Origin of the sequence: Rathayibacter sp. VKM Ac-2835, from assembly GCF_013266705.1 — a bacterium.
Lineage (GTDB): Bacteria > Actinomycetota > Actinomycetes > Actinomycetales > Microbacteriaceae > Rathayibacter.
The window spans coordinates 170,902-226,790 of sequence record NZ_JABSNQ010000001.1 but is presented as its reverse complement, the minus strand read 5'-3'; the positions used below and the strand labels follow the sequence as shown (position 1 = coordinate 226,790).

The window sequence follows — 55,889 nt, the reverse complement described above, 5'->3', positions numbered from 1 at the left end:
CGGGTGCGGTCGTGCCCGCCGACGCGGTCGGCCGCGTGCCCTACGCGGGCGAGATCGTCCTCGACCGCAGCGGCTCCTTCGGCTACACCGTGCGCGTCGTGCCGCGGCACCCGCTGCTCGCCCGCTCGGCCGAGCTCGGCCTGGTCGCGGCCGCCGGCTGACGCGCCCCCATGCTGGTCGAGTAGCCGCGGAGCGGCGTATCGAGACCCGCCCTTCAGATGACGGTGGATCTCGATGCGCCCTCTGCGAGGGTCACTCGATCAGCATGTCTCGATACGCCTTCTGCGCGGGCTGCTCGATCAGCATGAGGGGCGGCCGCCCCGCTCAGCGCGCGATGTCCGCCAGGGTCGCGTCCGTCGCGGCGACGAGATCCGCCGGGGCGAGCTCGATGTCGAACCCGCGCCGCCCGCCCGAGACCAGCACGGTGTCGTACAGCTCCGCCGTCTCGTCGAGCACCGTCCGGTGCCGCGTCTTCTGCTCGATCGGCGAGATGCCGCCGAGCACGTAGCCGGTGCGCCGCTGCGCGAGCGCGGGGTCGGCCATCGCCGCCCGCTTGCCGCCGACCGCCGCCGCGAGCTCCTTGAGCCCCAGCGACCCGGTCACCGGCACGATCCCGACGACCAGCTCGCCGTCGACGTCGACCAGCAGCGTCTTGAACACCCGCTCCGGCTCGACCCCGAGCGCCTCGGCCGCCTCGGTGCCGTAGCTCGCCGCCCCGGGGTCGTGCCGGTACTCGCGGGGAACGAAGGCGATCCCCGCCGCGGTGAGCGCGAGCGTCGCCGGAGTCCCCGGTCCGCCCTTCATCGGCTCGCGGCGGCCGGACGCGGGCCGTGCGCGGCGAACAGCTGCATCGAGGTCCCGGCGACGCGGACGACCTGACCCGGCTCGAACGACTCGCCGTGCTCGAGTGGCACCGACTCCTCGCTGCTCCACAGCCGGGTGTAGCCGGTGACGCCCTCGCTCTCGGCGAGGACGACGGAGGTGTCCGCCTCGACGCCGTGCACGATCAGCAGGACGCGGTCGAACTCCTCCGTCTCGGGGGTGGAGGCCGCGAGGTACTGCAGCGTGCGGTTCTCCGCGGAGGTCCAGTCGTGCTCGGACATCGTCCGCCCGTGCGCGTCGAACCACTGCATGCTCGTGGCGCCCGGCGTGACCGCTCCGCCGCGCCCGTAGTGCGAGGGCCGGAGCGCCGGGTGCTCGCGGCGCAGCCGGATCAGCGTCCGCGCGTGCTCGCGGAGCTCGAGCTGCCAGTCGCTGCGACCGTCCCAGCGCAGCCAGGTGAGGTCCGAGTCCTGGCAGTAGGCGTTGTTGTTGCCGCGCTGACTGCGGCCGAACTCGTCGCCGGCCGTGATCATCGGGATGCCGGCCGAGAGCAGCAGCGTCCCGAGCAGGTTCCGCATCGCCTTCCGCCGGCCCTGGTTGACGCCGTCGTCGGTGGTCGGGCCCTCGAAGCCGTGGTTGAAGGAGCGGTTGGTGTCGGCGCCGTCGCGGTTCGACTCGCCGTTGCCGATGTTGTGCTTGACGTTGTACGAGACCAGGTCGGCCAGAGTGAAGCCGTCGTGCGCCGTGACGAAGTTGACGGACGCGAGCGGCCCGCGCTCGGCCGAGAAGGTGTTCGACGAGCCGGAGAGCCGCGTCGCGAAGCCGCCGATGCCCACCGGCGCCGTCCCCGCGCGGCGGGCGTAGTCGATGTCCGAGAGCCAGAAGTTGCGCGCGCGGTCGCGGTAGCGGTCGTTCCACTCCGACCAGCCGTCCGGGAAGTTGCCGGTCTGCCAGCCGCCCATGCCGACGTCCCAGGGCTCCGCGATCATCTTGACGTCGGCGAGAGCCGGGTCCTCGACGGCCGCGCGCAGCAGCGGGTGGTCGCGCTGGAAGTGCGCGATCTCGTCCCGCCCGAGGGTGGCGGCCAGGTCGAGGCGGAAGCCGTCGACCCCGACCTCCTCGGACCAGTAGCGGAGCGAGTCGAGCACCAGGCGCTGCGCGACGGGACGGCCGAAGTCGATCGTGTTCCCGCAGCCGGTGACGTCGATGTAGTGGCCCTCGCCGGTCTGGCGGTAGTAGGACGCGTCGTCGATCCCGCGCAGGCTCGAGCGCGGACCCTGCGGCCCCTCCTCGGCGGTGTGGTTGTAGACCACGTCGAGGATCACCTCGAGCCCGGCCTCGTGCAGCAGCTTGACCATGCCCTTGAACTCGCGCAGCACCGCGGTGGGGCCCCCGCGCTGAGCGGCGGGCGAGGCGTAGGCGGCATGGGGGCTGAAGAAGTTGAGGGTGTTGTAGCCCCAGTAGTTGGTGAGCCCCTGGCGCAGCAGGCGCTGCTCCGAGACGAAGGCGTGCACGGGGAGGAGCTCGACGGCGGTCACGCCGAGATCGAGGAGCGACTGGACGGTCGACTCGTGCGCGAGACCGGCGTAGCTGCCGCGCAGCTCGACGGGCAGCGCCGGGTTGAGCTTGGTGAGGCCCTTCACGTGCGCCTCGTAGAGCACGGTGCGGTCCAGCGGCGTGCGCGGCTTCGCGGAGGAGCCCCAGTCGAAGGCGTCGTCCACGACGACCGATCGCCACTCGTTCTCGGCGACCCGGTGCAGTCCGCGGGAGTACGGCTCGAGCAGGGGGACCCGGGGGTCGAAGCGGCCGGGGACGCCCGAGGGCCCGTCGACCTTGATCGCGTAGCGGCGGCCGACGGTCAGCTGCGCCGCCCGGGCGGACCAGACGGCGTCGTCGCCGCGCGTCAGCGGGACGGTGCGGGTGACCCAGCTCGAGTCCTTCTCGTCGTAGAGCAGCAGGTCGATCGCGGTGGCGTGCTCCGACCAGACCCGCAGCTCGCCGCCCTCCGCGTCCACGACGACTCCGAGGCGGGCCAGGGAGTCGCGTGTCTGCATGCGACCTACAGTAGTGAGGGGCCGGAGACCTCCTCCGCACCCCGGACGCGGGACGGAGGACGCCATGATCTATCTCGACCACGCCGCGACCACCCCGCTCCGGGCCTCGGCGCTCGCCGCCTTCGCCGAGGCGTCCGCGCAGCCCGGCAACCCGTCCTCGGTGCACGGCTCCGGCCAGGAGGCGCGGCGCCGGCTCGAGGACGCCCGCTCTGCCGTCGCGCTCGCGCTCGGCTGCGAGCCGATCGAGGTGATCCTCACCGCGGGAGGAACCGAGGCGATCAACCTGGCGCTGAAGGGCCTCTACTGGCAGCGCGCCGCGGAGTCCCCGGCGCGCACGCGCATCCTGGTGCCGGCAGGCGAGCACCACGCCACCATCGACAGCGTCGAGTGGCTGGCCGCCCACGAGGGTGCCCGGATCGAGTGGCTCGAGCTCGACGCCGAGGGGACCCTGCGGCCCGAGACGCTCGAGGCGGCGCTCGCCGCGGACCCCGGCTCGGTCGCCCTCGTCAGCGCGCTCTGGGTGAACAACGAGATCGGCACCATCGCCCCGGTCGCCGAGCTGGCCGCGGTCTGCGCCCGCGCCGGCGTCCCGCTGCATCTCGACGCCGTCGCGGCGCTCGGTCACGTCCCGCTCGAGATCGCGGCGGTGCGGCGCGCCTCCGGCTCCCGCGACGGCGCGGGCCTCGTCGCCGTCAGCGTCTCCGGGCACAAGGTCGGCGGGCCGATCGCGACCGGCGCGCTCGTCCTGGCCCGCGACGCCCGGGTGGTGCCGGTCCTGCACGGCGGCGGCCAGCAGCGCGGGGTGCGCTCCGGGACGCAGGACGTCCCCGGTGCGGCGGCGTTCGCGGCGGCCGTGACGGAGGCGGTCGCGGAGCTGCCCGGGGAGGCGCTCCGGCTCGCGGCCCTGCGCGACCGCCTCGTCGCGGGGATCCTGGCGGCGGTCCCCGGCGCCACGCTCACGGGTCCCGCCGTCGACTCCGGCCGGCGGGTGGCGACCAACGCGCACCTCGCCTTCCCCGGCGCGCAGGGCGACTCGCTCCTCTTCCTCCTCGACATGGCCGGCGTCTCGGTGTCGACGGGCTCCGCCTGCACGGCGGGGATCCCCGAGCCCTCGCACGTGGTGCTGGCGCTCGGCCGCAGCGAGGACGAGGCGCGCGGGGTGCTCCGGATGACGCTCGGCTGGACCACGACGGACGCCGACGTCGACGCACTGCTGGCGGCGCTGCCGGACGCGTACGCGCGCGCCGCCCGAGCCGGCCTGTCCAGCCGCGTCGTGCTGCCCGGCTGACGCCGCGTTGGCGCGATGCCGGCGCCTGTCCGTTGTGCCGGCCCTGGTCCGTTCTGCAGGTGCCGGTCCGTTCTGCAGGCGTCCGGCGCGAGTCGCCCGATCCTCCGTGCAGGTCCGCGCCGAACGCGCCCGATCGCCTGCAGACCGGACGCGACCGGGGACGGACCGCCGCGAATCGCGCACACCGCACGCCCGCCGCCCGCTCGTAGACTCGGACGGTGAAGGTTCTTGCGGCGATGAGCGGTGGAGTGGACTCGGCGGTGGCCGCGGCCCGCGCGGTGGAGGCGGGGCACGAGGTGGTGGGCGTGCATCTCGCGCTGAGCAGGATGCCCGGCACACTGCGCACCGGCAGCCGCGGCTGCTGCACGATCGAGGACTCGATGGACGCCCAGCGCGCAGCGAACGTCCTCGGCATCCCCTACTACGTGTGGGACTTCTCCGAGCGGTTCAAGCTCGACGTCGTCGACGACTTCGTGGCCGAGTACGCCGCCGGCCGCACCCCCAACCCCTGCATGCGCTGCAACGAGCGGATCAAGTTCGCCGCGCTGCTGGAGAAGGCGCTCGACCTCGGCTTCGACGCCGTCTGCACCGGCCACTACGCCTCCCTCGAGACCGCGGCCGACGGCAGCCCCGAGCTGCACCGCGCGAGCGACGAGGCGAAGGACCAGTCCTACGTCCTCGGCGTGCTCACCACCGCGCAGCTCGAGCACTCGATGTTCCCGCTCGGCTCGACGCCGTCGAAGGCGGTCGTCCGGGCGGAGGCGGCCCGTCGCGGCTTGAGCGTCGCCAACAAGCCGGACAGCTACGACATCTGCTTCATCCCCGACGGCGACACCCGCGGCTGGCTCTCGGAGCGCGTCGCGCCGGAGACCGGCGCGATCGTCGACCGCGACGGCGCCGTGGTCGGGGCGCACGAGGGAGCGCACGGCTACACCGTCGGCCAGCGCCGGGGCCTGCACCTCGGCGTGCCGGCGCCGGACGGCCGACCGCGATTCGTCCTCGAGGTGCGGCCGAAGACCAACGAGGTCGTCGTCGGCCCGCGGGAGGCGCTGCGCATCGGCGAGATCGCCGGCTCGCGGTTCACCTGGGCCGGTGCGGCGCCCGAGGACGCGACGACGCCGTTCCGCTGCGACGTGCAGATCCGCGCGCACGCCGACCCGGTCCCGGCGACCGCCGTGGTGTCGGAGGTCGATGGAAAGGTGGAGCTCGTGATCACTCCCGACTCGCCGCTCGACGGCGTCGCCCCCGGCCAGACGGCCGTCGTCTACCTCGGCACCCGCGTGCTCGGCCAGTGCACCATCGACCGCACGGTCGCGGCCGACCTCGTCGGCGCCTCCGCGAGCGGGGCGGTGCTCTGATGGCCCCGACGCCCGAGGCCGGCGCGACTCCGGCGGCGGACCTCGATCCGGCGCAGCGCGTCGACGAGCTGCGCGCGCGGATCCGCTCCGCGAGCGAGGACTACTACGCGGCCGACGCCTCGCCGCTGTCGGACGCCGAGTACGACGCCCTGGTCCGCGAGCTCGCCGAGCTCGAGACGGCGCACCCCGAGCTGGCCAGTGAGGACTCGCCGACGCAGACCGTCGGGGGAGTGGTCGCCGCCGGTCTCGACCCGATCGACCACGCCGAGCGGATGCTCTCGCTCGACAACGTGTTCTCGGCCGAGGAGCTGCGCGAGTGGTGCGACAAGACCGTCGCCTCCGCCGCCCGCCCGGTCGCCTGGCTGACCGAGCTCAAGATCGACGGCCTGGCGATCTCGCTGCACTACGAGAACGGCCGCCTCGTCACGGCCGCGACCCGCGGCGACGGGCGCACCGGCGAGGACGTCACCGTCAACGCTCTGCGCGTGGCCGGCATCCCGCAGCAGCTGGCGGGCGAGGGCCACCCCGCGCTGGTCGAGGTCCGCGGCGAGGTCTTCATCCCCGTCGCCGAGTTCGCGGCGCTGAACGCCCTGCAGGAGACCCTGCGGGACGAGGCCGTCGAGGAGGCGCGCGAGCGCTGGTCGGCCCGGCCGAGCGCCACCCGCAAGCCCTTCGACGAGGAGCGGGTCCGCGACAGCGCCCTGCGCCGCTTCCCCACCTTCGCCAACCCGCGGAACGCGGCGAGCGGCGGTCTCCGCCAGCAGCTCGACAAGAAGTCCGGTCTCGACCTGCGCGCCGGCGAGGCGCGGGTCGGCTCGCTCGCGCTCTACGTGCACGGCATCGGCGCCTGGCCCGACCCGCCGGTGCAGAGCCAGTCCGAGGTCTACGGACTCCTCGCCTCGTGGGGGCTGCCGGTCAGCGCGCACAACCGGGTGTCGGAGTCGGTCGACGACGTCCTCGCCTTCGTCGAGAAGTACGGGCGCGAGCGCCACTCGGTCGAGCACGAGATCGACGGCGTCGTCGTCAAGGTCGACGAGCTGGAGCTGCACGACGAGCTCGGCGCCACCAGCCGCGCCCCGCGCTGGGCGATCGCCTACAAGTACCCGCCCGAGGAGGTGCACACCAAGCTCCTCGACATCGTCGTCAGCGTCGGCCGCACCGGCCGCGCCACGCCGTTCGCGCAGATGGAGAAGGTCAAGGTCGCCGGCTCCGAGGTGCGCCAGGCGACGCTGCACAACGCCGACGTGGTCAAGGCCAAGGGCGTGCTCATCGGCGACACCGTCGTGCTGCGCAAGGCCGGCGACGTCATCCCCGAGGTGCTCGGCCCCGTGGTCGAGCTGCGGGACGGCAGCGAGCGCGAGTTCGTGATGCCGACGCAGTGCCCCGAGTGCGGCACGACCCTCGCCCCCGCCAAGGAGGGCGACGTCGATCTGCGCTGCCCGAACGCCCGCTCCTGCCCCGCGCAGGTGCGCGGTCGCGTGGAGCACATCGGCAGCCGCGGCGCGCTCGACATCGAGGTGCTCGGCGAGGTCACGGCGGCGGCCCTGACGCAGCCGTTCGTCCCCGCGGAGCCGCCGCTCGACACCGAGGCGGGCCTCTTCGAGCTGCGGATCGAGGACGTCTTCCCGATCGAGGTCGTCGTCCGCGACAGCGAGACCGGCCTGCAGAAGCTCGACGACCGCGGCGAGGCGAAGGTCGTCGGCCCGTTCAAGCGCAAGCGGCAGAAGCGCGACGGACCGTTCGACCCGGAGGCGGAGGTCTTCGGCGGCGACGCCGAGTACGTGCCCTCGACGACAGGTCTCGCGCTGATCGCCAACATCGAGAAGGCGAAGACCTCGCCGCTCTGGCGCTTCCTGGTCTCGCTCAGCATCCGGCACGTCGGTCCCGTCGCCGCCCGCGCCCTGGCCGGGCACTTCGGCTCGCTCGACGCCATCCGCGCGGCCAGCCGCGAGGAGCTCGCCGCGGTCGACGGCGTCGGCGGCATCATCGGCGACGCGGTGCTCGCCTGGTTCGAGGTCGACTGGCACGCCGAGATCGTGGACCGCTGGGCGAAGGCCGGTGTGCAGTTCGCCACTCCCGGCCACCCCGGCCCCGGTGCGGCCGACGCGGCGGGCGGCGTGCTCGCCGGCCTCACGGTCGTCGCGACCGGCTCGCTCGAGGGCTACAGCCGCGAGGGGGCGCAGGAGGCGATCCTCGCCGCGGGCGGCAAGGCCGGCTCGAGCGTCTCGAAGAAGACGCACTACGTCGCCGCCGGTCCCGGCGCGGGCAGCAAGCTCGGCAAGGCGGAGGCGCTCGGCGTCCGGATCATCACCGCCGCGGAGTTCCACCTGCTCGTGACCGAGGGACCCGAGGCGATCGCGCTGCCCGAGGACGCGGCCACCGACGAGGCGGCTGCCGACGCGCCGGCCGCCGAGAGCCCCGACGCGCCAGCCGCCGAGAGCCCCGACGCGCCGGCCGCCGAGGTCACCGACGTGCCCGCCGCCGAGGAGACCCCCGACGCGGATGCCTGACCGCCCCGGCGAGGAGCGGCGGGCGTTCCTCCGCCGCTCCCTCGCCGAGGCCGCCTCGACCGCGCTCGACGCCGCGGCTCGGACGGCGCCGCTGAGCGCACGGGAGCGGGCCGCCGCCGCCGCGCTCGCCCGGATCGACCACCTCGTCGTCCTCTCCTTCGCCGGCCGTCCGCGCCGTCAGATCCTCGGCTCCGTCGACGGCGAGGCGGGCACCGGCTTCTCCGGCGGCACCGAGTTCTCCGGCAGTACCGACGAGGTGATGACCGCCCCCGGTCCCGGCACTCCGGGCGACCGCTTCGACCCCGCGATGCTCCCCGTGCACACCCTGCTCGCGCGCTCGTTCGCGCGCGCCGACCACTGGCGCGCGGACGGCCGCGATCCGCTGCGCGCACTGCTCCACTCGGCTCGGGACGCGGGCACCCCGTGGTCGCTGGTCGTCGACGACCGCCAGGGCGTCTCGAGCACCCTCCTCGCCGATCCCGACTGGCCGCACCGCGACCCCTCCGCGGTCGCGGACGCCGGAGGGGCACTCCTCGCACTCTCCGGTCTCGCCGAGGCGGCTGCCGCCGGCTCCCTCTCCCATGTCGTCCTGGTCGAGCCGCGCTCGCTCGTCGACCCCGCCGACTTCGCCGCCGCGGACGACCCGAGCGCCGCGCGGTCCGCGGACGCGCGCAGCGCCGAGCGGCTGCTGCACGAGACCGTCGACGCGGTCCGGGCCGGGGAGTCGGCCGGCCGCCGGGTGCTGCTGCTCGTCATCGCGCGTGGGCGGGCCGATCGCCCCGGGGACGTCCCGGCCCTCCTCGTCGCCTCGAGCGCGCGGCCGGGCGACCGCCTGAGCGCCGCAGTCGGTCCGGCGACCCCCGCCCTCCTGCACCGCGCCCGCTTCGCCGGGGACCGCCGGGCTCTGGCGGACGACGGCGTGCTCGCCGTCGCCGAGGCGCTGTCCGGAGCCGCCCGGCCGCTGTCGCGCTTCCCGCGCACCGCGCCGGCGTTCGCACCGGAGAACCGGGACCGCTCGATCGCTCCGGCTCTCGCCTCCGCCCTCGCTGCGGCGGGCGTCCCCGCGGAGCCCGGCGACGCTGATCACGCCCTCACCCTGCTCCGAGCGGCCGTCCCGGGCGCGTCGCTACACTCCCCGCAGGCACGGATCCGCGGCACGCGGGAAGGGCGGAGCGCATGAGCGGCACCGACGGCGGCACCACCACCGGCACCGACGGCACCTCCCCGGACCGCGGCCCCCGCTCCCGCTCCCGCCGCCGCTTCCTCGCCGGCAGCGCCGTCGCCGGCACCGTCGCCGCGGCCGGCCTCACCGGAGGAGCGATCGGCGCCGCCGTCGCCTCCGGTCGCGACCGCGAGGCCGAGTCGCCCCTGCCCGAGCGCAGCGAGCCCGGCTTCGACCACGTCGTCGTCGTGATGTTCGAGAACCGCTCCTTCGACAACATCCTCGGGCAGCTCTACGCGACCGACGGCCCTCCGGCGGGTGAGACCTTCGAGGGCCTGCAGACCGGTGAGCACTCCAACACGACCGCCGCCGGCGACACCGTCGCCGCGCACGTCTACGAGGGCGCGACCGACACGGTGATGCGCCAGCCCGATCCCGACCCGGGCGAGGAGTACCCGCACGTCAACACCCAGCTCTTCGGCACGATCGACCCGCCGTCCAACGCCGGGGCGTCCGTCGGCGCGATGACGGCTCCCTTCAACGCGCCCGCCGACACCTCCGAGCCGACGATGAGCGGGTTCCTCGAGGACTACGTGCAGAACCTCCGCCACCTGAAGAAAGGCGAGGACCCCACCCGCGAGGAGTACGGCACGATCATGGGCGGCTTCTCAGCCGGCATGCTCCCCGTCTTCTCGACCCTGGCCCGCGAGTTCGCCGTCTTCGACCACTGGTTCTGCGCCGTCCCCTCGCAGACCTTCTGCAACCGCTCGTTCTTCCACGCGTCGACCTCGCACGGCTTCGTCACCAACAAGCACGGCGGCGGCTACGAGAAGTGGCTGGCCGACGACCTCGCCGATGCGCCGACGGTCTTCAACCGCCTCGAGGACGCCGGGAAGAGCTGGCGGGTCTACTTCGACGCGCTGCAGGTCGTCTCCTACACCGGCTTCCTGCACGCCCCGGTGCTCGAGAAGTACTGGAGGACCAACTTCGCCCCGATGGAGCAGTTCTACGCCGACGTCGAGAACGGCGAGCTGCCCGACTACGCCTTCGTCGAGCCGCGGCTCGTCTTCGACCACAACGACATGCACCCGCCGACCGGCGTCCTGCACGAGGACGAGGTCGACGGGCAGCCGCTGTACGACAGCGCGCTCTCGGACGTCCGCGCGGGGGAGCTGCTGCTGCACCAGGTCTACTCGGCGATCCGCGAGAGCGCGTCGACGACCGGCTCGAACGCGATCAACACGCTGCTGCTGGCGACCTTCGACGAGCACGGCGGGCTCTACGACCACGTGCCGCCGCCCGCCGCGACCCCGCCCGGCGACGGCCGCGAGGGCGAGATGGGCTTCGGCTTCGACCGCCTCGGCTGCCGCGTGCCGGCGATCGCGATCTCCGCTTACACCCGCGCGGGCACGATCCTGCACGACGAGATGCACCACGGCGCGGTGATCCGCACGCTCAGCCGCCTGCACGGGCTCGAGCCGCTCACCGCGCGCGACGCGGACGCGCCCGACCTCTTCGGCGTCGTCACGCTCGACACCCCGCGGCAGATCGACGACTGGCCGACCACCGTGCCCCAGTACCTGCCGCCGAATCCGGAGGCGACCCCGCCGCACCCCGCGAACGCGAACAGGGACAAGCCGCTCAGCCCGCCCGCCGTCGGCCTGATGGGCCTGCTCCTCGCCCGCTACGGCGAGCCCGGCGACGACCTGCCGACCACCTACCAGGGCGCCTACGAGGCGCTGCTGAAGCACGGCACGAGCCTCTTCGGCACCGGCACGGCCGCCGCGTCGCCCACTCCGCCGCCCGGAGCCTGAGCGGAGGGAGCGCCGGCGCCGCTGGCTAGACTGGACGCCGATTCCCACGAACCACCCGACGGAGACGCATGTCCGAGATCACGGCCGACACGGTCGCCCATCTGGCCTCGCTGGCCAGGATCGACCTGACCGCAGAGGAGATCGAGAACCTCACCCGGGAGCTCGGTCAGATCGTCGACTCTGTGACGGCGATCCAGGCCGTCGCCACCCCCGACGTCCCGGCCACGAGCCACCCCATCCCGCTCGAGAACGTCTTCCGCCCCGACGTCGTGGGCGAGACGCTGACCCAGGAGCAGGCGCTCTCCGGTGCTCCCGAGCACGACGGCAGCCGCTTCCAGGTCTCCGCGATCCTGGGGGAGGAGCAGTGAGCGCGCACGGCGACGAGCTCGTCCGCCTCAGCGCCTCCGCCCTCTCCGAGCGCCTCGCCGACGGCTCGGTGTCCTCCCGCGAGGCGACGCAGGCGCACCTCGACCGCATCGCCGCGGTCGACGGCGCGGTGCACGCCTTCCTGCACGTCGCGGGCGACGCCGCCACCGCCACGGCCGAGGCGATCGACCGCCGCCGCGCCGAGGGCGAGTCGCTGCACCCGCTCGCCGGCGTCCCGCTCGCGGTCAAGGACGTCATCGTCACGAACGACATGCCCACCACCGCGGGCTCGCGCATCCTCGAGGGCTGGCGCCCGCCGTACGACGCGACCGTGATGCAGAAGGTCCGCGCGGCCGGCCTCGTGCCGATCGGCAAGACCAACATGGACGAGTTCGCGATGGGCTCGACCACCGAGCGCTCCGCCTACGGCCCCACGCACAACCCGTGGGACCTCGACCGCATCCCCGGCGGCTCCGGCGGCGGCTCGGCCGCGGCCGTCGCGAGCTACGAGGCGCCGCTGGCCCTGGGCTCCGACACCGGCGGCTCCATCCGCCAGCCCGCGCACGTCACCGGCACCGTCGGCGTGAAGCCGACCTACGGCGGCGTCTCGCGCTACGGCGCCGTCGCGCTCGCCTCGAGCCTCGACCAGATCGGCCCGGTCTCGCGCACGGTCCTCGACTCGGCGCTGCTGCACGACGTCATCGCCGGGCACGACCCGCGCGACTCCACCTCGCTCCGCGACGAGTGGCCCTCCTTCGCCGACGCGGTCCGCCGCGCGGACGTGAAGGGCCTGCGCATCGGCGTGCTCAAGGAGCTCGACGGGGGAGAGGGCTTCCAGCCCGGTGTCCTCGCCCGCTTCCACGAGGCCCTCGCGGTGCTCGAGAAAGCCGGCGCCGAGATCGTCGAGGTCAGCGCGCCGAGCGTCGAGCACGCCGTCGCCGCGTACTACCTGATCCTCCCCGCGGAGGCCTCGAGCAACCTCGCGAAGTTCGACTCCGTCCGCTTCGGCCTCCGCGTCACGCCCCCGGGCGGCGGCACGGTCGAGCAGGTCATGGCCGCGACCCGCGAGCAGGGCTTCGGCCCCGAGGTGAAGCGCCGGATCATCCTCGGCACCTACGCGCTCTCGGCCGGCTACTACGACGCCTACTACGGCAGCGCGCAGAAGGTGCGGACCCTGGTCCAGCGCGACTTCGACGCCGCCTTCGCCTCGGTCGACGTGATCGCCTCGCCGACCGCGCCGACCACCGCCTACCGGCTCGGCGAGAAGCTCGACGACCCGCTGGCGATGTACCGCGGCGACATCGCCACGATCCCGGCGAACCTGGCCGGGATCCCCGGCATCTCGGTCCCCGCCGGTCTCGCCGACGAGGACGGCCTGCCCGTGGGCGTCCAGTTCCTGGCACCCGCCCGCCAGGACGTCCGCCTCTACACGGTCGGCGGCGCGCTCGAGGCGCTCCTGGAGGAGCAGTGGGGCCGCCCGCTGCTCTCGCAGGCGCCCGACCTCGCCCCCGCCCAGCTCTCCGCCCCCCAGGAAGGTGCCGTCTGATGGCCTCCGCGCACGCGTCCGCCCCCGAGCTGATGGACTACGACGAGGTCTTCGAGCGCTTCGAGCCGGTCCTCGGCTTCGAGGTGCACATCGAGCTCAACACGAAGACGAAGATGTTCTCGGACGCCCCGAACATCGCCGGCTCCGAGCCGAACACCAACACGACGCCGGTCTGCCTGGGCCTGCCCGGCTCGCTGCCGGTCGTCAACGAGCAGGCCGTCCGGTACTCGATCAGCCTCGGCCTCGCGCTGGGCTGCTCGATCGCGCCGTCCAGCCGCTTCGCCCGGAAGAACTACTTCTACCCGGACATGGCGAAGAACTACCAGATCTCGCAGTTCGACGAGCCGATCGCCTTCGAGGGCTCGGTCGAGGTCGAGCTCGCCGACGGCAGCGTCGTGCACATCCCGATCGAGCGCGCGCACATGGAGGAGGACGCGGGCAAGCTCACCCACGTCGGCGGCGCCACCGGCCGCATCCAGGGCGCGGAGTACTCGCTGGTCGACTACAACCGCGCGGGCGTCCCGCTCGTCGAGATCGTCACGAAGCCGATCCACGGCGCGGGCAAGAGCGCTCCGGAGTACGCGAAGGCCTACGTCGCCACCATCCGCGACATCGTCCTCGCGCTCGGCATCTCCGACGCGAAGATGGAGCGCGGCAACCTCCGCTGCGACGCGAACGTCTCGCTCAAGCCGATCGGCCAGGAGAAGCTCGGCACCCGCACCGAGACGAAGAACGTCAACTCGCTCCGCTCGGTCGAGCGCGCGGTGCGCTACGAGATCCAGCGCCAGGGCGCGATCCTCGCCGCCGGCGGCACGATCACGCAGGAGACGCGGCACTGGCACGAGGACACCGGCCGCACCTCGTCCGGCCGCCCGAAGAGCGACGCCGACGACTACCGCTACTTCCCCGAGCCCGACCTGCTGCCCGTGGTGCCGAGCCCCGAGCTGATCGAGGAGCTGCGCGCCGCGCTGCCCGAGAAGCCCGCCGCCCGCCGCCGCCGGCTGAAGGCCGACTGGGGCTTCACCGACCTCGAGTTCCAGGACGTCGCGAACAGCGGCCTCCTGGTCGAGATCACCGAGACCGTGGCCGCCGGCGCCACGCCGCAGGCCGCCCGCAAGTGGTGGACCGGGGAGATCGCCCGCCTCGCCAACGCCGCAGGGCAGGACCCGGCCGAGCTGGTCTCGCCCGGGCAGGTCGCCGAGCTCGCGACGCTGATCGACGCGGGCACCCTCACCGACCGGCTCGCCCGCGAGGTGCTCCAGGGCGTCATCGCCGGCGAGGGCACCCCGCAGCAGGTCGTCGACGCCCGCGGGCTCGCGGTCGTCTCGGACGACGGCGCCCTCATCGAGGCGATCGATGCGGCCCTGGCCTCGCAGCCCGACGTGCTCGCGAAGATCCGCGACGGCAAGGTCCAGGCCGCGGGCGCGGTCATCGGCGCCGTGATGAAGGCGATGAAGGGCCAGGCCGACGCGGCCCGCGTCCGCGAGCTCGTCCTCGAGCGCGCGGCTGGCTGAGGTCGGCGCGCGGGGAACGGACGGCGGTGTGAGCACTCTTCCCGGCGACGCCTCCGTCCCCGCACGCCTCGATCTGCCGGGCGGGGCCTTCCTCCGTCCGCTCGTGACGAGCGACGCGGATCTGCTGCACCCGGCGATCGGGCAGCACCGCGGCTGGCTCGCCGCTCTGCTGCCCGCGGGCGACCCGAGCGGACTGCCGTCCGCCTCGCCGGGCGACGATCTGCGCGCACTCCGGCTGCTCGAGACCGCGGCGCGCGAGCGCACTCTCTTCGCGTACCTCCTGGTCGGCGCGGACTGGACCGAGGTCCTCGGCGGGCTGAGCGTCCGCCCCACCGGCGACGACACCGCGGAGGCCTCCTGGTGGGTCGTGCCGGGCCTCGCCGGCTCGCGCCTCGAGGAGGAGCTGGACGCCTACGCCCGGCGCTGGCTGCTGCTGCGCTGGCCGTTCGAGCAGGTCGAGACGCCGGACAACCACCCTGAGGAGCCGGCCGCACTGGCGGGCGCGAACCTGCTCCCGCTGCTGCCCGACGTGCCGGAGCGCACTCCGCTGCCCGAGCCGGACCGCGCCGCGGCGGAGGAGCTGTGGGCCGCGTACCGCGCCCAGGCGCCGGGCGTCCCCGCGGAGCTGCCCCTCGTGGAGTCGTTCGGCGACTCGGTCGAGCAGGCCGACGAGCTGCTGGCCCTGGTCCGCCGCGGCGTGAAGACCGCGACGGCCTCGCTGATCGGCGACGAGCCCGTGCCCGAGGTCGGCGACCACTGGATCGCCTGCGACGGGGCAGGTGTCGCCCGCGTCGTGCTGCGGACCCTCGAGATCCGCCTGGGCGCGCTCGACAGCGTCGACGACGCCTTCGCGTGGGACGAGGGCGAGAAGGACCGCTCGCGGGCGTCCTGGCTGGCGGGGCACCGCCGCTACTTCGAGCGCGTGTCGCCCGGCGGAGTCGGGACCGTCGTGTTCGAGCGCTTCCGGCTGGTCTGGCCGGAGGAGGACGCGGCCGTCGCCGCGGGCTTCTCGCGGCGGATCGCCTCCGAGCGGCCGGGCGGTACCCCCTAGTCGGCTTCGGGGGGTTCCCCTGATGCTCCACTCAGCAGCCCTGCGCCAGAGTGGAGGCATGGCTACTCTCGTGCGCCCCCGTCGGGGCAAGATCATCGCCGGCGTCTGCGCCGGCCTCGCGAACCGCTTCGGATGGAGCCCCTTCGTGGTCCGGCTGCTGTTCGTGCTCTCCTGCCTGCTTCCCGGGCCGCAGATCATCGCGTACCTCGTGATGTGGGTGGTCGTCCCGAAGCAGAGGTGACCCCGGCGCTCCTCCGCTCGTCCGGCTCCTTCAGGAGCGGCGGCGGGGGAGCGTCCTCGTTCGCGTGGTGAACGTTCACGGTCGCGTTCCGCGCCACGCTTGACGCAGCCCCGTCGACCGCTCTAGCGTCGTGCGTGAACGTTCACGTCGACGACGCCGCGAAAGGGCCACGCATGACCGACTCCACCCCGAACACGACCACCGCACCCGGCTGGGCCGTGCTCGGCCCCGGCAGCATCGCGCGCCGGTTCCTCTCCCAGCTCCCCGCGAGCAGCCGCGGCGCCCGACTGGTGGCCGCCGGCAGCTCCGACCAGGGCCGCGCCGCCGCCTTCGCCGCCGAGGCCGTCGAGCACGGCTTCCCGGACGCGACGGCCGGCGACTACGCCGCGGTCCTCGCCGATCCCGCCGTCGACGCCGTCTACATCTCCACGGTGCACACCGGTCATGCCGCCCTCGTCCTCCAGGCGCTCGAGGCCGGCAAGGCCGTGCTCTGCGAGAAGCCGCTCGCCGTCAACCACGGAACGGCGATGGCCCTGGTCGACGCCGCCCGCAGCGCGGGGCTGCCGCTCGTCGAGGCGTACATGTACCGCTTCCACCCGCAGACGGCCGCACTGCTCGACCTCGTCCGCGACGGCGTGATCGGCGACGTCGTGCACATCGACGCCTCCTTCTCCTTCCGCACCGGCGCCCGCGAGGGCCGGCTCTACGACGTCGCGACGGCGGGCGGCGGGATCCTCGATGTCGGCGGCTACACCGTCACGGCCGCGGCGGCGATCGTCCAGGCCGCGACCGGCGTCGCCGTCGCCGAGCCCGTCGAGTTCGACGCGCAGGGCACCCTCGGCCCGACCGGCGTCGACGAGTGGAGCGTCGCCCGCGCGACCTACCGCGGCGGCATCACCGCGACCCTCCGCACCGGAGTGGCGCTCGACGACGTCAACGCGCTGACCGTCCACGGCACCCGCGGCCGCCTGCACGTGGCCGACCCGTGGTTCGGCGCCGCGGAGACGGGCATCGAGATCAGCGTGGCGGGCGAGGAGCCCCGCATCGTCGCCTTCGAGGGCGAGAGCCCTTACGCGATCGAGGCGGACGCGACGACCGACGCGCTCGCCGCCGGAGCCGTCGAGGCCGCGCAGATGACCCTCGACGAGACGCTCGCGACCGCCCGCACGCTCGACCGCTGGCGCGCCGCCGTCGGCCTGCGCTTCCCGTTCGAGGCCGAGACCGCGGACGTCCCGACCGTCTCCGGCCGGCCGCTGCGCGTGGTCGCGGACGCCCCGATGCTCTCCGGCGAGATCCCGGGAGTCGGCAAGCGGATGTCGCGGCTCGTGATGGGCGTCGACAACCAGCCCGATCTGGCGCACGCCTCGGCGATCTTCGACGCCTTCGTCGAGCAGGGCGGCACCGCCTTCGACACCGGCTACATCTACGGCGGCGGCGTGCTCGAGGGCCGCCTCGGCCAGTGGATCCGCAACCGCGGGATCCGCGACGACGTCGTCGTCATCACCAAGGGCGCGCACACGCCGTACTGCGACCCGGAGTCGCTCACCCGCCAGCTGCTCGAGAGCCTCGAGCGCCAGGGCACCGACTACGCCGACATCTACCTGATGCACCGCGACAACCTCGAGGTGCCGGTGGGGGAGTTCGTCGACGTGATGGACGAGCACCAGCGCGCCGGGCGGATCCGCGCCTACGGCGTCTCGAACTGGACGCCGGCGCGCTTCGACGAGGCGCAGGAGTACGCCCGGGCGAACGGCCGCGCCGGCTTCCAGGCGCTGAGCGACCACTTCGGCCTGGCCGAGGCGTACGACGTCCCGTGGGAGGGCTGCGTGCACGTGACCGACCGCGCCTCGAAGGAGTGGCTGGTCGAGCGGCAGATCCCGCTGCTGCCGTGGTCCTCGCAGGCCCGCGGCTTCTTCACCGGCCGTGCCCGCCCGGACGACACCGGCGACGCCGAGCTGGTGCGCTGCTACTACGGGCCGGACAACTTCGAGCGGCTGCGCCGGGCCGAGCAGCTGGCGGCCGAGCACGGCGTCGGAGCGACGGCGATCGCGCTCGCCTACGTGCTCGCGCAGCCGTTCCCGACCTTCCCGCTCTTCGGACCGCGCACGATCACCGAGCTCCGCTCGTCGATGCGCGGCCTGTCGATCGAGCTGACTCCGGAGCAGACGGCGTGGCTCGACCTCCGCGCCTGACCGGAGCCGCGGCGGGCGGCCGCGCGACGATCCACGACGTCGCGGCCGCCGCCGGGGTCTCCCGCCAGACCGTCACCCGGGCGATGAACGGCATGCCAGGGATCAGCGAGGAGACGAAGCAGCGGGTCCTCGACGCCGCGGAGCAGCTGTCCTACCGGCCGTCGCGGTTCGGCCGCGGGCTGGTGACGGGCGGGGAGCACCAGCTCGGACTCGTCGTCGACGATCTGCGGAACCCGTGGTCGCCCGAGCTCGCCTCGGCGGTGGTCCGGGTCGCCGCGGCGCGCGGCTGGAACGTCTCGCTCGCCGACGTCGGGCTCGCCGCCGACTCCGACCGGATGATCCAGGCGCTCGGCGCGCAGACCGACGCCGTCATCGGCACCTTCGGCGACCGGGCGGCCGAGTGGATCGAGCGGCTCGGCTCCGTGCCGGTCGTCGAGCTCGATCCCACCGGCGACCCGCTGCGGGGGGCGGTGCTGCTCGACCACTCCGACGCCGTCGACGCGCTGGCGGAGCATCTCGCCGGAGCGGGCGTGCGGCGTCCGGTGATCGTGGACGTCTCGGGCGACTCCCGGCCGAGCAGGCGTGCGGAGCTGCTGGTCCGCGCGTTCGCCGCGCACGGGCTCGAGCCCTCCGTCGTGCGCGCTGCGGGTCCGACCGCCCAGGCCGCCGCGGATGCGACCGAGCGGATCGTCGCCCGGCCGCGGACGGCGGATGCGATCGTCGCCTTCAACGACCTCTGCGCCCTCGGCGTGCTCTCGGCCTGCCGCCGTGCCGGAGTCGACGTCCCCGGCGACGTCCGGGTGGTCGGGATCGACGGCCTGTCGATCGGACGGCTGCTCGCCCCGACGCTGACGACCCTCGCCGTCGACCTCGACGAGCTCGCCCGGCACGCCCTCGACCTCGCCGTCGCCATGATCGCCGGCGAGCTGCCCAAGGGCGGCCCGTCGGTGCACCGCACCGTCCGCCACCAGCTCGTCCTCCGCGAGTCCGCCTGACCCGCCGGGGAGGTCTCGCGTGCCGCGAGCCGCGCCATCATGCTGGTCGAGTAGCCCCGGAGGGGCGTATCGAGACCCACGGTTTCCAGGGGTCCGGTTCTTCAGACCGGCGTGCTGACGGGGGTGGATCTCGATACGCCCGCTGCGCGGGCTACTCGATCAGCACGGCTCCTGGCGTCGAACTCGCGTTCTTGCTGGTCGAGTAGCCCCGGGAGGGGCGTATCGAGACCCGCGCTCGCCCGCGACCGTCGACGCCGGGCTCGCTCTGAGTGAACCCTCAGCGATCGCCGCGGAGGGAGGCATAGCGTTGCGCTGTGCGTGCGCATCCTGCCGCGCCGAGGAGGAGATCATGGGATTCCTGGACCGACTGCTGGGCCGCGAAGAGCGACCCGAGGAGCGCCGCCCCGCCACCGGCTACCCGGCCCCTGCGGCCGCGGAGCGCCGCGCCGACGCGCCGTCCTACGGCACCCCGCCCGCGCAGTCCGCGCGCAGCAAGGACGAGATCGCGATCGAGCGCTACCGCTACCTCCTGCGCACCGCCCCGCCCGAGGCGATCGAGCAGGTGCACCGCGAGGCGTTCGAGCAGCTCACGCCCGAGCAGCGCCAGCAGGTCTTCCGCGAGCTCAGCGAGGGCGCCCCCGCGGGCGACGCGCCCCGCTCGGACGACGCGCGGTCGCTCGCCCAGTCGGCGACGCGCAGCGAGCTCCGCCAGCCCGGCTTCATGGAGCGCCGCTTCTCCGGCGGCGGCGCAGGCGGCATGGGCTTCGGCGGCGTGCTCGCCTCGTCGATGCTCGGCACCATCGCCGGCTTCGTGATCGGCTCCGCCATCGCCGACGCGTTCATCCCCGACGGGGTCGGCGAGTCCGTCCAGGCCGAGGGCGCCGACGGCGCCGAGGGCGCAGACGCGGGAGCGGACGGCGGCGACGCCGGTGCCGGTGATGCGGGCGGCGACTACGGCGGAGGCGACTTCGGTGGCGGCGACTTCGGTGGCGGCGACATCGGCGGCGGCGACTTCGGCGGAGGCTTCGACTTCTGACCCCCGCGAGTCCTGAGGCCCGGCGCGAGGCCGCCCTGCCTCAGGACCCGTCGAGCAGCAGCGCCTTCACCTCGCGGCGGAGCACCTTGCCGATCATGCTGCGCGGCAGCTCGTCGACGACGACGATCCGCTTCGGCACCTTGTAGGGCGTGAGCGCCTCGCGCACGGTGCGGCGCGCCTCCTCCTGATCGAGATGGGCGCCCGGCTCGAGGACGACCGCAGCGGCGACCTGCTCGCCGCTGCGGTCGTCCGGCAGCCCGACCACGGCGACGTCGCGGACGGCCGGCAGCCGGCGGAGCACCTCCTCGACCTCGGACGGCGAGACGTTGAAGCCGCCGGTGATGATCAGCTCCTTGATCCGGTCGACGATGGTGACGAAGCCGTCCTCGTCGATGGTGGCGATGTCTCCGGTGCGGAACCAGCCCTCGGCGGTGAACACGGCCGCGGTCTCGTCGGGCTTGCGGTGGTAGCCGCGGAACACCTGCGGACCGCGCACGACGAGCTCGCCCTGCCCGCCGGCCTCGACCTCGGTCTCCGGGTCCTCCGGATCGACGATGCGCACGTCCGTGCCGGGCAGCGGCAATCCGACGGTGCCCGCGCGGCGCGCCGTGCTGACCGGGTTCGCCATCAGCACGGGGGAGGTCTCGGACAGCCCGTAGCCCTCGACGAGCGTGCCGCCGGTCAGCGCCTCGAACGACTCGACCAGATCCGGGTCGAGCGGCATCGCGCCCGAGATCGCGATCTCGATGCCCTGCAGCGAGACGCCCTTCTCCTTCGCGCGCAGGGCGAGCCGCTCGGCGATCGGCGGCACCGCCGGCAGGAAGGTCGCCGGGTGCTTGCGGACGACCTTGAGGACCAGGTCCGGGTCGAACTTCGGGAACAGCACGAGGCGCGCGCCCATGCTCATGGCGAAGGTCAGGCAGAGCGTGAGCCCGTAGGCGTGGAACATGGGCAGGACCGCGTAGACCACGCAGTCGCCGCGGCGCACCGTGGGCACCCAGGCGCGCGACTGCGCGGCGTTCGCCGTGAGATTGAGGTGCGTCAGCTCGGCACCCTTCGGGGCTCCCGTCGTGCCGCTGGTGTACTGGATGACGGCGAGGTCGTCCGCCGTCGGACGCGGGTGCGCCGGGTCGAGCCGTCGGCGCAGCAGCGAGTCCCACTCGATCGCGCCGTGGACCTTCCCGGTCAGGGCGGCGCGCGACTCGCGGGCCTTCCGGATCGGCAGGCGGAGCGCGGCGCGCATCGGAGCCGGCATCGCCCGCGTGAGGTCGACCGAGACGACTGTGCCCACGCCGAGGTCCTCGGGCAGGTCCTGCACGGTCGGGACCACGCGGTCCCAGGCGATCGCGACCCGCGCGCCGTGGTCCTCGAACTGGTGCCGCAGCTCGCGCGGCGTGTAGAGCGGATTGTGCTCGACGACGACGGCGCCGAGGCGCAGCACCGCGTAGAAGGCGACGACGTGCTGCGGGCAGTTCGGCAGGATCAGGGCGACGGGGTCGCCGTCGCGGACCCCGAGTCGCCGCAGTCCCTCCGCGGCGCGCTCCACGTCATCGGCGAGCTGGGCGTAGCTGGTCGATCGGCCGAAGAACTCGAGCGCGACCTGGTGCGGATAGCGCTCGGCCGATTCGGCGACGATGTCGACGAGCGAGCCGGTCGGGAGCTCCAGCTCCTCCGGCACTTTGTCTGCGTAGCTGCGGATCCAGGGGCGGGGCGGGTGAGTGCTCACCCGCCCCACTCTAGGCGCAGGGCTCCGGGCGTCCGACGACGCCGGGAGACGGCGCTCAGGCGCCCTGGGAGACGGCGTCCTCGATGGCGACGTCGCCCGAGACGATCTCCCAGGTGCTGCCGATCGACGAGGGGTCGGCCAGCACCGCGATCACGGTCGCGGCGACGTCCTCGCGCGGGATGCTGCCCTTCTCGACGCTCTCGCCGAGCTCGATGCGGCCGGTGCCCTCGTCGTTGGTGAGGCCGCCGGGACGGAGGATCGTCCAGTCCAGGTCGGTGCCGCGCAGCGCCGTGTCGGCGTCGCGCTTGGCCTCGACGTACGCGCGCCAGCCCTCCTCGGTGTCGTCGGCGAGCGGCGCGTCGACGCCGATCGCGCTGATCTGCACGAAGCGGCGGATGCCGGCGATCGCGGCCGCCTCCTGGCTGAGCACGGAGGCGCCGAGGTCGACCGTGCGCTTGCGCTCGGGGCCGGAGTCGGGTCCGGCGCCGGCGGTGAAGACGAGGGCGTCGACGCCCTCCAGCCTCCCGGCGAAGTCCTCGGCGGTGGAGTGCTCGAGGTCGTGGACCAGCGGCTCTCCGCCGAGGCGGACGATGTCCTCCGAGTGGTCGGGGTTGCGGACGACTCCGACCGCCTCGTGTCCGGCGTCGTAGAGCAGATGGAGGATCTGCTGGCCGACCTTGCCGTGTGCTCCGATGACGGCGACGCGTGTCATGGACTGTCCTCTCTTCGTCGGGGCGGTGCGCCCCGGTTCTCGTCCGCGCGGCGGGCGCGGACCTCCCCATCCTGCCGTCGGCAGCCTGGGGCCGTTCTCAGGTGCTGCGGCTCAGGTGCTGCAGCTCAGGTGCCGCGGCTCAGGCGGCGAGGCGGTCGTCGCGACCGGTGACCGCCAGCAGCCGGCTCTGCAGCGGCGCGGTCGCATCGATCGGGACCGGAGCGGCGAACAGCCCGCTCGCGCGCAGCGTCTCCTCCTGCGGCGCGAAGAGCTCCCAGACGGCGGCGACGAGGCCCTCCTCCATCGCCTCCTCGCTCCCGGTGGCGCGCGCGAGGTCCCAGGTGTGCACCGTGATGTCGGCGACCTGCTCCTGCAGCAGCTCCAGCGCGGTGACGGTGTCGCGGCCCAGGCGCAGCTCGGCCCGGGGGTCGACCTCGCGCGACACCGCGCGCAGCACAGTCGTCACCCGGGTCCACTCGCTGCGGAGGTCCGCGGCCACCGGCTCGAGGCGGATCGGCGATTCGTCGCCGCCGGAGAGCAGCGTGTGCGCCCGCTGCTGCTCGCGGACCACGTGCAGCACGAGCGCGCGGGTGTCCCACTCGGTGTCGGGGGTCGGTGCGGCCCAGTCCACCACCGCATCGAGGCGGATCTCGAACGCGGCGTGCGCGCGGGCCTGCAGGTCGAGCCAGAGGCTCAGGTCGGAGTCGGGGGAGTCGGGCTCGTGCTCGTGCGTCATGTCTTCTCCGGGAGTCGTCGGGGTGCTCGGGTCAACCTCGGCGGCGGCGCCGCCATTCCCGCCGGGAGAGGTCGTCGCCGGTGCGGGCTCGCGCCCGGCACCGGTGTCGGTGGTGCGTGCGACCATGATCCTCGGAAGCACCGCCGTCATGGGGAGCGGTGCGCCACTCGAGCAGGGCGGAACGTGAGCAAGCAGGACGGCACGGGGCGGCAGGTCACGACCGAGCCCTTCGACGACCCGCGCGCGAGCATCCTGCACGTCGACATGGACGCGTTCTTCGCCTCCGTCGAGCTGCTCGAGCACCCGGAGCTGCGCGGCAAGCCGGTCGTCGTCGGGCACATCGGCTCGCGCTCGGTGGTGACGGCCGCGACCTACGAAGCGCGCAAGTACGGCATCAACTCGGCGATGCCGATGGCCGTGGCGCTCCGCCGCTGCCCGCACGCGATCATCCTCGAGCCGCACATGGACCGCTACCGCGAGGCCTCGCGCCGGGTGATGGCGATCTTCGACTCCTTCACCCCGCTCGTCGAGCGGCTCAGCATCGACGAGGCCTTCCTCGACGTCGCCGGTGCCCGGCGGATCTCCGGCTCGCCCTGGGCCATCGGCACCGAGATCCGCCGGCGCGTGCACGCCGAGCTCGGTCTCACCTGCTCCGTCGGCATCGCCAGTACCAAGTTCGTCGCGAAGCTCGCCTCCGGCCGCTCCAAGCCCGACGGCCTGCTCGTCGTGCCGTCCGACGGCGTGCAGGCGTTCCTCGACCCGCTGCCGGTGAGCGCCCTCTGGGGCGTCGGGGCGAGCACCGAGGAGGCGCTGGTGCGGCGGGGCCTGCGCACCGTGGCCGATGTCGCGACCACTCCGCTCGCCTCCCTCGTCTCGGCGCTCGGCGAGGCCACCGGGCGCCGCCTGCACGCCCTGTCCAACGGCGTCGATCCGCGCCCGGTCGACACCCGGCAGATCGAGAAGAGCGCCGGCCACGAGATCACCTTCGCGGACGACGTCGCCGACCCGGAGCTCGTCCGCCGCGAGCTGCTGCGCCTGTGCGACAAGGTCGCCGTGCGGATGCGCCGCTCCGGCGTCCGCTGCCGCACCGTGGCCGTCAAGGTCCGCTTCGGCGACTTCAGCACGCTGACCCGCTCGCGCACCCTCCCCGAGGCGACCGACGTGGCGCGGGTGCTCTACGACGCGTCCTCGGCACTGCTGGAGGCGGCGAACCCGCTGCGCCGGCCGGTCCGGCTGATCGGCGTCCGCGGCGAGCAGCTCGTCGAGGGCGACGACGTCGCGTTCTCGCTCTGGAGCGACTCCGACGATTGGCGCGACGCCGAGCTCGCGGTCGACGGCGTCTCCGCCCGCTTCGGCACCGGCGCCGTGCGGCCGGCGTCGCTGCTCTCGCGCTCCGCCCCGGAGTCGGCCAAGGGCATCGACATCAGCGACACCCTCGCTACGCGGAACCGATCGTCAGACTGATCGGCCGGTGGTCCGAGCCGTTCCGCGGCAGGACCTCGAGGGTCGCGGCGGGCACGCCGTCGGCCAGCGCGTGATCGAGGGAGACCAGCGGGAGCAGCGCCGGCCAGGTCGCCGGGAAGCCGATGCCGGACGTGCGGACCAGGCGGGCCTCGTTCAGCACGGGCGCCAGCAGGTGGTCGTCCGTCGCGGTGTTGAAGTCGCCGACGACGAGCCGGCGCGCTGAGCCGTCGTCCGCGAGGGCGGAGGCGAGCCCGCCCAGCATCGTGTCGCGCTCGGCGTGATCGCCGAGGCGGAGCGAGGCGAGGTGCACCACGAAGAGGCGCGTCGCCCCGAGTGGCGTGTCCACGTCCACGGCGAGAGCACGATTCCAGTCGAGGCCCAGATCGAGCGGCTCGCCGTTCGAGAGCTCGGTGCGGCTCCACAGCCCGACGGTGCCGACCACGTAGGAGTGCGGGTACTCGTCGGAGAGCTCGGCGTCGACCGCCTCCCGCGCGTCGCCGTCGAGCTCCTGGAAGGTGAGCACGTCGGGCTCCCGGCTCGCCAGCTCGGCGGCGAGGGCGCCGGCGTCGTCGCGGGTGCCGAGATTCTGGCTAACGACGGTGAAGGAGCCCGAGCGGACGGCGGGAGCGGGCAGCGCCACGGGGAGCACGAGCACGCCGTAGACCGTCACCAGCACGGTGACCGCGGCTCCGGCACCCCTCGAGCGCAGGGCGATCGCGGCCGAGAGGAGGAGCAGCACGGCCAGGCCGGACCAGGGGATCGCCGTCTCGACGACCGACAGCCAGCCCGCGGCGTCCCAGAGTCCGCGGTGGAAGGCGAGGAACGCCGCCAGCAGCAGACTCGCGACCGCGACGGACGCGGCGCGTCCTGGTCGGCGGCGGCGCGGGCGGGACGGCATCCGACGATCATCGCAGCAGACCTCCGGGAGGAGGTGAGGGAGTCCTGTGCGCGCCGGTGCGCCGCTTGTCGCCCGTTCGGCCCGCGGAGTAGCGTCGGGCCATGCCCAACATCGCTGTCTCCCTGGCCGACAAAGTGACCTCCGCGGGTGCCGCGACGAGCTACGGAGACCCGATCGAGGTCGACGGCGTCTCGCTCGTCCCCGTCACGCTCCGCTGGTTCGGCTTCGGCGGCGGCAGCGGCTCCGAGGACGGCCAGGAGGGCGGCGGAGGAGGCGGCGGCGGCGCCGTGGTCCCGATCGGCGCCTACATCAAGGACGACCTCGGCCTGCGCTTCCAGCCGAACATCGTCTCGGTCCTCGCCGTCGGCGTCCCGCTCGTGTGGGTCTCCGGCAAGGCGCTCGCGCGGATCATCCGCGCGCTCAAGAAGTAGAGGATCCGGCGCGGCCTCAGCGCTGGGGCCGCGCCGTGAACCAGGTCTTCTTCGTCCGGCCGAAGCCGACGAGCAGGCGCTCGGCGTCGTTCGGACGGCGCGGGTCGTAGATCACCGCGACCGGCTCGCCCGCCATCCAGGCGTCGCCGCGCTTCCACGGAGTCTTGACCGCGTGCCGCTCCTCGCCGTCGACGAGACGGTAGGCGACCAGCAGTCGCCCCAGATCCCGGGCCGCCGAGGCGTCGCCTCTGCTCGGGTCGTGGGCGACCACGCGACCGGGCACCCGGGTGCCGTAGCTGAGCAGCTCGCGGCGGATCCGGAACCGGCGCCGCCAGAGCAGCACCTGCAGGAGCACCACGAGGACCGCGGCGAGGACGAGCACCACCGACCACGACATGCTGTCTATGATTGCTGACGAACACGGGAGTCCGGTGCACCGGGCTGAGAGGAAGGCAGCAGCCTTCGACCGTCGAACCTGATCTGGGTCATGCCAGCGAAGGAACGTTTCGATCTCCTCTTCTTCCACCCGTGCCCCGTTTCGCTTCCACGAAAGGGCACGTCAGTGCAGAACAAAGCAGCGCAGAACACCGCGGCGCAGAGCACCACCGGTACCGGACGGACCTCCTCCGGCGGCCGTCCCCGCGATCTCCGCTGGCGGGTCGTCGACATCGTCGTGGCGAGCGTCGTCGCCGTGGCCGCGGGCATCGTCTTCTGGGCGTGGGGACTCGCGACCAATGTCCTCGGCGTCGCCTTCGAGTTCCTCCCCGGTCTCGGCGGCCTCCTCGGCGGCGGCTGGCTCTTCGCCGGCGTGCTCGGCGGCCTCATCATCCGCAAGCCCGGTGCGGCGCTCTACACCGAGCTCCTCGCCGCGGTCGTCTCCGCCCTGATCGGCACCCAGTGGGGCTTCGCCGTGCTGCTCTCCGGACTCGTCCAGGGCCTGGGCGCCGAGATCGTGCTCGCCCTCTTCCTCTACCGCAGCGGTCGCCCGCTCGTCGCGATGCTGGCCGGGGCCGGTGCCGGTCTCGCCCTCGCCGTCAACGACCTGCTGGTCTACTACCCCGCCGTCGACGACCTGTTCCGCACGGTCTACGTCGTGTCGTCCCTCGTGTCGGGCGCGGTGCTGGCCGGGCTCCTGCCCTGGTTCGCGGTGCGCGGGCTCGCCGCCTCCGGAGCGCTGGACCGCTTCGTCTCGGGCCGGGAGGGCCGCGTGGTCGAGGGGGCGGGCGCGAGCGCTCGATGAGCGGTGCGTCGATCCGTGCCCAGGGCTGGAGCTGGCGGCACGCGGGCCGGTCGAGCGCGGCCGTCACGGGGCTCGATCTCGACGTGCGGCCGGGGGAGCGCGTCCTTCTCCTCGGCCCGTCCGGCGCGGGCAAGAGCACGCTGCTGCACGCGCTGGCCGGTGTCCTCGGCGGCGAGGAGGACGGCGCCGACGAGGGCGAGCTGAGCATCGACGGCGGGTCGCCGGGCGAGCGCCGCGGCGTCGCCGGTCTCGTGCTCCAGGACCCCGACACCCAAGCCGTGCTCGCGCGGGTCGGGGACGACGTCGGCTTCGCCTGCGAGAACCTCGGCGTTCCGCGCGCGGAGATCCCGGCCCGGGTCCGGCGCGCGCTCGACGACGTCGGTCTCGACGTCGCTCTCGACCGGTCGACCTCCGCGCTGTCCGGCGGCCAGAAGCAGCGGCTCGCCCTCGCCTGCGTCCTCGCGATGCAGCCTCGGCTCCTGCTGCTCGACGAGCCGACCGCGAACCTCGACCCCCGCGGCGTCCAGGAGGTCCGCTCGGCGGTCGAGCGGACCACGGCGCGCACCGGCGCCACCCTGATCGTCGTCGAGCACCGCGTCGACGTCTGGATCGACCTGGTCGACCGGATCGTCGTGCTCGGCGCCGACGGCACCGTCGTGGCCGACGGCGAACCGCGTCCGGTGATCGAGCGCGCCCGCGGCGTCCTCGAGGCCGCGGGAGTCTGGCTCCCGGGCGAGCACCCCGAGCGGCGCGTCGAGGCGACCGGACCGGCGCCGATCGCCCTGAGCGCGACGGCGCTCGATCTCGCCCGACCGGTCTTCGGGCGCCGCACCCCGCCCCTGATCGCCGAAGGCCTCGACCTCTCTCTCGCTGCCGGCCGGGTGACCGCCGTCCTCGGTCCGAACGGCGCCGGCAAGTCGACGCTCGCGCTGACGCTGGCCGGCCTGCTCCCGCCGGCCCGGGGCGAGATCGTCGCGTCGCCGGCGGTGCGCGACGGAGCCTCTCCGCACCCGCACCGCTGGAGCTCGCGGCAGCTCAGCGACCGGGTCGCCATGGTCTTCCAGGAGCCGGAGCACCAGTTCCTCACGGCGCGGGTGCGCCAGGAGCTGCACCTCGGCGTCCGCGACGAGGCGGAGCGGCGCCGCGCCGACGAGCTGCTCGAGCGGCTCGGACTCGCGCACCTCGCCGACGCGAACCCCTTCACCCTCTCCGGCGGCGAGAAGCGGCGGCTCACCGTCGCCTCGGCGCTGGTCCGGCGCCCCGCCGTCGTCGTGCTCGACGAGCCGACCTTCGGCCAGGACCGGCGGACCTGGGACGTGGTCGTCGACCTCCTCGCCGAGCTGCGCGCGGACGGACGCGCCGTGCTCGCCGTCACGCACGACGAGCACCTGGTGACGGCCCTCGCCGACGCCGTGGTCCGCCTCGGCGAGCCGACGGTGGTGCCCGGATGACGCTCCTGGACGCGGTCCCGGCCCGCGGGCGCATCGCCCGGGCGAACCCCGTCGCGAAGCTCCTCGCGAGCCTCGTCATCGCCGTCGTCCTGATCCTGACGGTCGACGTCGTCTCGGCGGCGACCGCGCTCGCGCTCGAACTGCTCGTGCTGCCCTTCGTCGGGCTCCGCCCCGGCGACCTGGTGCGCCGCACGGCTCCGGTCTGGATCGCGGCGCCGCTCGCGGGCATCACGACCGTGCTCTACGGACGGGACAGCGGCGCTGTGCTGGGGCAGTTCCTCTTCGTCTCCGTCACGGAGGGCTCGGTCGCCCTCGGCGGCGCGATCGCTCTGCGCGTGCTCGCCATCGGCCTGCCCAGCGTGGTGCTGATCGCGACGACCGACCCCACCGATCTCGCGGACGGCCTGGCCCAGATCCTCCGGCTGCCGGCCCGCTTCGTCCTCGGCGGCCTCGCGGGCATGCGGCTCGTCGGCCTGCTCAGCGACGACTGGCGCACTCTCGCGATGGCCCGCCGGGCGCGGGGAGTGGCCGACGGACGCGGACCGATCGCGGCGGTGAAGAGCCTCGGCGCCCGCAGCTTCTCGCTGCTGGTGCTGGCGATCCGACGGGGCAGCAGGCTCGCCACGGCGATGGAGGCGAAGGGCTTCGGCGCGGACACCCCGCGGACCTGGGCGCGGGTGTCCCGCCTGGGCCCGTTCGACGTGCTGCTGGTGCTGGGCGGCGCGGCGATCGCGGCTCTCGCGATCACCGCGGCCGTGCTCACCGGCGCCTGGAGCTTCGTGCTGAATGGCTGATCCGCGGCACCTCACCGGCGCGACGGCACGCGTCCTCGCCCGTCGGCTCGTCGCCGGTCGGGCGCGCACGGTGCTGCTCGACGGGCCGAGCGGCTCGGGGAAGTCGACCTTCGCGCTGGCGCTGCTGGCGGAGCTGCGGGGGACCGCCCGCGCTCCCGCGGCTGCGCTCGTGCGGATGGACGACGTCTACCCCGGCTGGTCGGGGCTGGACCGCTCGGTCGCGATCGCAGCGGAACGGATCGTCCGGCCGCACGCGCTCGGGCTCGGCGCGCGCTGGCAGACCTGGAACTGGGCGGCCGACACGACCGCGGGGCCGCGCACGGCCGGTGCGCCGCTCCTTCTGCTGGAGGGCTGCGGCGCCGCGGGGGAGCGGAGCCGGCGCTTCGCCGATCTGACCGTGTGGATCGAAGCGGACGAGGCGCAGCGGAAGCAGCGCGCGCTCGCCCGCGACGGCGCGCTCTTCGAGCCGCACTGGGACTCCTGGGACGCTCAGTTCCGGCGCTACTGCGTGCGGGAGCGACCGCACGAGGGTGCCGACCTGGTGCTCGACTCGAGCGACCCCGCAGGCGTTCGGGAGGACTGAGGAGTCAGGCCCAGCCGAGCTCGTGCAACCGGTCGTCGTCGATCCCGTAGAAGTGCGCGATCTCGTGGACGAGGGTGACGTGGATCTCGTCGCGCAGCTCGTCGAGCGTCTCGCAGGCGGCGAGGTGGGGCTCGCGGTAGAGGATGATCCGGTCGGGCATCTCGCCGAAGCCGTAGCGCTCGCGCTCGGTCAGCGCGACGCCGTCGTAGAGGCCGAGCAGGTCGAGCGAGCCGTCCTCCGGGCGGTCCTCGACGACGAAGACGACGTTCTCGAGTCCGTCGACCATGTCGTCCGGGAGGGCGTCGAGCTCGGCGACGACCAGCGTCTCGAACCCGGCCTCGTCGAGGGTGAGCATCGCCTGGCCTCTCGTCGTCGATCGGGTCGTGTCGCCGGTCTGCTCGTGTCGTCGGCCGGGAGGAGCGGCGGGAAGACGGAAGGCCCGGAGTCCACGACTCCGGGCCTTCTCGACTGGGGTGAGTAACGGGGCTCGAACCCGCGACCTCCTAGACCACAACCAGGCGCTCTGCCAACTGAGCTATACCCACCAGGACGGTGTTCCGCGGGGGTGACCCGCGAAGCAACTGTACGAGAGTACTACATCCGCGAGGCGAACTCGTCCACGACGGCGGCCGAGACCGCCTGCACCTCGGCGGAGGTGGGGCCCGGCTCGGGGACGAAGACGGCCCGCCGGTAGAAGCGGAGCTCGCGGATGCTCTCGAGGATGTCGGCGAGGGCGCGGTGGCCGCCGTGCTTGGCCGGGGCGTTGAAGTAGATGCGCGGGAACCAGCGGCGGGCCAGCTCCTTGACGGTCGAGACGTCGACGTTGCGGTAGTGCAGGTGCGCGTCGAGACGCGGCATGAACTTGACCAGGAAGGCGCGGTCGGTGCCGATCGAGTTGCCGGCGAGCGGCGCCTGCTGCTCGGCGGGGACGTGCTTGAGCACGTACTCGAGGACCTCGTACTCGGCCTCGGCGACGCTCACGCCGTTCGGGATCTCCTTGAGGAGGCCCGAGGTCTCGTGCATGTTCCGGACGAAGTCGCCCATGTTCTCCAGCGCCGAGGCGTCGGGGCGGATCACGATCGACAGCCCCTCGTCGAGGGGTTCGAGATCGAAGTCGGTGACGATCACGGCGATCTCGACGAGCTCGTCGACGGCGAGGTCGAGTCCCGTCATCTCGCAGTCGATCCAGACAAGACGGTCGGGGGCGCTACTCATGCGCCGCAGTCTATCCGCGGCCACCGACACGGCCGCGGCGCCGGGGGAGCGCCTCCTAGACTCGGTCTCCGTGATGATCCTCGTCTGCGTGCTGCTGATCGCCAACGCCGTCTGGAACGCCGTCGTCTGGCCGCCGTTCCTCCGCCGGGTGCGCAAGGACCCGCGGGCCCGCGACGCCTCGGGCCGGGCCACGACCTTCCTCCGCGTCCACACGGTCCTGATCGGGATCTCGCTGCTGCTCGCGGTCGTCTCACTGGTCGTCGGCGTGCTGGGGCTCGTCCGGGGCGCCTGAGGTCGCTCTTCCGCCGGCGCCGTGGCGACGCCGCCCCCCGGAAGCCCCGTAGTACCCTGGCGAGACGCCCCCGTAGCTCAGCGGATAGAGCAGCAGCCTTCTAATCTGACGGTCGCAGGTTCGAGTCCTGCCGGGGGCACGTCCGCGTCCGCGGGCCCCGTGCCGGCTCTTCCCCGGGGCCTCGTTCTCCGTCGCCCGTCACCGGCTCGCGGACGTGCCCCGGACGCGGGCCAGGACGTCCCCCGGACGCGGGCTCGCGGTCCGGGTGCCGCTAGCACAGTGCAGAAATCTGAGCAACACCGGCGTGTTTCGTCGCATCAGCGGTTCCGGCCCTCCACCCGCCCCTAGGCTGGGCGAGCACCGGAATTACAACGACGTAAGAAACGGAGGTACGACCATGTTGCTCCTCGCCATCCTCGGCGGAATCGCCGTCGCGTGGACGATCATCGCGGCGCCCCTCGCTGTGCTGGTCGGTCGAGTCGCTCGTGCTCGAGATGCGCACGTCTGAGGCGTACGAACTGCACCACGGAGAAGGCCCCGATCGCATACGCGATCGGGGCCTTCTCTTCGTCCCGGAGGTCGGCTACTCGGCCGGGCGGGCGGTCGCGGTGCTCTGATCCCGGTCCGCCGGAGTGTCGTCCGACTCGTCCGCGGGGGTCGCCGGGGTGCTCGCCGCGGGCTGCTCGACGGGCGGGAGCTCCTCGACGGTGCGCTCCCGCGAGGGGACGTCGAGGCGGTCGACGTCGGCGAGAAGTCGGCGCGTTTCGTCGGTGTGGGGGCCCTCCGCGGCGGGCGGCAGGACGATGGTCGGCGTCGACGGACGCTCGAACGCGGCGGTCGGCTCCGACGATGCTGCTCCGATGACGACCGGGGTGGCCGCGGCGGCGGGAGTGGAGTGCGCCGGCTCCGGGGCGCGGTCGCTCGACGTCTCCGTCGAGGCGCCGGTCTTCGGCGTCTCGGGACGCGAGGTCTCCGAGAAGCGCCAGCGCTCGAGGTCGGCGAGGAAGGCCTTGCGGGCGCGGTTCGGCTTGTCTCGCCAGAGCACGAGGCGGTCGCGGAACTCGCCGACACTCGCCTGCGTCTGGTAGCCGCCCGTCGACGAGGTGTGCTTGAGGTCGGCGAGCTCGTGCGCGGCCCAGTTGGCCGCCACTCCCGAGCCCTTGACCGGCAGGAGGCGGAGGTGCGTCTCGGCCTGCGCCGCGGCGCGGTCGCTGAGGATGCGCTCGGACTGGCTGAGCACGTTCCACGCCGACGCGTCGACCGCGGCATCGATGAGCGTCGCGATGACCGCGTTCTTGCGCTCGTGCTCCTGCTGCCGGATGAGGCGCGCGACCGCCGAGCGGAGGACGAGCGCGGCCACGATCACCCCGACGATCACGGCGAGGAGGACGAGCGCGGCGACGAACACCGACTGGCGCCCTTCGGCCGTCTGGACCCAGGTCACGAATTCGTTCCACCACTGCATGAGCCGAACGTTAGCCCGGGGCCCGGCGGCAGGCGGGTCAGGCGCGCCGACCCCCGGGGGATCGGCGCGCCGAGCCGGGGCTCAGGCGACCCGGAAGACCTCGATCGCGTCCTCGACGCTCCAGAACTCGCCGATCTCGGGTCCGGACGGCATCCCGGCACGGAGGAGCCGGGCGCGGTACTTCTCGCCCTGCGGCCCCTCGACGAGCTCGACGTGGCCCACGATCGAGCCCGCGCCGGTGCTCACGCGCCAGAGGCGCGCGTTCACGCGGGTGAGGGTGGGCGGGACGCGGGTGGCGTGAAGGGTGGTGAGGGACACTGCTTCCTCCTGCTGGTCGTCGTGTGCGGGAGCACCCACCGGCCGAGTGCTCTCGCAGACTACGAGCGACCACCGACATCGCCGCCGGCCCGCGGCGGTCGGTTCGGAACGTCAGTTCAACGACGTCCCGTGCACCGCGAACTCCTCGATCGCGGCGGTCTCCGACTCCGTCAGGGGTCCGGCCTCGAGGGCCGCGACGTTCTGCTCCAGCTGGGCGACGCTCGAGGCGCCGATGATCGCGCTCGTGACCGTCGGCACGCGCAGCACCCAGCTCAGGGCGAGCTGCGCGAGGGTCTGGCCGCGGCCCTGGGCGATCGCGTTCAGGCCGCGCACTCGCTCGAGGTACTTCTCGTCGATCCGGTCGGAGGAGAGGAAGCGCGACGTCGCGGCGCGGGAGCCCGCGGGCACCGTGCCGTCGAGGTAGCGGTCGGTCAGCAGCCCCTGCGCGAGCGGCGAGAAGACGATGCAGCCCGTGCCGATCTCGTCGAGGACCGGGAAGAGGCCGTCCTCGATGTGGCGGTCGAAGAGGGAGTAGCGCGGCTGGTGCAGCAGCAGGTGCACGCCGCTGCCGGCGAGGGCGGCCTCGGCGGCGCGGGTCTGCTCGGGGCTGTAGTTCGAGATGCCGACGTACAGCGCCTTGCCCTGCTCGACGGCCGCGACCAGCGCGCCCATCGTCTCCTCGATCGGCGTCTCGGCGTCGGGGCGGTGCGAGTAGAAGACGTCGACGTAGTCGAGCCCGAGCCGGGTCAGGCTCTGATCCAGCGAGGAGAGCAGGTACTTGCGCGAGCCGCCGTCGCCGTAGGGGCCGGGCCACATGTCGTAGCCGGCCTTGGAGGAGATGACCATCTCGTCGCGGTAGGGGCGGAAGTCCTCGGCGAACAGGCGGCCGAACGCGGTCTCCGCGGCGCCGTAGGGCGGTCCGTAGTTGTTCGCGAGGTCGAAGTGGGTGATCCCCAGATCGAACGCGCGGCGCAGGATCGCGCGCTGGGTGTCGAGGGGGCGGTCGGATCCGAAGTTGTGCCAGAGGCCGAGCGAGAGGGCGGGCAGCATCAGCCCGCTCCGTCCTGCGCGTCGGTAGTCCATGGCGTCGTAGCGGGCGGGGGCGGCGTCGTAGCTCACCCGGCGACTCTATTCCAGGGGGTGAGCGCTGCGGAATGCGGACGCGGCGGAGCGTGTTGGATCGGAGGACGCGCCCGGCACCCCGGCCGCGTCGATGCGACAGGAAGTGAGTCACACGCAATGCGCACATTCGTACTCGCCGGAGGATGCTTCTGGTGTCTGGACGCCGTCTACCGCGTCCTCGACGGCGTGACCGACGTCGTCTCCGGCTACACCGGCGGAACCACCCCGAACCCCGATTACGAGTCCGTCTGCACGGGCCGCACCGGGCACGCGGAGGCCGTCGCCGTCACCTTCGACCCCGGGGTGATCCCGGAGCAGGTGATCCTCGACGTGTTCTTCACGCTGCACGACCCGCGGCAGCTCAACCGCCAGGGCAACGACGTCGGCACCCAGTACCGCTCGGCGATGTACTACTCCTCCGACGAGGAGAGGGAGCTGTTCGAGACCGCTCGCGACCGCGCGTCCGAGTGGTGGGACGGCCCGATCGTCACCGAGATCGCGCCGCTGGGCGCCTACCACGAGGCCGAGGACTACCACCAGGACTTCTTCGCCAAGAACCCCGGTCAGGGCTACTGCCTCGCCGTGGCGCTGCCGAAGGTGAACAAGATCCGCAAGTCCTACTCGAAGTACATTCTCGCGTCCTAGCGCTCCTCCCCAGGCGACGATCTCGCCGGGTCTCCACCGAAGGGCCCGCCTCCACCACGGAGGCGGGCCCTTCGTCGCGACACTGTCCCTGCGTCGCCCGGGCGGTTCCAGCCCCCTCCGCCCGGGCGGCGCCCCCGTCGCAGTCGCGTCGGGAGCAGAGGAGCGTCGCCCGTGGCGGCGACCGAGGAGAGGACAGCAGCATGACCGACACCCTGACCGTCATCGGAGTCATCGGCACCGAGCCGCGCAGCGTCGACACGACGAGCGGCACCGCGATGACGACCTTCCGCCTGGCGTCCGCCCAGCGGCGCTACGACCGCTCCACCCAGCGCTGGGTGGACGGCGCGACCAACTGGTACACGGTGAACGCCTTCAACGGGCTGGCCGGCAACGCCCTGGCGTCGCTCGCCCGCGGCGACCGCGTCCTGGTGACCGGTCGCCTCTCCGTCCGCTCCTGGGAGTCCGGCGGCAAGGCGGGCACCGACGTCAGCGTGATCGCGGAGGGCCTCGGCCACGACCTGGCCTGGGGCACCACGCGCTGTACCCGGACGGTCGGGCGGGCGAAGGCGGCAGCGCCCGAGTCGGCAGCGCCCGAGTCGGCGACGGCCGAGGCGGCAGCGCCTGAGGCGGTCGCGACCCGCGCGAGCGGCTGGAGCGCGGAGGCGCCGGCCGCCGTCGAGGGCGCCTCCTCCGCCTCCTCCGCCGGCGACTGGGGCGCAGCGCGCGCCTGCGCGCCGGAGCCGTCCGAGGCGTCGTTAGAATCGGTCGACGCCCCGTTCTGACGCGGCGTCCGGCGCGCGTCCGGCCGCCGCGGGAGGGATTCGAGTGAGCACACGGACCGTCGTCCGCGCCGGCCTGCGAGCGGGAGCGGTGCTCGCGCTGCTCATCGGGATCGCGGGCTGCACGGCCCCCGCCGCGCCGCCCGCCGCCGAGAGCCCGTCGGCCTCCGCCGCCCCGTCCGCACCCGAATCGGCCGCTCCCGTCGCGCTCGTGCCCGGCGGCACCGCGGAGGAAAACTTCCCCTTCTTCCGGCAGATCGTCACCGCCGCCGCGGGCTCCGACCCGGAGACGCTCGGCCGGAGCGTCGTCGACGCTCTCGTGGCCGCCGGCTTCGCGAAGGAGTCGATGCAGCTGACCGCCGACGAGACGTCGGTCGGCCTCGAGGCCGACTCCGTCCAGGTCTCGGTGAAGGCGAGCGACGCCTGCCTGATCGGGCAGTACGGGCCGAAGGTGGACGGCGTTCGCGCGATCGTCGCCGCGCCGATCGCGACCGGCGCCTGCCTCATCGGCAGCACCGTCCCGCTCGACGGCTGAGCCGACGGCAGAAGTCGGAGCACGGAGCCGAACGCCACGAGCCTCCAGCCGGTATCCTCGGTACCGGCCCGGCCTCCGACCTTCCCGCTTGCGCTCCCGCGTGCGGTGGTCGATCACCGGCGACATTCCGGCCGAGGGGCACCCGACGAACGGGACGCCCGCGGCGGAGAGCGGGGCTCCGAGAACGTACGAGCGGTTGAGGGACTGAAGTGGCTGAATACATTTACTCGATGGTGCGCGCCCGCAAGGCGGTCGGCGACAAGCTGATCCTGGACGACGTCACCATGTCGTTCCTGCCCGGGGCGAAGATCGGCGTGGTCGGCCCGAACGGCGCCGGCAAGTCGACGATCCTGAAGATCATGGCGGGGCTCGACACCCCCAGCAACGGCGAGGCGCGGCTGAGCCCGGGCTACACCGTCGGCATCCTGATGCAGGAGCCGGAGCTCGACGAGACCAAGACGGTGCTCGAGAACGTCCAGGAGGGCGTCGGCGAGATCAAGGGCAAGATCGACCGCTTCAACGAGATCTCGCTGGCGATGGCCGACCCGGACGCCGACTTCGACACGCTCCTCGCCGAGATGGGCACCCTGCAGGAGGCCATCGACGCCGCCGACGCCTGGGACCTCGACTCGCAGCTCGAGCAGGCGATGGACGCGCTGCGCACCCCGCCGGGAGACTCACCCGTCACCAGCCTCTCCGGCGGCGAGAAGCGCCGCGTGGCGCTGACCAAGCTCCTGCTGCAGAAGCCCGACCTTCTGCTGCTGGACGAGCCCACCAACCACCTCGACGCCGAGAGCGTGCTCTGGCTCGAGCAGTTCCTCTCCAAGTACCCCGGAGCCGTCCTCGCCGTCACCCACGACCGGTACTTCCTCGACAACGTCGCGGAGTGGATCGCCGAGGTCGACCGCGGCCACCTCTACCCGTACGAGGGCAACTACTCGACCTACCTCGAGAAGAAGAGCGCGCGCCTCGAGGTGCAGGGCAAGAAGGACGCCAAGCTCGCCAAGCGCCTGACCACCGAGCTCGAGTGGGTCCGCAGCAACGCCAAGGGCCGCCAGACCAAGTCGAAGTCGCGCCTCGCGCGCTACGAGGAGATGGCGGCGGAGGCCGAGAAGACGCGCGTCCTCGACTTCGAGGAGATCGTCATCCCGGTCGGCCCGCGCCTGGGCTCGCAGGTCATCGACGCGAAGAAGCTGCACAAGTCCTTCGGCGACCGCGTCCTGATCGACGACCTCAGCTTCACACTGCCGCGCAACGGCATCGTCGGCGTCATCGGCCCGAACGGCGTCGGCAAGACCACGCTGTTCAAGACCATCGTCGGCTTCGAGCCGCTCGACTCGGGCGACCTGCGGATCGGCGAGACGGTCGACATCTCCTACGTCGACCAGACCCGCGGCGGCATCGACCCGAACAAGAACCTGTGGGAGGTCGTCTCCGACGGGCACGACTACATCCAGGTCGGCAAGACCGAGATCCCCTCGCGGGCCTACGTCTCGCAGTTCGGCTTCAAGGGCCCGGACCAGCAGAAGCGCGCCGGCATCCTCTCCGGTGGCGAGCGCAACCGCCTCAACCTGGCGCTGACGCTCAAGCAGGGCGGCAACCTGCTCCTGCTCGACGAGCCCACCAACGACCTGGACATCGAGACGCTCGGCAGCCTCGAGAACGCGCTGCTCGAGTTCCCCGGCTGCGCCGTGGTGATCACTCACGATCGCTGGTTCCTCGACCGGATCGCGACGCACATCCTCTCCTACGAGGGCACGGAGGACGACCCGGCGAACTGGTACTGGTTCGAGGGCAACTTCGAGTCCTACGAGCAGAACAAGATCGAGCGCCTCGGCCCGGACGCGGCGAAGCCGCACCGCTCCGCGTACCGCAAGCTCACCCGCGACTGATGCGCCTGCACGTCGCCATCCCGCTGCGCTGGTCGGACTTCGACGCCTACGCGCACGTCAACAACGCCGAGATGCTGCGCCTGCTCGAGGAGGCGCGCATCCAGGCGTTCTGGCGCCCCGACTCCCCGGAGCCGGGCGGGAGGGCGACGGCGGTGCTCGACGCCCGGCCGGGCGCGCGCACGATCAGCCTGATCGGGCGCCAGGAGATCGAGTACCTCGCGCCGATCCCGTACATGCGCGCCCCGCTCGACATCGAGCTGTGGATCGGGCGGATCGGCGGCGCGAGCCTCGAGGTCTGCTACGAGCTGTACTCCCCGGTCGGCGTCGAGCCGCGCGTGCTCTACACCAAGGCCGCCACCACGCTGGTCATGGTGACGGCCGCGACGGGCCGCCCCGAGCGCATCCCGGAGGAGCTCCGCGAGGTCTGGGCGCCGTACGTCGAGGAGCCGGTCGCCTTCTCCAAGCGGAGCTGACGGCGGCCCGTCGGGCGGGCGGCAGCGGCGCGAGCCGGGCCGCTCAGCCGAGCGGGACGCGGACCATGCCCTCCTGGGCGACGCTCGCCACCAGGCGGCCGTCCCGAGAGTAGATGCGGCCGAGCGAGAGACCGCGACCGCCCGAGGCGCTCGGCGCCTCCTGCACGTAGAGCAGCCACTCGTCGACGCGGGCGGGGCGGTGCCACCACATCGCGTGGTCGAGACTCGCGATCCGCAGCCCCGGGGTGATCCAGGCCGCGCCGTGCCGCCGCAGCGTCGACTCGAGGATCGTGTAGTCGCTCGCGTAGGCGAGGGCGGCGCGGTGCAGCAGCGCGTCGTCGGGCAGCGGCCCGAGCGCGCGCATCCACACGCACTGGTGCGCGGTGCGGTTCGGATCCGCGCGCAGGTAGACCGGCTGCTCGACGTGGCGGACGTCGAACGGCCGCTGGGTCGCCCAGAAGCTGCCGACCGGGTGGTCGACGCCCTTCAGCACCTCGGCGGTGCTCGGCAGCGACTCGGGGTCGGGGACGCCCTCCGGCATCGGCGTCTGGTGGTCCAGGCCCTCGTCCTCGGTCTGGAACGACGCGATCATCGAGAGGATCGGCGCGCCGTTCTGGTAGGCCTGCGTCCGCCGGGTGGCGAACGAGCGGCCGTCGTGGATCCGGTCGACCGAGAAGGTGATCGGCAGCGAGACGTCGCCCGGCCGGAGGAAGTAGCCGTGCATCGAGTGCACGCTGCGCTCGTCGACGGTCCGGCCCGCCGCGATCAGCGACTGCGCCAGCACCTGGCCGCCGAAGACGCGGCCCTCCGGCATCCACTGCGAGGGACCGGTGGAGATGTCCTCGCTGGTGCGCGCGCCCGTGTCGACGAGATCGAGGGCGGTGAGGAACGAGGAGAGCGGATCGGACACGGGACCTCCGGGGTGTCTGCCGATCAGGAGAGCGGCCTCGGGTAAGTTTATCGACGCGATGATGTCGTCCTTCTCCCTGGCGGATCCGCCCAGCCTCTCCGATCTGCGCGTGTTCCTCGGCCGGTCCGCGCGCGTCGAGGACGGCGCCGTGCGCCTGCTCGCCCAGGACCGGATCCTGGCGGCGTACACCGCGATCCTTCAGCCGCGCGGCCTGCTCGACCGGTCCTCCACCGTGCTCGGCCTGCGCGTCTTCGCGCTCGACGAGCCCACCTCCTTCGATCGGGTGGTGCCGATCCGCGCCCTCTCCGACCGGCTCGCCCGCCTGCAGTGGGAGCCGGGGGGAGCGGACGGCAAGCCGGTCGTGCTGCCCGACGGCGACGACGCCACCGCGGGCGCCTGGGCCGGCATCTCGCCGCCGCGCGGGGGCTGGCAGCGGCGCGAGCCGGTCGATCCGGCGTTCCTCGAGAAGGTCGCCCGCGACGGCATCGACGAGATCGCCGCGGCCGTCGGCTCTGAGACCGGCGAGCAGATCGTCGGCCGCGTGCGCTCGACCGTCTGGGGCCGTCCGCTGGACGGCCTGGAGGACGTGCCCGCCGGCGCCGCCTTCGCGCTGTTCGCCCTCGGCTTCCTCGGCGCCGACGACCCCGTCGCGCTGCTCGAGAGCGGGCAGTGGCGGCGGCTCACCTCGCGGCGCGGGCACGTGCTCGTCCGCACCCCCGCCTGATCCGAGGCCGGCGGGAAGCGCCGAGCGCTACTCCTCGAAGGTGTTGACCATCGCGTGCGCCGCGCGCTCCAGGTAGTCCCAGAGCATCGCGTCGTCCGCCGGAGCCAGCTCCAGCTCGTCGACCGCGACCCGCATGTGCGCGAGCCAGTGGTCGCGGGCCTCGGGGTTCACCTTGAACGGCTGGTGGCGCATCCGCAGCCTCGGGTGCCCGCGCTCCTGGCTGTAGGTGCCGGGGCCGCCCCAGTACTGCTCGAGGAAGCCGGTGAGCCGCTGGATCGCGCCCTCGAGGTCGTGCTCGGGGTACATCGGCCAGAGGACCTCGTCCTCGCGGACGCCCTCGTAGAAGCGGCGGACGAGGCGCTCGAAGGTCGGTCGTCCACCGAGGTGCTCCCAGAAGGAGCGCATCGGGGGAGTGCCGCCGATCTGCAGCCCGCTCACGAGCGCGGTCCCGTCTGGGGCGGCACGGAGCCGCCGTCCTGCGGGCGCTGAGCGGGCTCAGCCGCCTTCGGCCGTCGCAGCGCCCTCGGCAGGCGCACCGGCTTGCCGTGCTCGGTCGTGACCGTGGCGGTCGGCGTCGTGCGCGGTCCCTTCACGCCGCCGACGCTCGTCGCGCCCTCGAAGCCGCTGAGCACCACCGCGCTGAGCGAGGGCAGCTTGACGTCGAGGCTGTCCAGCGCGCGCTTCAGGCGGATGCGGAGCTCGCGCGCCACGTCGTCCTTCGCGGTGGTGCGGGTCTTCAGCACCACGCGGATGACCAGCGCGTCGTCGGCGATCGACTCGAGGCCCCAGAGCTCGGGCTTGTCGATGATCCGCGCCCGCCAGCGGCTGCTCGAGGCGAGCTCGTTCGCGGTGCTGAGGATCGTGCTCTGCACGGATTCGAGGTCGGTCTCGTAGGGCACGGCCAGGTCGATGATCACTCGCGACCAGCCCTGCGACATGTTGCCGACCCGGACGATCTCCCCGTTGCGGACGAACCAGAGTGTGCCGTTCACGTCGCGGATCTGCGTGATCCGCACGCCGACCGCCTCGACGACGCCCGTGGCCTGACCGGTGTCGACGACGTCGCCGACGCCCAGCTGGTCCTCCGCGACCATGAACAGGCCGTTGAGGACGTCCTTGACGATGTTCTGCGCGCCGAAGCCGAGGCCGGCGCCGAGCGCGGCGGTCAGCAGCGCGAACGAGCCGATCAGGGTGTTGTCGATGGTGTTCACGATCATCACCACGGCGACGACGACGATCAGGATCGAGCTGATGTTGTTGAGGATCGAGCCCAGCGTCCTCGTGCGCTGCACGACCCGGACGGCCGCGAGCGGAGAGGCGGCGATCGCCTGGGTGTCCTCGACCCGCTGGCGCTTCTTCACCCCCGAGACGATCTGATCGACGACGCGCCCGACGACGAAGTGCGCGATGACGCGGGCCAGCAGGGCGCCGAGCACGATCGCGAGGACGGCGACGCTCTTCCAGAAGAGCTCGGAGTCGAAGAAGGAGATGGTCGCGGCGACGGGGTCTGGGGTGGAGGTCTCGAGTAGCAGCATCCCGTCCAGGCTAAGGGACGGGCGCCTGCGAGCTCCGGTGACGCCGGAGGGACGCGAGGCGGCATCGGGGGATAGATTCGACGGGGGCCGGCCCGGCCTCCGCACTCCGCACCCGAACTCCGCACCAGGGGAAGGACGCCCGATGCTCCACTCCACCCGGACTCCCGCCGAGAAGCGCCGCCTCTTCCGCGAGCGGCTCGCGACCGGCGAGCTGCTGCAGCTGCCGGGGGCGTTCACCCCGCTGTCGGCGCGGCTGATCGAGGAGAAGGGCTTCGACGGCGTCTACGTCTCGGGCGCGGTGCTGTCGGCCGAGCTCGGCCTGCCGGACATCGGCCTGACCACGCTGAGCGAGGTCGCGGGCCGCGGCCAGCAGATCGCGCGGATGACCGACCTGCCCGTCCTGATCGACGCCGACACCGGCTTCGGCGAGCCGCTCAACGTCGCGCGCACCGTGCAGATGCTCGAGGACGCCGGAGTGACGGCCCTGCACATCGAGGACCAGGTCAATCCCAAGCGCTGCGGACACCTCGACGGGAAGGCCGTCGTCGACGAGAGCACCTCCGTGCGGCGCATCGCCGCTGCGGTCGACGCCCGCCGCGATCCGGGTCTCGTGATCATGGCCCGCACCGACATCCGCGCGCTCGACGGGCTGCAGGCCGCGATCGACCGGGCGAAGCGCCTCGTCGACGCGGGCGCCGACGCGATCTTCCCCGAGGCGATGCGAGACCTCAGCGAGTTCGAGGCCGTCCGCGCCGCGATCGACGTCCCGGTGCTGGCGAACATGACCGAGTTCGGCAAGAGCGAGCTCTTCACGACGCAGCAGCTCGCCGACGTGGGGGTGAACATCGTGATCTACCCGGTGTCGCTGCTCCGCATCGCGATGGGCGCGGCGATGCGCGCGCTCGACGCACTGAAGGCCGAGGGCTCGCTGCAGTCCGAGGTCGCCGGGATGCAGACGCGGGCCGAGCTCTACGAGCTGCTCGACTACTCGTCCTACAGCCGCTTCGACGAGGGCGTCTTCGACTTCAGCCTCGCCGGCCACCACGGCGTCTGAGCCACGACCCAGCCGGCGGCTCCGGTCGCCGATCCGATCGCGAAGGAGCGAGCGATGAGCACCACCGAGCAGGACATCCGCAAGGGACTCGTGGGGGTCGTCGTCGACAGTACGGCGATCTCGAAGGTCGATCCGGAGTCGAACTCGCTGCTGTACCGCGGCTATCCGGTGCAGGAGCTGGCGGCGTCCTGCTCCTTCGAGGAGGTGTCCTGGCTGCTGTGGAAGGGCGAGCTGCCGACGCCGGCCGAGACCGAGCACCTGCGCGCCTTCGAGCGAGCGCACCGGGAGTCGGCGCCGGAGGTGCGCGCGGTGGTCGAGCTGCTGCCGGTGACGGCGCATCCCATGGACGTCGTGCGCACCGCGGTGAGCGTGCTCGGCGCGCTCGAGGATGACCCGGACGACGAGGCGCCGGAGGCGGTGCTGGAGCGCTCGATGCGGCTCTGGGCCGTCCTGCCCGCCGTCGTCGCGGGGATCCAGCGCCGTCGGCACGGGCAGGAGCCGATCGCCGCGCGCGACGATCTCGACTACTCCGAGAACTTCCTCTGGATGACCTTCGGCGAGCTGCCCGATCCGGTGGTCGTCGACGCCTTCCGGGTGTCGCTCGTGCTGTACGCCGAGCACTCCTTCAACGCCTCGACCTTCACGGCGCGCGTGGTCACGTCGACGCTGTCGGACGTGCACTCCGCCGTGACGGCGGCGGTCGGCGCGCTGAAGGGCCCGCTGCACGGCGGGGCGAACGAGGCCGTCCTGCACGTCTTCGACGAGATCGGCATCGGGCCGGAGGCGGGGCCGCGCGCGCGGGCCTGGCTGGCGGAGGCGCTCGGGGCGAAGCGCAAGGTGATGGGCTTCGGCCACCGCGTCTACAAGTCGGGCGACTCGCGCGTGCCGACGATGGAGGCGGCGCTCCGCCGGGTGGCGGAGCAGACCGGGGCGGACGACATGCTCGAGCTCTACGACGCGCTGGCCGCCGAGATGAGCGAGCGCACGGGGATCCTGCCGAACCTCGACTACCCGTCCGGTCCGGCCTACCGCCTGATGGGCTTCGACACGGAGCTGTTCACGCCGCTGTTCGTCGCGGCCCGCGTCGTCGGCTGGACCGCGCACGTCCTGGAGCAGCGCGCCTCGAACGCGCTCATCCGCCCGCTGTCGGCGTACGACGGGCCGGCCCGCCGCTCGGTCCCGGAGCGCTGACCCCGCGCGGTTCCCATCGTGCGCTGTGCGCGCTCCGCATGCTGGTCGAGTAGCCGCGGAGCGGCGTATCGAGACCCACCCCTCCTGGTGGCCGGGGATCTCGATACGCCGCTGTGCGCGCTACTCGATCAGCAGGGCCGGCGTGCTCAGAGCGCCGCGTCGCGCTCCTGCGCGCGCAGGGCGCGCTCGACGCCGGCCAGGTTCTCGATGACCAGACGGCGCAGCGCCGGCACATCCGGGTTCGCGTCGAGCCACGCGCGGGTGGCGTCCACGATCGCCGGCGTCGGCGTCGCCGCCGGGTAGAAGCCGACGACGAGGTACTCCGCGATCTTGTAGCTCTTCGCGTCCCACAGCGAGCGGAGGGCATCGAAGTACACCGGCACCATCGCCTCGAGGACGGCGGGGTCGCTGGTGTGCTGGAAGCCGAGACCCGTTGCGCGGACGATCGTGTTCGGTGCCGAGTCGTCGAGCGTCACCGAGTCCCAGGCCGCGCGCTTGGCCTCCGCCGTCGGGATCGCCGCGCGGGCGTTCGCCGCGGACTGCGCTCCCGTCGCGGTGTTGTCGGCCGCGAGGGCCGCGTCGATGTCCGAGGCGTCCGCCCGTCCGCCGGCCACGAGAGCGATCAGCAGCTCCCAGGAGAGATCGGTGTCGATCTCGAGCCCCGGCAGCGTCGTGGTCCCGTCGCGCAGCGCCTGCACCGCGTCCAGGTGGGCGGGCGTCGTGGCGACGGCGGCGAGCACCTTCACGAACTGGAACTGCGCGTCGCTGCCGGCCTCGGCGCCCTGCGCCAGCGTCCACAGCCGGTCGCCCACCTCCGCGAGGACCTCGTCGCGGTGCTCCGGCGCGACGTACTGCGAGGCGGTGCTCACGAGCTGGCCGAGGACCGTGCGCAGCGTCGTCGACTCGGTCTCGGTCGCGATGTTGCCGAGCACGAGGCGGACGAAGTCGCGCGGTGCGGACTCGGCGTCGCGCGTCGCGTCCCAGACCGAGCCCCAGACCAGCGAGCGCGCGAGCGGGCTCGAGATGCTCGCGAGGTGCTCGATCGCCACGGCGAGCGAGGCGTCGTCGAGCCGGATCTTCGCGTAGGCGAGGTCGTCGTCGTTGAGCAGCACCAGCGCGGGGCGGGTGCGGCCGATCAGCTCGGGCACCTCGGTGCGCTCGCCGTCCACGTCGAGCTCGAGCCGGTCGACGCGCACGAGGCGGTCGCCCTCGAAGTCGTAGAGGCCGATCGCGAGGCGGTGCGGGCGGATGGTCGGGTAGTCGGCGACCGCGCTCTGCAGGATCGCGAACGAGGCGATGGCGCCCTCGTCGTCGACCTCGATCTCGGGGCGGAGCGTGTTCACGCCGGCCGTCTCGAGCCACTGCGCCGACCACTCGGTCAGGTCGCGGCCGCTGGTCGCCTCGAGCTCGACCAGCAGGTCGCGCAGCTCGGTGTTGGAGAACGCGTGCTTCACGAAGTACTCGTGCACGCCGGCCAGGAACTCCTTCTCGCCGACCCAGGCCACCAGCTGCTTGAGCACCGAGGCGCCCTTGGCGTAGGTGATGCCGTCGAAGTTGACCTGGACGTCCTCGAGGTCGTTGATCGTCGCGACGATCGGGTGCGTCGAGGGCAGCTGGTCCTGGCGGTAGGCCCAGCTCTTCTCCATCGCGGCGAAGGTGGTCCAGGCCTCGGTCCACTCGGTCGCCTCGGCGGTGGCGAGGGTCGAGGCGTACTCGGCGAACGACTCGTTCAGCCAGAGGTCGTTCCACCACTTCATCGTCACCAGGTCGCCGAACCACATGTGCGCGAGCTCGTGCAGGATCGTGACGACCCGGCGCTCCTTGACCGCGTCGGTCACCTTGGAGCGGAAGACGTAGGTCTCGGTGAAGGTGACGGCGCCCGCGTTCTCCATCGCACCCGCGTTGAACTCGGGGACGAAGAGCTGGTCGTACTTCGCGAACGGGTACGGCACCCCGAACTTCTCCTCGTAGAAGGCGAAGCCCTGCTTGGTCTTCTCGAAGACGTAGTCCGCGTCGAGGAACGGCGCGAGTGAGGCGCGGGCGAACACGCCCAGCGGCACGGTGCGGCCGTCGGAGGAGACCAGCGAGTCGGTCTCGACGACGTAGGGGCCGGCGATGAGCGCGGTGATGTACGAGGAGATCCGCGGGGTGGGCTCGAAGCTCCAGGTCGCGACGCCGTCGCCGGCGGGGACCGGCTCGGGGGTCGGCTGGTTGGAGACGACCTGCCAGGCGGCGGGCGCGGTCACAGTGAAGGAGAAGGCGGCCTTGAGGTCGGGCTGCTCGAACACCGCGAAGACGCGGCGCGAGTCCGGGACCTCGAACTGCGAGTAGAGGTAGACCTCGCCGTCGACCGGGTCGACGAAGCGGTGCAGGCCCTCGCCGGTGTTCGTGTAGAGCGCGTCGGCGTCGACGCGCAGCACGTTCTCGGCCGCGAGCGAGTCGAGGCGGATCCGCACGCCGTCGGCTACGTCGGCCGGGTCGAGCTCCACGCCGTTCAGCGTCACCGTGTGCACGGTCTTCGTGATCGCGTCGATGAAGGAGGAGGCCCCCTCCGTCGCCTTGAAGCGCACGGTCGTGGTGCTGCGGAAGGTCTCGGCCCCCCGCGTGAGGTCGAGGGCCACGTCGTAGACGTCGACCTGGATCAGGGAGGCGCGCTCCTGCGCTTCGCTCCGGGTGAGGTTGTCTCCAGGCACAGGGTGCTCCATCCGTTCGTCTCGGCGCTGCCGCTTCGGCGCCGGGGTGCGGGCGCCACCGAACCACCCTAGGGCCGTGCCGGGCCTGCGCACCCGGGAGGCGCCGAGAGGCGTAGCGTGGCCTCATGACCGCCGTTGACTTCTGGTTCGATCCCTCCTGCCCGTGGGCCTGGATGACCTCCCGCTTCGTGGACGAGGTGACGCCCGGCCGCGACCTCGACGTCACCTGGCACATCATGAGCCTCGCCGTGCTCAACGAGGACCAGGACGTGAGCGACGACTACCGCGCGTTCTTCCCGCGCGCCCTGCGCTACACGCGCCTCGTCGCCGCCGTCGGCGAGCGCGAGGGGCAGGACAAGGTCAAGCCGCTCTACGACGCGCTCGGCACGCGGATCCACAACGGCGGCCGCACGGACGTCGACGCGGTCATCGCCGAGTCGCTCGCCGAGGTCGGCCTCGATGCCGAGCTCGCCGCCTACGCCGACACCGACCAGTACGACGAGCCGATGCGCGCCTCGCACTTCGACGGCATCGGCCGGGTCGGCCAGGACGTCGGCACGCCCGTCATCGCGATCGGCGACATCGCCTTCTTCGGACCCGTCATCTCGCCGATCCCGCGCGGCGAGCAGGCGCTCTCGCTCTGGGACGGCCTCGTCGCCGTCGCGTCCTACGACGGCTTCTTCGAGCTCAAGCGCTCGCGCACCCGCGACCCGATCTTCGACTGAACCGCGGTCCGCGCGGGGGCCCGGTCCTCTTCTGAGGACCGGGCCCCCGCGCGAGCGGTACCCTGACTCCCGGCCCCGGATCCACGGGCCACGAACGGCTTTCCGGAGGACGAGCGCGTGCGCATCCACATCGCAACGGACCACGCCGGGCTGGACTTCAGCCGGCACCTGATCGAGCACCTCGGTGCCGCCGGCCACGACGTGGTCGACCACGGCCCCACCTCGTACGACCCGCTCGACGACTACCCCTCGTTCTGCATCAACGCGGCCGCCGCGGTCGTGCGCGACCAGGAGGCCGGCGTCGAGGCGCTCGGCGTCGTCTTCGGCGGCTCGGGCAACGGCGAGCAGATCGCGGCGAACAAGGTCGCCGGCGTCCGTGCCGCCCTGGTCTGGAGCCTCAGCACCGCGGTGCTCGCCCGCCAGCACAACGACGCGAACGTGATCTCGATCGGCGCGCGCCAGCACTCGGTCGAGGAGGCGACGGACTTCATCGACGCCTTCGTCGCCGAGCCGTTCTCCTTCGAGGAGCGCCACGTGCGCCGCATCGCGCAGCTCGCCGAGTACGAGGCCACGGGCGACATCGCCGGCCGCACGGTCGACTCCGCCGCGAGCGGCCGCTAGGTGCCCGAGGGCCACTCCGTCCACCGCATCGCGCTGCAGTTCGAGCGCGACATCGTCGGTCACGCCGTCGCGACCAGCAGCCCGCAGGGCCGCTTCGCCGAGGGCGCCGCGCTGCTGGACGGCCGGACCGTGCTCGAGTCGACCGCGGTCGGCAAGCACCTGCTGCTGCGCTTCGAGGGCGACGCGACGCTGCACGTCCACCTCGGTCTGTACGGGGCCTGGGACTTCCTCGGCCGCGTCTCGCCGCTCTTCGACGACGGCAAGGCGGGCAGCAGCATCGGCGCCCCGCGTCGGCGACGGGCCGTCCGGCTCTCCGAGACCGAGCACGAGACCGACAGCGATCTCGAGGAGTTCCCGCCGCCGCCGATCGGTGCCGTGCGCGTGCGCATCCAGACGGAGGAGACCGTCGCCGACCTGCGCGGCCCGACCGCCTGCGAGGTGATGGACCCCTCCCAGGTGGAGGCGCTGCTCGCCCGGCTCGGACCGGATCCTGCGGCGGACGACTCCGACGAGGCGCGCGACCGCTTCGTGAACCGGCTGCGCAAGACGGCCACACCGGTGGGCCTGGTGCTGATGGACCAGTCGGTCGTCAGCGGGATCGGCAACATCTACCGCGCCGAGCTGCTCTACCGCGCCGGCCTCGACCCGCACACGCCCGGGAAGCTGGTGCCCCTCGAGCTCGCCCGCGAGCTCTGGGCCGACTGGGCGCTCCTGCTCGAGGACGGCATCCGGACCGGGATGATGATCACCCGCCGGGGGCTGACGAAGACGCAGCGCTCCGCGGCCGTGCGCAGCCGCGCCGAGCGCAACTACGTCTACAAGCGCGAGGGACTGCCCTGCCGGGTCTGCGGCACGAACGTCCTGCTCGAGGAGATCGGCGCCCGCAAGCTCTACTGGTGCCCGGTGTGCCAGTCGTGACCGCCTGATCTGCTCTCCGTGACCGACGATCGAGAGGATCCCGTGACTCCGAGCCTGCTCCTGCGCACCACGCGGCTCCTCGGCCAGGACGCACCCGTGTCCGTGCTGCTCCGCGAGGGGCGGGTCGAGGCGATCGCTCCGGACGGCGCTCTCGACGCCGCCGGGGCGGGGGACACCGAGGTGCTCGACCTCGACGGCCGCTGGCTGCTGCCGGGTCTCTGGGACGAGCACGTGCACTTCTCGCAGTGGTCGATGACCGCACCGCGCCTCGATGTCTCCACGGCGCGGTCGGCGGCGGAGACGGTGGAGGCGGTCCGTGCGCGGCTCGCCCTCGCACCCGACTCGCCGGCGACCCTCGTCGGCTTCGGCTTCCGCGACGGACTCTGGCCCGATCTGCCGACGACGGCCCTGCTCGACGCGGTGGCGCCGGAGCGACCGGTGGTGCTGGTCAGCGGCGACCTGCACTGCGCCTGGGTCAACTCCGCCGCGCTGCGCCGCTACGGCTTCGCGCCACAGGACGACATCCTCCGCGAGGAGCCCTGCTTCCGCCTCGTCACCGCTCTCGGTGCGCTGAGCGACGAGGAGCTCGACGATCTGGCCGACGAGGCGGCGCGCCGTGCGGCCGCCCGCGGCGTCGTCGGGGTCGTGGATCTCGAGATGCGCTGGAACGCGGGGGACTGGACGCGGCGGATCGCCCGCGGCACCCGCGCGCTGCGCGTCGACATCGGCGTGTACCGCGATCACCTCGACCGCGCGATCGTGGAGGGGCTGCGCACCGGGGACGAGATCGCCGGCGGCGAGGGGCTGCTCCGGATGGGCCCGCTCAAGGTGCTGATCGACGGCTCGCTGAACACCCGGACCGCCTACTGCGTTCATCCGTACGCCGGGCACGAGGGCCGCGGCATCCTCACCGTGGACCCCGTCGAGCTCGACGAGCTGCTCGCCCGGGCGGCCGCGGCGGGCATCCGCCCGACGGTGCACGCGATCGGCGACGCGGCCGCGACGGTCGCGCTCGACGCGCTGGACAAGGTCGGCGGCGGCCGGATCGAGCACGCGCAGCTGCTCTCGGACGCCGACCTGCCCCGCTTCGCCGGGCTCGGCGTCGTCGCGGGAGTTCAGCCGGCGCACGCGCTGGACGACCGGGAGGTCGCCGACCGCTACTGGGCCGGACGCACCGGCCGGGCCTTCGCGCTGCGCTCGCTGATCGACTCCGGCGCGACGGTCGTGCTCGGCTCCGACGCCCCGGTCGCGCCGCTGGACCCGTGGGTCGCGATCGCGGCCGCCGTCGCGCGGGCCCGCGACGGTGATGAGCCGTGGCACCCGGAGCAGCGGGTCACGATCGCGGAGGCGCTCGTAGCGTCGACCCGGACCCGCCGCCTCCGTCCCGAGGCGGGCGACGTCGCGGATCTGGTCGCCGTCGAGCGCGACCCGCTCGCCTCCGACGGGGAGCAGCTGCTCACCATGCCGGTCGCGGCGACCGTGATCGCCGGTCGGCTGACGCACCACGGCTGACCGGCCGCGAGTGCCGGGACGACGAACGGCCCGCCGGATCCGAGGATCAGACGGGCCGTCGCAGCGCGGTCGGCGCCTGCTCAGCTCTCGCTGACGTGGGCGAAGAGGAACCAGCGGTCCTTCTCGAGACCGCGGCCGATCTCGATCGCGACGTCCTGGCTGCTCGCGTCGATGTCGGCGAGCTCGGCGATCGCGGTGTTGACCGTGGTGATCGCGACGTCCATCAGGCCGATGACCTCGACGATGGCGTTCTCGGAGCGCTGGAAGCCCGGGGTGAGCGGGGCGGTCTGCGTCGCCGAGGCGACGGTCTGGATGCGGGCGTCGACGGGGAGGCCGAGGGCGACGACGCGCTCGGCGGCCAGGTCGGCCCACTCGATGGCGTGGCCGACGACGACGTCGAGCAGCTCGTGCACGCCGATGAAGTTGGCGCCGCGCACGTGCCAGTGCGCCTGCTTGCTGTTGACGGCCAGGGCGGTCATCTCGACGACGACCGGGCTGAGGAACTGAGCGACTCCGGATGCGACATCCGGGTTCGACGAGGTGAGCGACGTGACGGATGCAGTGGACATCGTCTGTTCCTTTCGAGAGGGGGTGACTGATCGTCAACACTACGCCGCAGCCCAGTGTTCGCAAGGAAGTGCAGGCTCGGCTAAGGCGGGCGAAGGCGAGCCTGGCCTGTGCTGGCGGAGCGTCCCGACGGCCGCCGGGGCCGGTTCGGGCAGTCGTCCCGGGCAGCCGTTCCGGGGGTCAGCCCCCGCCTCGCGCGCACGGGCCGCCGGTACCCTCGAGAGGATGCCCGCCGCTCGCGCGGGCCGGGGGAGGAGACGCGCGTGCCCGCAGCGCCGACCGCCCTCGGAGAAGCCTCCGCCGCCTACCTCCGGCTCTGGCGCGATCTGCCGCGCGAGGCGCTTTCGCTCCTGCTCGCCGTGCCGCTGGCGCTGATCGGAGCGCTCGCGACCGGCCTCGCCCTCGCCCTGGGGCTCGGCCTGATCGGCGTGCTGATCGGCGCGGTCTTCCTCCCGCTGGCGCTGCACACCGCCCGCGGCTTCGGCCGCGCGTCTCGCGCGCTCGACGTGCTCGCCGGCCGTCCGCGGATCGACGAGCCGCAGTGGCGCCGGCCGTCCGGCTCCGTCGCCCCCGCCACCTTCGCGCTCTACGGGCCGGTCGTGGACGGGCACTACTGGCTCGCGCTGCTGCACACGCTCGTGGTCGCGCCGCTGCTCGCGCTCGTCTTCGCCGGCGTCCTCGGCCTCTGGAGCTGGGCGGGCTCCGACTCGCTGACGGCGCTGATCAGCGGCGACTCCTCGTCGGTCGTCCGGCTCGTCTCCGGGCAGTCGAGCGCGGTGCTCGGCGTCCCCGGTCCTCCCGCTGTCCTCCTGGTCCTCGCCGATGTCGCTCTGGTCGTCGTGCTCGTCTCGACGCTGCCGTTCGTCACCCGCGGCCTCACGCTCGGCCGCTTCCTCGTGGATCGGCTCCTGCTCGGGCCCTGGGGCTCGGAGGCGCTGCAGCGCGAGGTCGCGGAGCTCAGCGTCTCCCGCGGCGCGGCCGTCGCCGCCGAGGACCGTGCGCTGCGCCGGCTCGAGCGCGACATCCACGACGGTCCGCAGCAGCGCCTGATCCGGGTGCAGATGGACCTCGGATCCGCTCTCAACCGGGTGCGCTCCGATCCCGACTCGGCGGCGGCACTGATCGACGAGGCGCGCGAGCACGTCCGCTCGGCGCTCGACGAGCTGCGCGCGCTCTCCCGGGGAGTCGCGCCGCCGATCCTGCAGGACCGGGGCTTTACCGCTGCGGTGCACTCGCTCGCCGCGATGAGCCCGGTGCCGGTCGAGGTGCTGGTCGAGCATCCGGTGGCGGAGGTGCCGCCCGAGGTCGAGCGCAGCGTCTACTTCGTCGTCGCCGAGCTGCTAGCGAACGCATCGAAGCACGCGTCGGCGCGGTCGATCCGCGTGCACCTGGACGTGCGCGGCGTCGGCGGCGCGGGTGAGCGCTGGCTCGACGTCTGGGTCGTCGACGACGGAGTGGGCGGCGCCTCGCCCCGGCCCGGGCACGGCCTGGAGGGAGTCGCCGGGCGGGTGAGCGGGCTGCGCGGGCTGTTCACCGTCGATTCGCCCCCGGGCGGCCCGACCACGGTGGGCGTGCACGTGCCGTTCCTGCCCGCACCGCCGCCCGCCCTATCCTGAGGGCGTGCCGCCCGCCTCACCGATCCGCGTCGCCCTCGCCGAGGACTCCGTCCTCCTCCGCGAGGGCCTGGTCCGACTGTTCGAGGACGCCGGGTTCGCCGTCGTCGGCGCGCACGGCGATGCCGAGGGACTGCTCGCGGCCGTCGCCGCGGAGCCGACCTCGGTCGACGTGGCCGTGCTCGACGTGCGGATGCCGCCGACCTTCCGCGACGAGGGCGTGCGCGCGGCCCTCGATCTGCGCCGCCTGCATCCGCGGATCGCGGTGCTCCTGCTCAGCCAGTACGTCGAGGTGACCTACGCGCACGAGCTGCTCGGCTCGGGCGAGGGCGGCATGGGCTACCTCCTCAAGGACCGCGTCGCCTCGGTGGAGGAGCTGCGCGACGCCGTCGAGCGCGTCGCCGCGGGCGGGACGGTGCTCGATCCGCAGGTCGTCGCCTCGCTGCTCCAGCGCAACCGCGACCCGCTGGCCCTCCTGACCCCGCGCGAGCGCGAGGTGCTCGAGGCGATGGCCGAGGGGCGCACCAACGCCGGCATCGCCGCCGCGCTCTTCATCGGCGTCGGCGCGGTCGAGAAGAACGTCACCTCGATCTTCCAGAAGCTCGGGCTCGAGGACTCCGGCTCGGACCACCGCCGCGTCCTCGCCGTCCTGACGTGGCTCCGCTCGGCGCGTTGAGCCGCTGCGAGCCCCGCTCGCGCGCCCTGCCGACCGGATAGCCGAGCGCCCGCCTCCCTTGCTGGTCGAATCCGCCCCACGGTGGTGAGGGCCTCCCCTGCTGGTCGAGCAGCCCCGCAGGGGCGTATCGAGACCCACCGTCGTCCGCAGGGCGGGTCTGCAGGCTCGTCCTTCCGACGCGGGTGGATCTCGATGCGACCGCTGCGCGGGCTTCTCGATCAGCATCGGCTCGCCCACGCGGACGAGGCCGTCCTCGCGGGCTCAGTTCAGGGCCGTGCGCTCCGTGTCGTAGAGCGCCTTGACCTGGTCGGCGGTCAGCGCCCTGTCCCAGACCCGGATCTTCGCGAACGTGCCCTTCGCGTAGTTGCCGGGACCCGAGGTCAGCTCGACCGCGCCGACCGTGAAGTCTCCGGCGTTGGGGTTGAGCCCCTCGGTGAAGAGGTACGGGTTCTTCGCGTAGGTCGCGCCCTTGTTGTCGACGAAACGGGGGTAGGCGACGGAGGTGCCGTCGAGGTACGAGACCGCGTAGGTGCCGTCGTAGGTGCCGACGTGCAGCTGCCAGGTGTTCCGGGTGAACTTCTCACCCGAGGCCGAGTAGTCACGGGAATAGGGGTAGCCGGGGGTGGGCCCGCCCGTGCGCGAGACGTGGAAGTTCGATCGCTCGTCACCCCCGTAGAGGCCGAGATCGTAGAACAGTCCGTAGGAGCGGCCCGCCCGCTCGCCGTGCTCGTTCCAAGCGCCGGCCACGTACCCCGTGCTGTCGTCGGTCATGTAGACCCAGCTCGCCACGGTGACCGCGTTGCCCGTCGCGCCGATGGTCAGGCGTCCGGCGGACTCGAGCGGCACGCGGAGGAAGCTCGTCCCGGTCATCGTGATGCCAGAGCCCCAGGGAGTCGTCGCCGTCGTCGCCTTCGTCTTTCCCGCCTGCATCAGCGGCAGGTCGTTCGAGGTGGAGTAGTAGGGCGCCGCGGGCTGGGTGAAGTCCCACTGCGCGAGCGGGGCCGGCACACCCGGAGCCGTGGGGGGAGTGGTCGGCGTCGCAGTGGGGGTCGCCGTCGGCGTCGGCGTCGGCGTGGCGGTGGGAGTGGGCGTGGCGGTAGGAGTGGGCGTGACCGTCGGGGTCGTCGTGGGCGTGGCGGTCGGCGTCGGGGTGGCCGTCGGCGGCGTCGTCGGTGCCGTCGCCGAGACGGTGAGCGCGATCGAGCCGCTGCTGCCGATGTTGCCGGCGGCGTCGCGGGCCTTGGCGATGATCACGTGCGAGGTCGCGGTGAGGCTCGAGGTGGTGAGCGACCACTCGCCGGAGGCCTGCTGCACGGCGTTCCCGACCCGGGTGGAGCCGGACCAGAACGACACGGCCGTGACGCCGACGGCGTCCGACGCGGTGGCGACGAGCGTCACGGTCCGCGGGACGGTGCTCCCGGTGGCGGGCGAGGTGATCCGCGCGGTCGGCTTTGTCGTGTCGGGCTTCGGGGTGCCGGAGGCGGTCGGCGTGGCGCCGGGGGTCGGCGCGGTCGTCGGGCTCGCCGTCGGCGAGGCGGTGGCCGTCGCGGTCGGCACGGGGGTCTGCGTGGGGGAGGGGCTCGCCGTCGGAGTCGGTGTCGCGCCCGAGTTCTGCACGGTGACGCGGGTGGCGGCGCTGTTGCCGATGTTGCCGGCGGCGTCCTTGCCCTTGGCGACGAAGACGTGCGAGCCCTCGGCCAGCGTCCGCGTGTCGAGCGGCAGGGTCCAGACACCGGCCTGCACGGTCGCGTAGCCCATGCGGCGGGTGCCCTCCCAGAACGAGAGCTGCGTGGTCCCGACCGCGTCCGTCGCGATCGCCGTCAGGGAGATCGTCCCCGCGACCGTCGATCCGCTCGTCGGCGCCGTGATCGTGACCACCGGCTTCACCGTGTCGGCAGCGGCGCTCGCGGCACTGCCCGGGGCGGTCGCCACCATCGGCACCAGGAGGAGGGCCGCGAGAGCCCCCATGATCGATGCCCGTGCGGTTCGTCGTCGCATTGCCGTCCCCTTGGTCCGTCGCCGCGGAAATCCCCCCGTAGCCCGGAAAGCCTAAGCCGTGCTCCCTCCGCGGCGCGTGCCCCGGACGGGGACACGTCGCGCCCGGGACCCGACGACCGGCCAGGATCCGCACTCCTGCCGTGCGCCGCCGCCCTGCGACACTGGGATCCGGCGTCCGTCGCGTCCGCCGAGGAGGAGGACCGATCGCCGTGGCACGAGGAGCGCACCCGGACGCCCGACTGATCGCGCTGCCGGGAGGATCGCCGGTCGTCGCCGACTCGGCCTGGGTCGCCCCGGGCGCCACCCTCGTCGGAGCGGTCGAGCTCGAGGAGGAGTCGAGCGTCTGGTACGGCGCGGTCCTCCGCGCGGAGAGGGCGCGCATCCGGATCGGCCGCGGCAGCAATCTGCAGGACGGCGTGATCGTGCACGTCG

General features: G+C 73.1%; 54 protein-coding genes, 2 tRNA genes and 1 riboswitch (2 of these 57 only partly in view). Of the genes, 37 read left to right on the top strand and 19 right to left on the bottom strand.

The window, feature by feature from the left end:
• Nucleotides 1–161, top strand: partial view of an alpha-glucan family phosphorylase gene (glgP, locus tag HRK28_RS01040; protein ID WP_160088987.1) — the 3' portion only. Its footprint begins 2,419 nt before the window's first position; the window shows 161 of its 2,580 coding nt (coding positions 2,420–2,580); its start codon lies off the left edge, out of view; its stop codon occupies nt 159–161.
• 163 nt (nt 162–324) lie between these two features.
• On the opposite strand, the gene ybaK is transcribed toward glgP, so the two are convergent.
• Together ybaK and glgX are read right to left on the bottom strand one after the other, a co-directional pair.
• Entirely contained in the window at nt 325–804 is a 480-nt protein-coding gene (ybaK, locus tag HRK28_RS01035) for a Cys-tRNA(Pro) deacylase (protein WP_173250161.1), read from the bottom strand.
• Nucleotides 801–2,876: a glycogen debranching protein GlgX gene (glgX, locus tag HRK28_RS01030; protein WP_173250160.1), complete on the bottom strand. Its 2,076-nt coding sequence runs from the start codon at nt 2,874–2,876 to the stop codon at nt 801–803. Before glgX ends, ybaK begins: the two co-directional genes overlap by 4 nt.
• Nucleotides 2,877–2,940: 64 nt before the next feature.
• Here glgX and HRK28_RS01025 point away from each other — a divergent pair, with 64 nt between their 5' ends.
• The 13 genes from HRK28_RS01025 (at nt 2,941) to HRK28_RS00965 (ending at nt 19,949) form a co-directional block, all read left to right on the top strand.
• Nucleotides 2,941–4,164: a cysteine desulfurase family protein gene (locus tag HRK28_RS01025; protein WP_173250159.1), complete on the top strand. Its 1,224-nt coding sequence runs from the start codon at nt 2,941–2,943 to the stop codon at nt 4,162–4,164.
• A 218-nt stretch (nt 4,165–4,382) separates the two neighbouring features.
• Entirely contained in the window at nt 4,383–5,522 is a 1,140-nt protein-coding gene (gene mnmA / locus HRK28_RS01020; RefSeq protein ID WP_173250158.1) for a tRNA 2-thiouridine(34) synthase MnmA, read from the top strand.
• Nucleotides 5,522–8,032: an NAD-dependent DNA ligase LigA gene (gene ligA / locus HRK28_RS01015; protein WP_173250157.1), complete on the top strand. Its 2,511-nt coding sequence runs from the start codon at nt 5,522–5,524 to the stop codon at nt 8,030–8,032. The genes mnmA and ligA overlap by 1 nt, the downstream gene beginning before the upstream one ends.
• The gene (locus tag HRK28_RS01010) at nt 8,025–9,212 is read left to right on the top strand and encodes a hypothetical protein (protein WP_173250155.1); all 1,188 of its coding nucleotides are present in this window, start codon (nt 8,025–8,027) and stop codon (nt 9,210–9,212) included. Before ligA ends, HRK28_RS01010 begins: the two co-directional genes overlap by 8 nt.
• Nucleotides 9,209–11,008, top strand: coding sequence for an alkaline phosphatase family protein (locus HRK28_RS01005; protein WP_173250153.1), 1,800 nt, complete (start codon nt 9,209–9,211; stop codon nt 11,006–11,008). The genes HRK28_RS01010 and HRK28_RS01005 overlap by 4 nt, the downstream gene beginning before the upstream one ends.
• Before the next feature lie 68 nt (nt 11,009–11,076).
• The gene (gene gatC / locus HRK28_RS01000; RefSeq protein WP_160089002.1) at nt 11,077–11,376 is read left to right on the top strand and encodes an Asp-tRNA(Asn)/Glu-tRNA(Gln) amidotransferase subunit GatC; all 300 of its coding nucleotides are present in this window, start codon (nt 11,077–11,079) and stop codon (nt 11,374–11,376) included.
• Nucleotides 11,373–12,920: an Asp-tRNA(Asn)/Glu-tRNA(Gln) amidotransferase subunit GatA gene (gatA, locus tag HRK28_RS00995; RefSeq protein WP_173250151.1), complete on the top strand. Its 1,548-nt coding sequence runs from the start codon at nt 11,373–11,375 to the stop codon at nt 12,918–12,920. Before gatC ends, gatA begins: the two co-directional genes overlap by 4 nt.
• Nucleotides 12,920–14,434 carry an Asp-tRNA(Asn)/Glu-tRNA(Gln) amidotransferase subunit GatB gene (gene gatB / locus HRK28_RS00990; protein WP_217274372.1) on the top strand — a complete coding sequence of 505 codons (1,515 nt, stop codon included), beginning with the start codon at nt 12,920–12,922 and terminating at the stop codon, nt 14,432–14,434. The genes gatA and gatB overlap by 1 nt, the downstream gene beginning before the upstream one ends.
• Before the next feature lie 28 nt (nt 14,435–14,462).
• On the top strand, nt 14,463–15,485 hold the full coding sequence (locus HRK28_RS20675) for an ASCH domain-containing protein (RefSeq protein WP_367948311.1): 1,023 nt from the start codon (nt 14,463–14,465) through the stop codon (nt 15,483–15,485).
• Between the two features lie 58 nt (nt 15,486–15,543).
• Nucleotides 15,544–15,726, top strand: a complete 183-nt coding sequence (locus HRK28_RS00980) for a PspC domain-containing protein (RefSeq protein WP_160089008.1) — start codon at nt 15,544–15,546, stop codon at nt 15,724–15,726.
• A gap of 173 nt (nt 15,727–15,899) precedes the next feature.
• Complete coding sequence (locus HRK28_RS00975; RefSeq protein ID WP_173250149.1) at nt 15,900–17,918, top strand: aldo/keto reductase; 2,019 nt, start codon at nt 15,900–15,902, stop codon at nt 17,916–17,918.
• A complete protein-coding gene (locus HRK28_RS00970; protein ID WP_173250148.1) occupies nt 17,897–18,913 on the top strand; it encodes a LacI family DNA-binding transcriptional regulator in 1,017 nt (338 codons plus the stop codon). Before HRK28_RS00975 ends, HRK28_RS00970 begins: the two co-directional genes overlap by 22 nt.
• Before the next feature lie 349 nt (nt 18,914–19,262).
• Nucleotides 19,263–19,949 (top strand): hypothetical protein, encoded by a 687-nt coding sequence (locus HRK28_RS00965; RefSeq protein WP_173250146.1) that lies wholly within the window; start codon nt 19,263–19,265, stop codon nt 19,947–19,949.
• A 40-nt stretch (nt 19,950–19,989) separates the two neighbouring features.
• Here HRK28_RS00965 and HRK28_RS00960 read toward each other — a convergent pair whose 3' ends face one another.
• From HRK28_RS00960 to HRK28_RS00950, 3 genes are all read right to left on the bottom strand, one after another.
• Nucleotides 19,990–21,675, bottom strand: a complete 1,686-nt coding sequence (locus HRK28_RS00960; RefSeq protein ID WP_173250144.1) for a long-chain-fatty-acid--CoA ligase — start codon at nt 21,673–21,675, stop codon at nt 19,990–19,992.
• Nucleotides 21,676–21,730: 55 nt separating this feature from the next.
• Complete coding sequence (locus HRK28_RS00955; protein WP_160089018.1) at nt 21,731–22,387, bottom strand: SDR family oxidoreductase; 657 nt, start codon at nt 22,385–22,387, stop codon at nt 21,731–21,733.
• A 139-nt stretch (nt 22,388–22,526) separates the two neighbouring features.
• Nucleotides 22,527–23,123, bottom strand: a complete 597-nt coding sequence (locus tag HRK28_RS00950; protein ID WP_217274371.1) for a TIGR03086 family metal-binding protein — start codon at nt 23,121–23,123, stop codon at nt 22,527–22,529.
• Nucleotides 23,124–23,306: 183 nt separating this feature from the next.
• Here HRK28_RS00950 and dinB point away from each other — a divergent pair, with 183 nt between their 5' ends.
• The gene (gene dinB, locus HRK28_RS00945; RefSeq protein WP_160089027.1) at nt 23,307–24,587 is read left to right on the top strand and encodes a DNA polymerase IV; all 1,281 of its coding nucleotides are present in this window, start codon (nt 23,307–23,309) and stop codon (nt 24,585–24,587) included.
• Here dinB and HRK28_RS00940 read toward each other — a convergent pair.
• On the bottom strand, nt 24,562–25,485 hold the full coding sequence (locus HRK28_RS00940) for an endonuclease/exonuclease/phosphatase family protein (RefSeq protein ID WP_173250142.1): 924 nt from the start codon (nt 25,483–25,485) through the stop codon (nt 24,562–24,564). The genes dinB and HRK28_RS00940 overlap by 26 nt on opposite strands.
• 101 nt (nt 25,486–25,586) lie before the next feature.
• Here HRK28_RS00940 and HRK28_RS00935 point away from each other — a divergent pair, with 101 nt between their 5' ends.
• Nucleotides 25,587–25,916: a hypothetical protein gene (locus tag HRK28_RS00935; protein ID WP_173250140.1), complete on the top strand. Its 330-nt coding sequence runs from the start codon at nt 25,587–25,589 to the stop codon at nt 25,914–25,916.
• 16 nt (nt 25,917–25,932) lie between these two features.
• Here the strand turns inward: HRK28_RS00935 and HRK28_RS00930 are convergent, their stop codons facing one another.
• Nucleotides 25,933–26,313 (bottom strand): DUF3592 domain-containing protein, encoded by a 381-nt coding sequence (locus tag HRK28_RS00930; RefSeq protein ID WP_160089033.1) that lies wholly within the window; start codon nt 26,311–26,313, stop codon nt 25,933–25,935.
• A 14-nt stretch (nt 26,314–26,327) separates the two neighbouring features.
• A riboswitch (TPP riboswitch) is annotated at nt 26,328–26,435 on the top strand.
• A gap of 43 nt (nt 26,436–26,478) precedes the next feature.
• Between HRK28_RS00930 and HRK28_RS00925 the strand changes: the two genes are divergently transcribed.
• From HRK28_RS00925 to HRK28_RS00910, 4 genes are read left to right on the top strand one after another with little or no spacing between them, the layout of a single operon-like run.
• A complete protein-coding gene (locus tag HRK28_RS00925; RefSeq protein ID WP_367948310.1) occupies nt 26,479–27,156 on the top strand; it encodes an ECF transporter S component in 678 nt (225 codons plus the stop codon).
• On the top strand, nt 27,153–28,607 hold the full coding sequence (locus HRK28_RS00920; RefSeq protein WP_173250136.1) for an ABC transporter ATP-binding protein: 1,455 nt from the start codon (nt 27,153–27,155) through the stop codon (nt 28,605–28,607). Before HRK28_RS00925 ends, HRK28_RS00920 begins: the two co-directional genes overlap by 4 nt.
• A complete protein-coding gene (locus HRK28_RS00915) occupies nt 28,604–29,401 on the top strand; it encodes an energy-coupling factor transporter transmembrane protein EcfT (RefSeq protein WP_173250134.1) in 798 nt (265 codons plus the stop codon). The genes HRK28_RS00920 and HRK28_RS00915 overlap by 4 nt, the downstream gene beginning before the upstream one ends.
• A complete protein-coding gene (locus tag HRK28_RS00910) occupies nt 29,394–29,984 on the top strand; it encodes an ATP-binding protein (protein ID WP_173250132.1) in 591 nt (196 codons plus the stop codon). Before HRK28_RS00915 ends, HRK28_RS00910 begins: the two co-directional genes overlap by 8 nt.
• A gap of 4 nt (nt 29,985–29,988) precedes the next feature.
• Here the strand turns inward: HRK28_RS00910 and HRK28_RS00905 are convergent, their stop codons facing one another.
• The 3 genes from HRK28_RS00905 to orn all read right to left on the bottom strand — a co-directional run bounded on the left by HRK28_RS00905 (nt 29,989) and on the right by orn (nt 31,199).
• A complete protein-coding gene (locus tag HRK28_RS00905; RefSeq protein WP_160089043.1) occupies nt 29,989–30,339 on the bottom strand; it encodes a metallopeptidase family protein in 351 nt (116 codons plus the stop codon).
• Nucleotides 30,340–30,453: 114 nt separating this feature from the next.
• Nucleotides 30,454–30,529: transfer RNA gene (locus tag HRK28_RS00900), tRNA-His, on the bottom strand.
• A gap of 49 nt (nt 30,530–30,578) precedes the next feature.
• Nucleotides 30,579–31,199, bottom strand: coding sequence for an oligoribonuclease (orn, locus tag HRK28_RS00895; RefSeq protein ID WP_173250130.1), 621 nt, complete (start codon nt 31,197–31,199; stop codon nt 30,579–30,581).
• A 73-nt stretch (nt 31,200–31,272) separates the two neighbouring features.
• Here orn and HRK28_RS00890 point away from each other — a divergent pair, with 73 nt between their 5' ends.
• The gene (locus HRK28_RS00890; RefSeq protein WP_160091311.1) at nt 31,273–31,491 is read left to right on the top strand and encodes an SCO4848 family membrane protein; all 219 of its coding nucleotides are present in this window, start codon (nt 31,273–31,275) and stop codon (nt 31,489–31,491) included.
• Nucleotides 31,492–31,557: 66 nt separating this feature from the next.
• Nucleotides 31,558–31,630: transfer RNA gene (locus HRK28_RS00885), tRNA-Arg, on the top strand.
• Nucleotides 31,631–32,074: 444 nt separating this feature from the next.
• Here the strand turns inward: HRK28_RS00885 and HRK28_RS00880 are convergent.
• The 3 genes from HRK28_RS00880 to HRK28_RS00870 form a co-directional block, all read right to left on the bottom strand.
• Nucleotides 32,075–32,935: a hypothetical protein gene (locus tag HRK28_RS00880; protein ID WP_173250128.1), complete on the bottom strand. Its 861-nt coding sequence runs from the start codon at nt 32,933–32,935 to the stop codon at nt 32,075–32,077.
• Between the two features lie 102 nt (nt 32,936–33,037).
• Complete coding sequence (locus tag HRK28_RS00875) at nt 33,038–33,274, bottom strand: hypothetical protein (protein ID WP_160089049.1); 237 nt, start codon at nt 33,272–33,274, stop codon at nt 33,038–33,040.
• Between the two features lie 111 nt (nt 33,275–33,385).
• Nucleotides 33,386–34,393 carry an aldo/keto reductase gene (locus HRK28_RS00870; protein ID WP_173250126.1) on the bottom strand — a complete coding sequence of 336 codons (1,008 nt, stop codon included), beginning with the start codon at nt 34,391–34,393 and terminating at the stop codon, nt 33,386–33,388.
• A gap of 120 nt (nt 34,394–34,513) precedes the next feature.
• Between HRK28_RS00870 and msrA the strand changes: the two genes are divergently transcribed.
• The 5 genes from msrA (at nt 34,514) to HRK28_RS00845 (ending at nt 38,720) form a co-directional block, all read left to right on the top strand.
• Nucleotides 34,514–35,041 carry a peptide-methionine (S)-S-oxide reductase MsrA gene (msrA, locus tag HRK28_RS00865; protein WP_173250124.1) on the top strand — a complete coding sequence of 176 codons (528 nt, stop codon included), beginning with the start codon at nt 34,514–34,516 and terminating at the stop codon, nt 35,039–35,041.
• 200 nt (nt 35,042–35,241) lie between these two features.
• Nucleotides 35,242–35,823, top strand: coding sequence for a single-stranded DNA-binding protein (locus tag HRK28_RS00860; RefSeq protein WP_173250121.1), 582 nt, complete (start codon nt 35,242–35,244; stop codon nt 35,821–35,823).
• Nucleotides 35,824–35,866: 43 nt separating this feature from the next.
• Nucleotides 35,867–36,355 (top strand): hypothetical protein, encoded by a 489-nt coding sequence (locus HRK28_RS00855; RefSeq protein WP_173250120.1) that lies wholly within the window; start codon nt 35,867–35,869, stop codon nt 36,353–36,355.
• A gap of 209 nt (nt 36,356–36,564) precedes the next feature.
• Nucleotides 36,565–38,247: an energy-dependent translational throttle protein EttA gene (gene ettA / locus HRK28_RS00850; protein WP_160089059.1), complete on the top strand. Its 1,683-nt coding sequence runs from the start codon at nt 36,565–36,567 to the stop codon at nt 38,245–38,247.
• Nucleotides 38,247–38,720 carry a thioesterase family protein gene (locus HRK28_RS00845; RefSeq protein WP_173250118.1) on the top strand — a complete coding sequence of 158 codons (474 nt, stop codon included), beginning with the start codon at nt 38,247–38,249 and terminating at the stop codon, nt 38,718–38,720. The genes ettA and HRK28_RS00845 overlap by 1 nt, the downstream gene beginning before the upstream one ends.
• 43 nt (nt 38,721–38,763) lie before the next feature.
• On the opposite strand, the gene HRK28_RS00840 is transcribed toward HRK28_RS00845, so the two are convergent.
• Nucleotides 38,764–39,630 (bottom strand): acyl-CoA thioesterase II, encoded by an 867-nt coding sequence (locus tag HRK28_RS00840; protein WP_173250116.1) that lies wholly within the window; start codon nt 39,628–39,630, stop codon nt 38,764–38,766.
• A 61-nt stretch (nt 39,631–39,691) separates the two neighbouring features.
• On the opposite strand from HRK28_RS00840, the gene HRK28_RS00835 reads away from it, so the two are divergent.
• On the top strand, nt 39,692–40,354 hold the full coding sequence (locus tag HRK28_RS00835; RefSeq protein ID WP_347877735.1) for a hypothetical protein: 663 nt from the start codon (nt 39,692–39,694) through the stop codon (nt 40,352–40,354).
• A gap of 27 nt (nt 40,355–40,381) precedes the next feature.
• Here HRK28_RS00835 and HRK28_RS00830 read toward each other — a convergent pair whose 3' ends face one another.
• Nucleotides 40,382–40,759, bottom strand: a complete 378-nt coding sequence (locus tag HRK28_RS00830) for a globin (RefSeq protein WP_123446018.1) — start codon at nt 40,757–40,759, stop codon at nt 40,382–40,384.
• Nucleotides 40,760–40,788: 29 nt separating this feature from the next.
• Nucleotides 40,789–41,889 carry a mechanosensitive ion channel family protein gene (locus tag HRK28_RS00825; RefSeq protein WP_160089065.1) on the bottom strand — a complete coding sequence of 367 codons (1,101 nt, stop codon included), beginning with the start codon at nt 41,887–41,889 and terminating at the stop codon, nt 40,789–40,791.
• Between the two features lie 142 nt (nt 41,890–42,031).
• Here HRK28_RS00825 and prpB point away from each other — a divergent pair, with 142 nt between their 5' ends.
• Nucleotides 42,032–42,943 carry a methylisocitrate lyase gene (gene prpB / locus HRK28_RS00820; protein WP_173250113.1) on the top strand — a complete coding sequence of 304 codons (912 nt, stop codon included), beginning with the start codon at nt 42,032–42,034 and terminating at the stop codon, nt 42,941–42,943.
• A gap of 54 nt (nt 42,944–42,997) precedes the next feature.
• Complete coding sequence (locus HRK28_RS00815; RefSeq protein ID WP_173250111.1) at nt 42,998–44,134, top strand: bifunctional 2-methylcitrate synthase/citrate synthase; 1,137 nt, start codon at nt 42,998–43,000, stop codon at nt 44,132–44,134.
• Between the two features lie 146 nt (nt 44,135–44,280).
• Here HRK28_RS00815 and pepN read toward each other — a convergent pair whose 3' ends face one another.
• On the bottom strand, nt 44,281–46,827 hold the full coding sequence (gene pepN, locus HRK28_RS00810; RefSeq protein WP_173250109.1) for an aminopeptidase N: 2,547 nt from the start codon (nt 46,825–46,827) through the stop codon (nt 44,281–44,283).
• A 125-nt stretch (nt 46,828–46,952) separates the two neighbouring features.
• Between pepN and HRK28_RS00805 the strand changes: the two genes are divergently transcribed.
• The 4 genes from HRK28_RS00805 to HRK28_RS00790 all read left to right on the top strand — a co-directional run bounded on the left by HRK28_RS00805 (nt 46,953) and on the right by HRK28_RS00790 (nt 50,603).
• Nucleotides 46,953–47,552, top strand: a complete 600-nt coding sequence (locus HRK28_RS00805) for a DsbA family protein (RefSeq protein WP_160089073.1) — start codon at nt 46,953–46,955, stop codon at nt 47,550–47,552.
• Nucleotides 47,553–47,669: 117 nt separating this feature from the next.
• On the top strand, nt 47,670–48,173 hold the full coding sequence (locus HRK28_RS00800) for a ribose-5-phosphate isomerase (RefSeq protein WP_160089075.1): 504 nt from the start codon (nt 47,670–47,672) through the stop codon (nt 48,171–48,173).
• Complete coding sequence (locus HRK28_RS00795; RefSeq protein WP_173250107.1) at nt 48,174–49,091, top strand: Fpg/Nei family DNA glycosylase; 918 nt, start codon at nt 48,174–48,176, stop codon at nt 49,089–49,091.
• Between the two features lie 42 nt (nt 49,092–49,133).
• Nucleotides 49,134–50,603 carry an amidohydrolase family protein gene (locus HRK28_RS00790; RefSeq protein WP_173250105.1) on the top strand — a complete coding sequence of 490 codons (1,470 nt, stop codon included), beginning with the start codon at nt 49,134–49,136 and terminating at the stop codon, nt 50,601–50,603.
• Between the two features lie 80 nt (nt 50,604–50,683).
• Here HRK28_RS00790 and HRK28_RS00785 read toward each other — a convergent pair whose 3' ends face one another.
• Nucleotides 50,684–51,172 carry a Dps family protein gene (locus tag HRK28_RS00785; RefSeq protein ID WP_123445793.1) on the bottom strand — a complete coding sequence of 163 codons (489 nt, stop codon included), beginning with the start codon at nt 51,170–51,172 and terminating at the stop codon, nt 50,684–50,686.
• 261 nt (nt 51,173–51,433) lie between these two features.
• Here HRK28_RS00785 and HRK28_RS00780 point away from each other — a divergent pair, with 261 nt between their 5' ends.
• Together HRK28_RS00780 and HRK28_RS00775 are read left to right on the top strand one after the other, a co-directional pair.
• On the top strand, nt 51,434–52,786 hold the full coding sequence (locus HRK28_RS00780; protein ID WP_173250103.1) for a histidine kinase: 1,353 nt from the start codon (nt 51,434–51,436) through the stop codon (nt 52,784–52,786).
• A gap of 4 nt (nt 52,787–52,790) precedes the next feature.
• On the top strand, nt 52,791–53,459 hold the full coding sequence (locus tag HRK28_RS00775) for a response regulator transcription factor (RefSeq protein WP_160089079.1): 669 nt from the start codon (nt 52,791–52,793) through the stop codon (nt 53,457–53,459).
• 261 nt (nt 53,460–53,720) lie between these two features.
• Here the strand turns inward: HRK28_RS00775 and HRK28_RS00770 are convergent, their stop codons facing one another.
• On the bottom strand, nt 53,721–55,457 hold the full coding sequence (locus HRK28_RS00770) for an Ig-like domain-containing protein (protein WP_173250102.1): 1,737 nt from the start codon (nt 55,455–55,457) through the stop codon (nt 53,721–53,723).
• Between the two features lie 209 nt (nt 55,458–55,666).
• Here HRK28_RS00770 and HRK28_RS00765 point away from each other — a divergent pair, with 209 nt between their 5' ends.
• On the top strand, nt 55,667–55,889 hold the start of the coding sequence (locus tag HRK28_RS00765) for a gamma carbonic anhydrase family protein (RefSeq protein WP_173250100.1). It continues 332 nt past the right edge of the window; the window shows 223 of its 555 coding nt (coding positions 1–223); its start codon is at nt 55,667–55,669; its stop codon lies off the right edge, out of view.

Coding starts and splice junctions, on each gene's coding strand:
- ybaK (WP_173250161.1), bottom strand. CDS start 804: ATGAAGGGCGGACCGGGGACTCCGGCGACGCTCGCGCTCACCGCGGCG.
- glgX (WP_173250160.1), bottom strand. CDS start 2,876: ATGCAGACACGCGACTCCCTGGCCCGCCTCGGAGTCGTCGTGGACGCG.
- HRK28_RS01025 (WP_173250159.1), top strand. CDS start 2,941: ATGATCTATCTCGACCACGCCGCGACCACCCCGCTCCGGGCCTCGGCG.
- ligA (WP_173250157.1), top strand. CDS start 5,522: ATGGCCCCGACGCCCGAGGCCGGCGCGACTCCGGCGGCGGACCTCGAT.
- HRK28_RS01010 (WP_173250155.1), top strand. CDS start 8,025: ATGCCTGACCGCCCCGGCGAGGAGCGGCGGGCGTTCCTCCGCCGCTCC.
- HRK28_RS01005 (WP_173250153.1), top strand. CDS start 9,209: ATGAGCGGCACCGACGGCGGCACCACCACCGGCACCGACGGCACCTCC.
- gatC (WP_160089002.1), top strand. CDS start 11,077: ATGTCCGAGATCACGGCCGACACGGTCGCCCATCTGGCCTCGCTGGCC.
- gatB (WP_217274372.1), top strand. CDS start 12,920: ATGGCCTCCGCGCACGCGTCCGCCCCCGAGCTGATGGACTACGACGAG.
- HRK28_RS00980 (WP_160089008.1), top strand. CDS start 15,544: ATGGCTACTCTCGTGCGCCCCCGTCGGGGCAAGATCATCGCCGGCGTC.
- HRK28_RS00975 (WP_173250149.1), top strand. CDS start 15,900: ATGACCGACTCCACCCCGAACACGACCACCGCACCCGGCTGGGCCGTG.
- HRK28_RS00965 (WP_173250146.1), top strand. CDS start 19,263: ATGGGATTCCTGGACCGACTGCTGGGCCGCGAAGAGCGACCCGAGGAG.
- HRK28_RS00955 (WP_160089018.1), bottom strand. CDS start 22,387: ATGACACGCGTCGCCGTCATCGGAGCACACGGCAAGGTCGGCCAGCAG.
- HRK28_RS00950 (WP_217274371.1), bottom strand. CDS start 23,123: ATGACGCACGAGCACGAGCCCGACTCCCCCGACTCCGACCTGAGCCTC.
- HRK28_RS00940 (WP_173250142.1), bottom strand. CDS start 25,485: ATGCCGTCCCGCCCGCGCCGCCGCCGACCAGGACGCGCCGCGTCCGTC.
- HRK28_RS00935 (WP_173250140.1), top strand. CDS start 25,587: ATGCCCAACATCGCTGTCTCCCTGGCCGACAAAGTGACCTCCGCGGGT.
- HRK28_RS00930 (WP_160089033.1), bottom strand. CDS start 26,313: ATGTCGTGGTCGGTGGTGCTCGTCCTCGCCGCGGTCCTCGTGGTGCTC.
- HRK28_RS00920 (WP_173250136.1), top strand. CDS start 27,153: ATGAGCGGTGCGTCGATCCGTGCCCAGGGCTGGAGCTGGCGGCACGCG.
- HRK28_RS00915 (WP_173250134.1), top strand. CDS start 28,604: ATGACGCTCCTGGACGCGGTCCCGGCCCGCGGGCGCATCGCCCGGGCG.
- HRK28_RS00910 (WP_173250132.1), top strand. CDS start 29,394: ATGGCTGATCCGCGGCACCTCACCGGCGCGACGGCACGCGTCCTCGCC.
- HRK28_RS00905 (WP_160089043.1), bottom strand. CDS start 30,339: ATGCTCACCCTCGACGAGGCCGGGTTCGAGACGCTGGTCGTCGCCGAG.
- orn (WP_173250130.1), bottom strand. CDS start 31,199: ATGAGTAGCGCCCCCGACCGTCTTGTCTGGATCGACTGCGAGATGACG.
- HRK28_RS00890 (WP_160091311.1), top strand. CDS start 31,273: ATGATCCTCGTCTGCGTGCTGCTGATCGCCAACGCCGTCTGGAACGCC.
- msrA (WP_173250124.1), top strand. CDS start 34,514: ATGCGCACATTCGTACTCGCCGGAGGATGCTTCTGGTGTCTGGACGCC.
- HRK28_RS00860 (WP_173250121.1), top strand. CDS start 35,242: ATGACCGACACCCTGACCGTCATCGGAGTCATCGGCACCGAGCCGCGC.
- HRK28_RS00845 (WP_173250118.1), top strand. CDS start 38,247: ATGCGCCTGCACGTCGCCATCCCGCTGCGCTGGTCGGACTTCGACGCC.
- HRK28_RS00835 (WP_347877735.1), top strand. CDS start 39,692: ATGTCGTCCTTCTCCCTGGCGGATCCGCCCAGCCTCTCCGATCTGCGC.
- HRK28_RS00830 (WP_123446018.1), bottom strand. CDS start 40,759: ATGCGCTCCTTCTGGGAGCACCTCGGTGGACGACCGACCTTCGAGCGC.
- HRK28_RS00825 (WP_160089065.1), bottom strand. CDS start 41,889: ATGCTGCTACTCGAGACCTCCACCCCAGACCCCGTCGCCGCGACCATC.
- prpB (WP_173250113.1), top strand. CDS start 42,032: ATGCTCCACTCCACCCGGACTCCCGCCGAGAAGCGCCGCCTCTTCCGC.
- HRK28_RS00815 (WP_173250111.1), top strand. CDS start 42,998: ATGAGCACCACCGAGCAGGACATCCGCAAGGGACTCGTGGGGGTCGTC.
- HRK28_RS00805 (WP_160089073.1), top strand. CDS start 46,953: ATGACCGCCGTTGACTTCTGGTTCGATCCCTCCTGCCCGTGGGCCTGG.
- HRK28_RS00785 (WP_123445793.1), bottom strand. CDS start 51,172: ATGTCCACTGCATCCGTCACGTCGCTCACCTCGTCGAACCCGGATGTC.
- HRK28_RS00770 (WP_173250102.1), bottom strand. CDS start 55,457: ATGCGACGACGAACCGCACGGGCATCGATCATGGGGGCTCTCGCGGCC.